The organism is Flavobacterium sp. (assembly GCF_035292545.1).
Classification (GTDB): domain Bacteria; phylum Bacteroidota; class Bacteroidia; order Flavobacteriales; family Flavobacteriaceae; genus Flavobacterium.
In genome coordinates this window covers 1-57,671 of sequence record NZ_DATDPV010000073.1, presented here as the reverse complement: position 1 = coordinate 57,671, position 57,671 = coordinate 1, and the positions used below count along the sequence as shown (strand labels likewise).

Sequence of the window (57,671 nt, the reverse complement as noted above, 5' to 3'; positions counted from 1 at the left end):
TGAAAATTGTAGCGCCATATTTATTTCCAACTTCTTCTAATCTTGCTTGATTAATATCTGCAATTTGAACTATCGCTCCTTCTTTGACCAAATAGTCCACAAGAGTTTCACCAACATGTCCAATACCTTGAACTAATACTTTTTTACCGCTTAGATTATCTGTTCCGAATTTATATTTAGCAGCAGCTTTCATTCCCATGTAAACACCATAAGCGGTTACAGGAGATGGATTTCCAGAACCACCTTTACTTTCGGAAATTCCGGTTACGTAAGGTGTAACTTCTCTGATTAAATCCATGTCAGCAGTAGTTGTTCCTACATCTTCGGCTGTGATGTATCTTCCGCTTAAAGAATTTACATATTCACCGAATTTGGTAATCATAGCCGGAGTTTTGTCAATTTTAGAATCTCCTATGATGACCGCTTTTCCGCCTCCAAGATCTAATCCTGTGATGGCTGATTTGTATGTCATTCCGCGAGAAAGTCTCAAAACATCATTTAATGCTTCCCATTCGTTAGCATATTTCCACATTCTGGTTCCTCCTAAAGCAGGGCCTAAAGTTGTGTTATGAATTCCAATTATTGCTTTTAAACCAGTATCTTTGTCGTTGCAAAAAACAATTTGTTCGTGATTATCAAAAGACAATTGACCAAAAACAGGGTCAATTTTATGAAGATCTTTTGCATTGATGGTTTCTGTAGTCATAATTTTTAAATTTAATTTAGTTGCGACTTTATCAAAAAGACAGCGCAAATTTAAGACTAAAATCAAAATATCGCACTATTTTTATTTAAAATTAGTAATTTGTTAATAGAATGGCTTTAAATTGAAAATTCATTAAAAACACATTATTAATGTTTTTAGCTAAATAATCCCAACTAAAGCAATAATTATCACAATAAAATGAAAGAATTACAATATTTAAATAAATATTTCGTAAAATATAAATACCGTTTTCTGTTAGGTATTTTCATCACAATAGTAGCCCAGATCTTTTCTTTGTTCACTCCAAAGTTAATCAGTAAATCATTTAAAGCTATTGAATCGTTTTCTAAAAATGGCGTTGTGGACACTTCTATTATTCGTAATGAATTGTTGCATAACATTTTATTAATCATTGCTACCACTATTATCGCCGGATTTCTTACTTTTTTAATGCGACAAACTTTAATTGTAATGTCCCGTCACGTAGAATTCGATTTAAAAAATGAAGTTTTTAGACAATATGAAAACTTATCGCAAAATTTTTACAAGCAAAACCGGACTGGAGATTTGATGAACCGCATTAGCGAAGATGTGGGAAAAGTGCGTATGTATGTTGGGCCAGCCGTGATGTACACTATAAATACCTTCATTCGTTTTGCCATTGTAATTGTCTATATGTATAATGTATCGCCACGATTGACTTTATACACATTGCTTCCGTTACCGATTTTATCTTACATTATTTTTAAATTGAGTTCAGAAATCAATAAAAGAAGTACCGTTTTTCAACAATATTTATCTAAAGTTTCAAGTTTTACACAAGAAATTTTCTCTGGAATCCGAGTGATAAAAGCCTATTCATTAGAAAATCAACATCAAAACAACCTCGTCAGTTTGTCTTTAGAAAGCAAAGCAAAAAGCATGAGTCTGGCAAAAGTACAATCCTTATTTGGACCTTTAATGTTGGCTTTAATTGGCGTAAGTAACTTAGTCGTTATTTATTTTGGAGGAATGATGTATATCAACGGCAGCATAAAAAGCATCGGGACCATTGCCGAATTTATTCTGTACGTCAATATGTTAACCTGGCCAGTTGCTTCATTAGGTTGGGTTTCCTCAATGGTTCAGGAAGCAGAAGCCTCGCAAAAACGTATTAATGAATTTCTGAAAATTGAACCAGAAATCAAAAATAACTCCAAAGAACATTCTGTTATAAAAGGTTCGATTGCTTTTAATAATGTGAATTTTACTTATGAGGACACAAATATTAAAGCGTTACAAAATGTTTCATTTACGGTAAATAAAGGCGAAACATTGGCCATTCTAGGAAAAACAGGATCCGGAAAATCAAGCATTGTCTCTTTGATTAGCCGTTTGTATGATGTTAGCAATGGTGAAATTCTAATCGATGATAAAAACATTCGCGAGGTTAATTTATATGATTTGCGAAACAGCATCGGAATCGTTCCTCAAGACGCCTTTTTATTTTCGGACACGATAAAAAACAATATCAAATTCGGTAAAGAAAATGCTACCGACGAGGAAGTGATGGAAGCAGCTAAAAAAGCCGTGGTTCATGACAATATCATCAATTTCAACAAACAATATGAAACCATTTTGGGAGAACGCGGCATCACACTTTCCGGTGGGCAAAAGCAGCGTGTTTCCATTGCGAGAGCGATTATCAAAGATCCCGAAATTTTACTGCTGGACGATTGCCTGTCAGCGGTAGATACAGAAACTGAAGAGGCCATTTTGAATAATTTATTGGAATTTTGCAAAGACAAAACCACCATTATTGTCACTCATAGGGTTTCCTCAGCTAAAAATGCAGATAAAATCATCATTCTCGAAGAAGGAAAAATTATCCAACAAGGTTCTCATAATCAATTGGTAAACCAAGATGGTTACTATAAAGAACTATATCTGAAACAACTTTCTGAAAAAGAATTAGGCTAATTGTTGTTTTGTACTACATTTTTTATCATTTTTGAATTGTAATTAACACACCAAAAATTGATAGAACGATTATGAGAGAAAATGATATGTTAGAAAAAGAGGAAATCTTTTCTAAAGTTTTAAGAGCAGGAAGAAGGACATATTTCTTCGATGTGAGAGCAACAAAAGCAGACGATTATTACATTACCATTACCGAAAGCAAAAAATTTACCGAAGAAGATGGTTCTTTCCATTTCAAGAAACACAAAATTTATTTATACAAAGAAGATTTTGCCGCTTTCGCAGAAATTTTAGAAGAAATGACCTCTTACGTTTTGAACCACAAAGGCGAAGAAGTAATTTCTGAAAGACACCAAAAAGATTTCAAAAAAGAATATTTTACAGAGAAAACTGAAGACGAAATACCTCAAACATCAAGTTTTACTGATATCAGTTTTGACGACATTTAATTTCGTTTAAATTATAAATTTCTAAAAGTCCGAAAGTCGAAAGATTCTTGGACTTTTTTATGTTTTAAAAACATCGATTTTAAACTTTATAACAGTACTATTATATTTTCAATAACCTACTCTTCATCATCATTTTATAACACTAAAAACCTTAAATTTGAGTATTCTCATTCTATCTGTGTTATAATGTCTGAAAAAATAAATTTTCCTGAAAATATAATCGGCCTGACTGATGCTGAAGTATTGGCTTCAAGAGAAAAATTCGGTACCAACGAGCAAATACACAAACCAAAATACAAATGGTGGCTAGCACTTTTAGATATCCTTAAAGAACCTATGCTGTTGCTGCTAATTGCCGTAGCTATTATCTATTTTACCTTAGGACAATATGGTGAAGCCTATTTTATGCTCGCCGCTTTGGTAGTGGTTTCCGGAATTTCATTCTATCAGGACAATCGCAGCCGAAAAGCTTTGGAAGCTTTGGAAAAGCTGAATGAACCTTTGAGCAGCGTCTTGCGAAACGGCGAGGCACAAAGCATTCCAACTAAAGACATCGTCGTAAACGACCTCGTTATTGCTAAAGAAGGAAACACAATCAATGCCGATGGGCAGATTGTTCACAGTAACGACTTTTCAGTCAATGAATCGTCGCTTACCGGTGAAGCCTTTTCTGTTTTTAAATCGGAAAAAACAGAAGAAAAAAGCGTTTTTAGCGGCACTTTAGTCGCTTCCGGATTAGCAGTTTATCGCGTGACTGAAATTGGATTAAACTCTAAAATCGGTAAACTCGGTTCCTCAATACTCAACATCAAAGAAGAGCCAACACCGCTGCAAGTACAAATTGAAAAGTTTGTAAAAGTTATGGCTATTATTGGAATTTCAATTTTCCTGTTGGTTTGGGGAGTGTATTTCTGGAAAACGCAAGATTTTCTGCATAGTTTATTGAAAGGTTTAACCTTGGCCATGTCTATTCTTCCTGAAGAAATTCCGGTTGCGTTTACCACTTTTATGGCATTAGGTTCGTGGCGATTAATGAAAGAAGGAATTATTGTAAAAAAAATTCGTACCGTGGAAACCTTAGGAAGTGCGACGGTGATTTGCACGGACAAAACAGGAACAATTACAGAAAATAAAATGAGCCTGCAATCGGTTTTTGCATTCAGTAGCGACCAATTATACGAAGATGGAAACTGGAACACAGACGAAGCTAAAAGAGTAATTGAAATTGCAATGTGGGCGAGTGAGCCGGTCCCGTTTGATCCGATGGAAAAAACCCTTCATCACGAATACGAAAAAATCACTTCATCAGACATCAGAGACCAATTTTCTATGATGCATGAATATCCGCTAGACGGGATTCCACCTATGATGACACATGTTTTTCAAAATCACGAAGGCAAACGAATTATCGCTGCAAAAGGTGGACCCGAAGCCATTATTAAGGTTTCTAACCTCAACACAGCCGAACAAAACAAAATCAATAAAACCATTGAAACGTTATCTGCCAAAGGGTATCGCATCCTTGGTGTTGGCTATTCCGATTTTGAAGGGACGGATTTCCCTAAAACCCAACAGGAAATTCCGTTTCATTTTGTTGGTTTAGTGGTGTTTTATGATCCGCCTAAAGCAAATATTCAACATGTTATTGAACAGTTTTATGAAGCGGGAATTGAGGTAAAAGTTATTACTGGCGATAATAGCCTCACCACGAAAGCCATTGCTGAAAAAGCAGGAATTAAAAACGCTTCGAGTACCATAGACGGCAAGGAAATTATGCAATTGAACGAGGCAGAAATGCTAAAAGCCATCCAAAATACTACCTTGCTCACCCGCATGTTTCCCGAAGCAAAATTGGCTGTTATGAATGCCTTGAAAAAAGACCACCAAGTCGTAGCCATGGTTGGTGATGGTGTAAATGATGGTCCGGCGTTAAAGGCTTCTCATATTGGTATCGCGATGGGTAAAAAAGGAACTGAAATCGCAAAAACTGCTGCCGACCTAATTTTAGTAGAGGACGATTTATCAAAAATGGTGGAGGCTGTTGCCGCTGGAAGACGTATTTATACTAACATAAAAAAAGCAATTCAGTATATCGTTTCTATTCACATTCCTATCATTCTTACGGTTTCTTTACCATTATTTTTTGGATGGATTTATCCTGATATTTTCACTCCGGTTCATGTGATTTTCTTAGAATTAATAATGGGGCCGATGTGTTCTATTGTTTATGAAAATGAACCTGCCGAAAAAAATAGCATGAAACAACCGCCACGTCAGTTGGGCAGTACTTTTTTATCACTAAAAGAAATGGGTATCAGCATTATTCAAGGGATTGTGATTGCAATGGGAATTTTGTTTGTGTACCAATTTACTGTTCAAAATGGTGGCAATGAGCCTTTGACAAGAACAATGGTTTTTACGACGCTGGTTTTTTCTAATATTATTTTATCGCTTGTAAATCGCTCATTTTATTACTCGGTGTTGGCTTCGTTGCAAAACAAAAATAATATGATGGTGTATGCCAATTCGTTAACTCTTCTGTTACTGGCGTTGATTTTATATGTTACACCAATAGCAAATTTTTTCAAAGTGCTTCCTTTACAAATAAAAGAAATAGGAATTTGTTTGATGATTAGTGCCGTTTCTGTTCTTTGGATTGAAATTTGGAAATGGAACACACGGAGAAAATCTAAAATTATCCAATCCGCAACCCATTCTCAACCTTAAAATCAGGTTGCAATAAAACAATATCGTTCTCCGCCCCCATTGCGCCTAATACTAAACATTCGCTCATGAATTTGCCAATTTGCTTTTTTGGAAAATTGACTACGGCAATAATTTGTCGGTTTAATAAATCTTCTTTTTGATATCTTTTGGTGATTTGTGCCGAAGATTTCAGGATTCCTATTGTATTCCCAAAGTCAATCGTGAGTTGATAGGCTGGTTTTCTGGCTTCAGGAAAATCATTCACTTCGATAATCGTTCCTACTCGCATTCCTACCTTTTCGAAATCAGACCAAGTTAATTCCATAGTTTTGTTTGATATTGATAGTTGATATTATTTTACTGACTAATTTACAGTTTCCAATCCAAAAAACAATCCTTTTTTCATAACTTTAAACTTTAAACCTAAAGCAACCAAAATGGCACAAACTCCATCGAATATGTTACCCCTCGGCACAATTGCTCCTGAGTTTTATTTGAAAGACACGAATTCCGGCGATTGGTTTTCTTTTGCGGATTTAAAAGGTGAAAAAGGAACTTTGGTCATGTTTATTTGCAATCACTGTCCCTTTGTGCATCATGTTCTTGAAGAAATTTTAATGATTGCCAATGATTATCGTGTCCAAGGTGTTGGAATCATTGCTATTTCGAGTAATGATGTCGTAAAATATCCACAGGATGCTCCCGAATTGATGACTGAATTTGCTTTTCAGAATAATTTTGAGTTCCCATATCTTTATGATGAAACGCAGGAAGTGGCTAAAGCCTATGATGCGGCATGTACACCTGATTTTTTCTTGTTCGACAATCAAAACAGATTGGTTTATCGTGGCCAACTGGATGACAGCAGACCCGGAAACGGTATTCCATTAAGCGGAAATGATTTGCGTGGCGCTATAGATGGCGTGGTTTACAACCGAGTAATCAATCCGAATCAGAAACCAAGTATTGGCTGTAATATTAAGTGGAAATAAAAATTATAAAAAAAGCACTCATTTCTGAGTGCTTTTTTTAATATATTTTGCGAAATATTATTTCACATCCATTAATTCTACGTCAAAAATCAAAGTAGCATTTGGTGGAATTGCTCCGCCAGCACCACGAGATCCGTAACCTAAATGTGCCGGAATCACGAAACGTGCTTTGTCACCTACTTGCAACAAGGCAATTCCTTCATCCCAACCTTCGATTACATTTCCTTGTCCTAATGGAAATTCGATTGGTTTTTTTCTTGGATAGGAACTGTCAAAAACTTTTCCGTCTTCTAATTGTCCCGTGTAATGAACCGAAACGATTTTGCCATTTACTGCTTTTTTACCGGTTCCTCTTTGGATAAATTGGTAACGCAAACCGCTCTCTGTTTTTTCGAAACCAGCCGCTAATTTTTCCATTGCTGCTTCAGCATCAGCTTTTAAAGACGCATCACGTTTGTTACGGGCTCCTTTAAAATTGATAAAAGCTTCGATGGCATTCCAATTTTTAGCTTCATCACCTACTCTGATGATTTCTAAAGTTTCCAATGTATCCCCTTGTTCCACAGCATCAACAATATCCTGACCTTCTACTACATGTCCAAAAACAGTATGTTTATTGTCTAACCAATCCGTTGGAATGTGAGTGATATAAAATTGAGAACCGTTTGTTCCAGGTCCTGAATTGGCCATTGCCAAAACACCTGGACGGTTGTGTTTTAAACTTGGGTGAAATTCATCATCAAATTTATAACCTGGATCTCCAGTTCCTGTTCCTAGTGGACAACCACCTTGGATCATGAAATTAGGAATTACTCGGTGAAATTTTAATCCGTCGTAAAATTTAACGCCTTGTGGTTTTACTTTATTTTCAAGATTTCCTTCTGCCAATCCTACGAAGTTCCCTACTGTTCCCGGAGTTAAATCGTGTGTTAGTTTTACTAAAATAGCACCTTTTGTAGTGTTGAATTTAGCATATATTCCGTTTTCCATGGTTTTTATTTTTTTATTGAAGTGCAAAATTACGAATTATAACTATAAATGTTTCATAAATAAAATGAAATCCAATATGGCTAAAGAGAAATCTCTTTAAATTTGTCAGCTGAAATTTATATCAAAATGACAACCAAAATAATTCCTTACAAATCCGAATATAAAAATCAATTCATTTCATTAAACAAAGCGTGGCTTGAAGAATATTTTTTTGTTGAACCACACGATATGGAAGTGTTTGAAAACATTGAAGACGTTATTTTAAAACCGGGTGGAGAAATTTTCTTTTGTTTGGTTGATAATGAAGTGGCGGGAACCGTTGCCATGCAAAAAGTCAATGACACTACTTTTGAGTTGGCTAAATTGGCTGTTGATAAAAAATTTCAAGGAAAAAAATTAAGCTCCCTATTAATGGATGCGTGTATCGCTTTTGCAAAAGAGAAAAAAGCGACCAAAATTATGTTGGTTTCCAGCACAAAATTAGACACTGCTTTAAACTTGTATCGAAAATATAATTTCATTGAAACGCCATTGGATGAAACGGATTATCACCGAGCCGATATCCAAATGGAACTGCATCTATAAGTAGTTTTCTAACTTCTGAATATTTAATTTTAGTTGACTAACTTTGCACTCTGAAAAATAAAATTATGCGCATCGATATTGTTACCGTTTTACCTGAATTACTGCGAAGTCCGTTTGAAGCTTCGATTATGAAACGCGCTATCGACAAGGGAATTGTGGAGGTACATTTTCATAATTTGAGAGATTATACGACCAACAAACAAAAGAGTGTCGATGATTATCCTTTTGGCGGAGGTGCCGGAATGGTAATGACGGTTCAACCGATTGATGCTTGTATCACGCATTTGAAAAGCGAAAGAGCATACGATGAAATCATTTATATGACACCAGATGGGGAAACATTGAACCAAAAAATGTGCAACACTATGTCGATGTATAAAAACATTATCATTCTTTGCGGACATTATAAAGGGGTGGATCAACGCGTGCGGGATCATTTTATTACGAAAGAAATTTCGATTGGTGATTATGTTTTGTCTGGCGGAGAATTGGGCGCTTTGGTTTTATCAGATGCTTTAATCCGATTGATTCCAGGCGTTCTGAGTGATGAAACTTCGGCATTGACCGATAGTTTTCAGGATAATTTGTTATCACCACCTATCTATACAAGACCTGCCGACTACAAAGGTTGGAAAGTTCCTGAGGTTTTAACCAGCGGTCATTTTGCCAAAATTGATAAATGGCGGGAAGATATGGCCTATGAACATACTAAAAACAGAAGACCTGATTTATTAGAAGAATAATGATGATTGCCGTTTTAGATTTGATATTGAAATAATTTACAACTCATAACTCATAACTCATAACTTTTTTTTACCTTTGCACCCTAATTTGGACCAACCTCTGGCGAAATCCGTGTATGTTGCTCTAATTCAAAACCATAATTAAAAAAATATCATGGCAGATTTAATGAAATTCGTTCAAGACGAATTCGTAACAAGAAAAGAATTCCCTGCTTTCGGAGCTGGTGATACCATCACTGTTTACTACGAAATTAAAGAGGGTGAAAAAACTAGAACACAGTTTTTCAAAGGTGTAGTAATCCAAAGAAGAGGTTCTGCAAACACTGAAACTTTTACTATTCGTAAAATGTCAGGTGCTGTAGGAGTTGAACGTATCTTCCCGGTAAACTTGCCTGCTTTACAAAAAGTTGAAATCAACAAAAAAGGTGCAGTTCGTAGAGCTAGAATTTTCTACTTCAGAGAACTTACTGGTAAAAAAGCAAAAATTAAAGATAAAAGAAGATAGTCAACTATCTCTTTATGATAAAAGTCCTGACATTGTCGGGACTTTTTTTTTGGATAATTTAAAGCCGAAAATTATCACATTCGGAATTAAAAGACCAGAAATTATCAAATCATTAAAATATTGTTCGATATCAAAAGTAAATTAGATAACATTTACTAATGAACTTTGATTTTTTTATATTTGCGGACAAGATTTTAAATTCCAAAAAAATAACACACCAATAGTATGACAAAAATTAAAGTAGCCAACCCAATTGTAGAATTGGATGGAGATGAAATGACACGAATTATTTGGGCATTTATAAAAGACAAATTAATTCTTCCTTATCTTGAATTGGATATTAAATATTACGATTTAGGGATTGAAAGCAGAGAAGCGACTAAAGATCAAATCACGATAGATTCGGCTGAAGCCATTAAAAAATACAATGTAGGGATCAAATGCGCTACCATCACTCCAGATGAAGACCGCGTAAAAGAATTCAACCTTTCTAAAATGTGGAAATCTCCAAACGGAACCATTCGTAACATCGTAGGCGGAACCGTATTTAGAGAACCAATTATCATGAGCAACGTACCGCGTTATGTTCAGGGTTGGACTAAACCAATCGTTATTGGTCGTCACGCTTTTGGAGATCAATACAAAGCTACTGATACCGTTATCAAAGGAAAAGGAAAACTAACGATGACTTTTGTTCCTGAAGTAGGCGAAACAAAAACTTGGGAAGTGTATGATTACGAAGGTGACGGCGTTGCTATGGCAATGTACAACACCGATGAAAGCATCTACGGATTTGCTCATTCTTCGTTCCAAATGGCATTAACCAAAAAATGGCCTTTATATCTTTCTACAAAAAACACCATTTTGAAAGCGTATGATGGACGTTTCAAAGATATTTTTGAAGAAGTATTCCAAAAAGATTACAAATCAAAATTTGAAGCACTAAAAATTACTTACGAACACAGACTAATCGATGACATGGTTGCTTCAGCAATGAAATGGAGCGGTGGATTTGTTTGGGCTTGTAAAAATTACGATGGTGATGTTCAATCCGATACTGTAGCACAAGGATTTGGTTCATTAGGGCTAATGACTTCAGTTTTGGTAACCCCTGACGGAAAAACGGTTGAAGCAGAAGCCGCTCACGGAACTGTAACAAGACACTTTAGACAACACCAACAAGGAAAAGCAACTTCTACTAACCCAATTGCATCCATTTTTGCATGGACAAGAGGATTGGAACACAGAGGGAAACTAGACGGAAATAAAGAACTGATTGATTTCTGTCATACGCTAGAACAGGTATGTATTGATACTGTGGAAAGCGGAAAAATGACCAAAGATTTAGCGATGTTAGTAAAACCAGTTGGTTTAACTGAAGCTGATTACTTAACTACAGAAAATTTCTTGGAGGAAATTAAAGAAAACTTAGAAACTAAATTAGCCTAATTTTTTTTTTAGAATATATTAAAAAAGACGACCGGTAATGGTCGTCTTTTTTGTTTTCTTAACGATACATTAACATTTGATGAAGGCCAATTGGTTTTTAATTTGGTCAAATTTGTAGTTCTAAATAAAAGCTATGATTTCAAAGAAAACCATTATTCTGCTTACTGTTTTATTATCCGCCATCTCTTCTTTTTCGCAGGAAAAATTTACACTCAGCGGAATCATTACCGATGCAGCCAGTAATGAAACTTTGATTGGTGTCAATGTCACCGTTGCTTCACTAAATGCGAATGCCACCACAAATGAATATGGTTTTTATTCCATTACACTTCCAAATGGTGATTACAAAGTAGCCGTAAGTTATATCGGTTTTCAATCAGTAGAAACTACGATTTCCCTTTCGAAAAACACAAAACTAAATTTCTCTTTGAATGAAAGCGGCGAAGAACTTCAGGAAGTCATCATCACCGAAAAAACCACTACCAATACCCGAAAAGCAGAAATGAGCGTTAATAAACTCTCGATTGCTACCATCAAAAAAATGCCCGTTGTTCTGGGTGAAGTTGATGTTTTAAAATCCATTTTATTGCTTCCGGGAGTTACCAATGCCGGAGAAGGCGCGTCCGGTTTCAATGTTCGCGGTGGCGGTGCGGATCAGAATTTAATCTTATTGGACGAGGCGACTATTTTCAATTCTTCCCATGTTTTCGGATTCTTCTCGGTTTTTAATCCCGATGCCATCAAGGATTTAAAATTGTACAAAGGCGGAATTCCATCGCGTTTTGGCGGAAGAGCCTCATCGGTTTTGGATATTTATCAAAAAGACGGAAACTCAAAAGATTTCCACATGAATGGTGGAATCGGTTTAATTTCGAGCCGAATTCTCGCCGAAGGACCAATCGTAAAAGACAAAGGCTCGTTCCTTATTGGCGGTCGCGCTTCTTATGCGCATTTGTTTCTGAAACTAACCGACAATAAAAATTCAGCCTATTTTTATGATTTGAATACAAAGTTAAATTATAAAGTAGATAACAACAACAGCCTGTTTCTTTCCGGTTATTTCGGTAGGGATGTTTTTAATTTAGACGGCAGTTTTACCAATATTTACGGAAATTCTACATTAAATGTGCGTTGGAATCATTTATTTTCGGAAAAATTATTCTCGAATTTATCCCTGATTTACAGTGATTATTATTACGGTTTAGTCTTGGATTTTGTAGGATTCAAATATGATTCCGGCATTAAAAATTATAATATCAAATACGATTTCAAAAATTATATTTCCGATAAAATCAAACTGAATTATGGCGTCAATTCAATTTACTATGATTTTAATCCGGGAACGATTAATCCAACAAACAGCGATTCGGGAATCAATTTCAGACAGCTGGACCAAAAATATGCTTTTGAGCCCTCCGTTTATCTGGAAGCCGAACATAAAATTTCCGATAAGTTATCTTTAATGTATGGCTTGCGTTACAGCATGTTTTACCGATTGGGAGCTTCCACCGTAAATTTATACGAAAACAATCAGGCAGTGACTTTTAATGAGGAATTGAAAATTTACGAAAAAGGAATTCCAATCGGGACAGAATATTTCGGAAGCAACAAAATGATTGCCTCTTTCGGTAATTTTGAACCTCGATTTGCCGCTTCCTATTCTTTAGATGAAAATCAATCCATCAAAGCGAGTTTCAACCGCATGACCCAGTATTTACAGTTGGTCTCCAACACTTCCTCTCCTACTCCGTTGGATGTCTGGACGCCAAGTGACAAATTTATCAAACCACAAATTGCGGATCAGGTGGCAGTGGGTTATTTTAGAAATTTCCACAACGATGATTATTCATTAGAAGTGGAATCGTTCTATAAAGAAGTAAAAAACCGAATCGATTACATCGATGGCGCTGATTTGATTGCCAACGAAGCATTAGAACAAGTCATCCTAAACGGCCAATTAAGAGCCTATGGTTTAGAAGTTTTACTTCGAAAAAACACCGGAAAACTCAATGGCTGGATCTCTTATACTTTATCCCGTTCCGAACAACAAACACCAGGAAGAACGCCAATTGAAACAGGAATCAATAACGGAAATTGGTATAGATCCGCTTATGATAAATTACACAATATTGCTGTTACCAGCGCTTATAATCTGAATAAAAAATGGGCTTTCGGCGCTAATTTTACGCTGCAAACCGGACAACCGGTAACCTTTCCAAACGGACAATATCAATATCAGGATATCATCGTTCCGAGTTACGGACTGAGAAACGACAGCAAATTACCGACATACCATCACCTGGATATTTCTGCAACGTACACCCCAAAACCAGAGAAGAAAAAAGGCTGGCAGGCCGAATGGGTTTTTAGCATTTATAATGTATACGACAGGCAAAATGCCGCTTCAATCAATTTCAGGCAAAATGAAACCTCCGGAAACAATGAAGCTGTTCGATTCTCTATATTTGGAGTGGTTCCCGCAGTAAGTTATAATTTTAAGTTTTAAAAAATAGTTAGCTATGAAAAATATAAAATACATTACTTTAATATTAATGGCCATTCTTTTCACGAGTTGCGAAAAAGTAATCGATGTCGATTTAGATTCGGCACCGCCAAGATTGGTTATTGATGCTGCCATCAAATGGACCAAAGGAACGCCCGGAAACGAACAAAAAATAAAATTATCGACAACGGCTCCTTATTTCAGCAATATTATTCCTCCCGTTTCCGGAGCTACCGTTTTTGTTACGGATGCCAATAACACCGTTTTCAATTTCACGGAAACTGTTGGTACTGGCGAATATTTATGTGCTGATTTCGCTCCTGTTTTAAACGGGAATTATGTTTTAACTGTCGTTTATAATGGACAAACTTATACGGCTTCCGAAACCTTAAAACCCGTACCGGTGATTGAATATATCGAGCAAAATAATGAAGGTGGTTTTACAGGTGAAGACATCGAAATCAAAGCTTTTTTTACTGATAATGGAAACACAAACGACTTCTATTTGTTTAAATTCAATCCGAGTTTTGCCGTCATTCCCAACTATGATGTCGCCGAAGATAAATTCTTCCAGGGCAACGCTATTTTTAGTTTGTATTCCAACGAAGACTTAAATCCCGGAGACCAGCTTGAAATTGGCATTTATGGCATTTCGCAACGCTATTACAATTACATGAATATCCTGATTAGTATTGCCGGAACCAATGGCGGCAGCCCTTTTCAATCACCTCCTGCAACCGTTCGCGGTAATATCGTGAATACTACAGACGAAGCCAATTTTGCTTTGGGATATTTCAGTTTATCTGAAGGTGATTCAAGAAATTATATAGTAGAATAAGGCATTATTTATTCACAAAATCATTTATATTTGAAACTTATATAAGTAATATGAGATTACCATTTTTTATAATAATATTTTTCATAAACTTTGCTTATAGTCAGAGTCCGGCTGGTATTTGGTATTTTGGAAGTAAAGCGGGAATTAGCTTTAATACGGGTTCAAATCCTGTTAGTCTCAATGATGGCCAATTGGATACATTTGAAGGTTGCGCAACACTTTGTGATGATTCTGGCAACTTACTTTTTTATACAAATGGTGTGAAAATTTGGAATAGAAATCATTTGGTTATGCCAAATGGTAATGGTTTGTTTGGCGATCCGTCAAGTACCCAATCTGCCATTATCATTCCAAAACCAAATAATACAAATATTTTCTATGTTTTTACTGTTGATGAAATTGGCAAATCAAACGGATTAAATTATAGTATTATTGATTTAACTTTGGATAATGGATTAGGCGATGTTACTTCAAAAAACAATGCTTTAATTACTCCGACGTTGGAAAAAATTACAGTTGTTCAGCACGCTAATGGAATTAATTTTTGGGTTATATCACATAAGTACAATAGCAACCAATTTGTTTGTTATGAAATTACGCCGTCAGGAATTAACGCACCGATAACATCCAATGTTGGAACAACGCTCGGTAATGATCCTCAACGAACAATTGGTTATATGAAATCTTCACCAAATGGAGAATTTGTAGCTTGTGCCAATAGTGGAACCGGAAGCGAAATGCAGCTTTTTAAATTCAACAATACATCAGGACAATTGAATTTGCTTTCAACATCGTCTTTAAATTCAAATAATCTTGGAGCCTATGGAATCGAGTTTTCATCAAACAGTAAGTTCCTTTATGTTTCCAGAATTGACTCTCCAAGTTTTACTTCTCAAATTTTTCAATATGATGTTGAAAGTCAAAACACTACTCTGATCAATCAATCTAAAACCTTAGTTGCTGAGTTTGTTTCCGATGAATTTAACATAGGTACTATCGCAGCACTGCAACTGGCACCAAATCAAAAAATCTATGTGGCTAGAAATAATTGTGCTTTTTTAGGCGTAATAAATAGCCCTAACACACCTGGACTTGGCTGCCAATTTATTCCAAATGCGGTCAGTTTAGGGTCAAATGTTTGCTATTATGGTTTACCCTCTTTTATTACATCTTATTTGGGCCTGAATTTCACCTCTTCTAATTTTTGTTATGGAAGTGCTACCGAATTCAAAATCCCGGAAATTGAAAATGTTATTTCCCAATCTTGGAATTTTGGTGATCTGAGTTCCTCTAATAATACATCTACTCTGGAAGAACCAAGTCATATTTTTATGGCTACTGGAACTTATACCGTTACATTAACAATTCAAACTGCAACAACTACCAAAACTTTTACCAAGCAAATCCAAATCATTGCATCTCCAGTTGCCTATCAACCCACTAATTTTATCTTATGTGGAGATTCAAATAATACTGCGTTATTTACATTGTCTGATAAAAACAATGAAATTCTAGGCAGTCAATCACCATCAGATTATTCTATTTCTTACCATCTCTCATTAATAGAAGCAGAAAACAATGATAATCCATTACCTGCCAATTATACTAATATCAGTAATCCGCAAACAATTTTTGCTCGAATTCAGGCAAATGTCGTTGGTGAATGTTCTGATATTACTTCGTTTCAATTAATTGTAAAACCAAAACCTCAATTAGATTCAGATATCGAAATTTTTTATTGTTTAAACAGCTTTCCTGATAAAATAATTCTTTCAGCGGGAAATCTAAATACAAATGAAGTTTTATCTTTTCAATGGTCTAATGGCGAAACAACTCAAACGATACAAGTCAATGAAGCAGGAATTTATTCAGTTCAAATAACAAACAGTTTTGGTTGTAATGCAACAAGAACAATAACAGTTGTTAATTCCGAAAAAGCGACAATAAATTATACAATCGAGGGAAGCATTGGAAATTATTCTTTAGTCGTAAACCCAATCGGCACAGGAAACTACGTATATTCTTTAGATTATTCCGATGGAATTTATCAAACGAGCAACGTTTTTGAAAATATAATTGCTGGTAATCATATCATCTATGTTAAAGACTTAAATGGATGTGGAGTTGTTTTTGGAGAATTTTATGTAATTGGTTATCCTTTATATTTTACTCCTAATGGAGATGGAATAAATGATTTTTGGAATTTTAAAGGGAGCTTTTTAGATATAAAAACTATTGCTATTTTTGACAGATATGGTAAATTTATTTATGAAATTGAACCTAATTCTCCAGGTTGGGACGGAACTTCCAATAAAAGAAATTTGCCTTCAACTGATTACTGGTTTTATGCCGTTTTAAAAGACGGACAAGAAGTAAAGGGTCATTTTACCCTAAAAAGATAATTGCTATAAACTATAATTATGTCATCACACCACATCGTTCGCGACGACCAAGAACCTGCTTTAATCATTGCCAATGGCGCTGCTTGTAGTAATGAATTGTTAGGACAATTGCTCGAATGGTCTCCATTGGTGATAGTACTCGATTCGGCTATGGAACGAGTCCTAGAATTGGGCATAAAAGTAGATGTATTATTGGGTGATTTCGACCGTGGTTTCGATGCCAATTATTATAAAGAAAAACAATATCCTCTTGAGATTGTACACACGCCAGACCAAAACAAAACAGATTTGGAAAAAGCGTTTGATTACCTCTTTGAGCGAAAAATCCCTGCGGTTAACGTGGTTTGGGCTACCGGAAAACGTGCAGACCATACGATAACAAATCTGACCAATATCGTACGCTACCGGGAACAATTAAAAATCGTAATTATCGATGACCATTCAAAAGTTTTTCTATTACCCAAGAAATTCGAAAAATGGTATCCTGCCAATACGCCTATTTCGTTAATTCCTATTGGTCACGTAACAGGAATTCATTCTGAAAATTTATTTTATCCGTTAAAGAATGACAATCTAACCATTGGCTACCGAACCGGAAGCAGCAATCATGTGGCCAAAGATGGCATTGTAGTTATTGAACATGACGAAGGTGATTTGCTGTTAATGGAATGCTTTGATTAATCGCAATAATAAATATCTTAAACACTTTACTATGAGATACATCTTTTTTTTGTTGGCAATTACTTTGGTAGGATGTAATAGTAACAAGCGGCAAAACGAAACAATTACTAATATTGATACTTTAAAAATCCATTCAGAACCAGCTCAAAATATAAAAACAAAAAAACCAACAGATTCTTTACCGCCAATAAATATTTATTTCAATGAGAGATTCAAAGAAGTAACTGTGGAAAAAATTGATGACCATAAATTTCTTATACAAGGTAAGGGACAAATTTTTGAAGCAAACTTTAGTTGGGTAGTAGAGGATGGACAAGAAGAACTGAAAAAAGGCTTTCAAATGACCGACGCCGGGGCTCCAGAATGGGGAAATTTTAAATTTACTATTGATGTACAAAAGAAACGTGCAAATTCGACCTTACATTTAATTCTATTTGAATCCAGTGCAAAAGACGGGAGCCGCCAATATGAATTACCAATTTTCCTTTATTAATTGCTCAAGTATAATTATTTAAAACAGACAGTATTTAAACCCTGTTTTTAAATGAATTTGGATTCGAAAATTGCTCTGTTTTATTCTCTGGCATAAACGGAATTATAACCTTACATATTGTACATTTGTCAGGTACGAGTTACATTTTGGGTTGTGTTTTTTTGTGTCTATGTAACATAAATATCCTCAACTCCGTTTTTAATTTTTTAACGAAAGACGAGTTCAATAATATATAATATTTTACAAGTATGAATATCTTAAAAAGGGTAAATGTATTCAGAAGGAATTTTATGCGCGGCATTACTAAAAACATTGGTAATTCACATATTAATAGAAACATTGATTTGACCGCTAAAATTGAAATAAAAAGAGTTTTAATCTGCAGGCCTAATGCGAGGCTGGGAAACCTTTTATTGATTACACCGCTTGTACAAGAAATCACAACAACTTTTCCCGACTGTAAAATTGATTTGTTCGTAAAAGGATTTTTAGCACCGACTATATTTAAAAATTATAAAAATATTAATTACATAATTGAGCTGCCTAAAAAACCTTTTAACCACTTGATAAAGTATTTTCAGGTATGGATAAAAATCAAAAGACAACAATATGATATTGTTATAAATGTGGATAAAGGCTCTTCATCCGGCAGATTAGCCACGCAATTTGCTAATGCAAAATACAAATTTTTTGGCGATGTTGATGAAGATTTCCAATCGGAATATGACGATTATGAACACATGGCAAAATCTCCGATTTATAACTTTCGAAATTATTTAACCAAATTAGGGTTCGATAAAAACGACAACCCAATGGCATCATTAGATCTCAAGTTAAGTCCTGTCGAAATTGCTGAAGGTCATAAAGAATTAAAAAAAATAGTGACTAACGAGAAACCGACAATTTGCTTGTTTACCTATGCAACCGGTGATAAATGTTATTCGGAATCCTGGTGGGAGGAATTTTATGAGAGATTAAAATCGGAATACAAAGATTACAATATTATTGAAGTTTTACCTGTTGAAAATGTTTCCCAAATAGCATTCAAAGCACCAACATTTTACAGTAAAGACATTCGTGAAATTGGTTCGCTAATTGCAAATACAGAAATTTTCATTGGTGCTGATAGTGGAATTATGCATTTAGCCAGTGCAGTAAAAACGCCTACAGTTGGGTTATTTTCAGTTACCAATTCAAACAGATATCAGCCCTACAACGATAATAGTGTCGCAATAAACACCAATAATACTAGTACTGAAGAATGCATTAAAATAATAAACCGTATTCTTTTTAACAACTGATTTCAAACACAATATCACAATAAAAAAGGGCAAATGGAAATTGTTCCGAGATTGTCGGAACAGCGATACTTCGCCCACTACACTAAAAAAATAAATCTATTAAAGCGATGAAACTTCATCGCTTTTTCATTTTCATACACTTTGATAGTTTTATAACTAGGTTCCCAGAAGTAAAAAAATTGATACTTTGTCTTATATCCATAAATGGAAATAACTAAGAAAAAAGCGCTAACCAATACTGATATTTTTTTTATTATATTCAATTCCTTTTCTTCCCTATAAAAGCATCACCAAAAAGGATAATTTTAGATACTAATCAACTGAAAATTAACAGAATAATCGTATATTTGAAAAGCCTCTTTTCGTGAAAAATTAATTCATATACAAATGAATAGTATTTTTAAAATAAACGAATTATTCAAAGCCTTCCTGCTTGAAATTGGTGAACTCTCCTATTTTGCCGGTCGTTTTTTTAAAGAAGTTTTCAAGCCTCCACATGAATTTAAAGAATTTCTTCGGCAATGTTTTTATATGGGAAACCGTTCCTTACTGCTTGTTGCTGTTACCGGATTCATCATCGGATTGGTTTTTACATTACAATCAAGACCAACACTTCTTGAATTTGGTGCCGTTTCCTGGATGCCATCAATGGTAAGTATTTCAATTATTCGAGAAATAGGCCCAATTATAACGGCTTTAATCTGTGCGGGACGAATTGGCTCCGGAATTGGAGCCGAATTGGGTTCCATGCGAGTGACTGAACAAATTGATGCCATGGAAGTTTCGGGAACCAATCCTTTTAAATATTTAGTGGTTACCCGGATTTTGGCTACTACTTTTATGCTTCCGATTCTCGTTATTTTTGGTGATGCCATTGCCATTTATGGTTCCTATCTCGTTGAAAATATTAAAGGAAATGTATCCCTTTTATTATATTATAATGAGGTTTTTGAGGCCTTAGAATTCAGCGATCTGATACCGGCTACGACTAAAACATTCTTTTTTGGATTCGCCATAGGACTTGTGGGTTGCTTCAAAGGTTATAATTGTAAAAAAGGAACAGCTGGTGTGGGTCTTGCCGCTAATTCCGCGGTTGTTTTTACTTCAATGCTCCTTTTTATAATTGATTTTGTTGCCGTTTTTGTCACTAATATTTTTTATTATTAAAAAATTATGAATACATCCAACTCAAATCAAGAACACATTATAGAAATCACAGACTTGAGAAAAAGTTTTGGTGACAATCATGTTTTGGATGGTTTTAATATGTATTTGAATGAAGGCGAAAACTTGGTGGTGATGGGTAAATCCGGTTCCGGAAAATCGGTTATGATAAAGTGTCTCATTGGATTAGAAGCTCCTGATAGCGGGACTATTATTGTAATGGGCAAAAATATTAATGAACTAAAACATGAGGATTTGGATGAACTTCGTACCGAAATTGGCTTTCTTTTCCAAGGAAGTGCACTTTATGATTCGATGTCCGTTCGGGAAAATTTAGAATTTCCATTAAGACGACACAAGAAAAAATTTGGAGTCATCAAAGACACCACGCCAATGGTAATGGAAGCCTTGGAAAACGTCGGTTTGGCACATACTATGAATTTAATGCCTGAAGAACTTTCCGGTGGTATGAAACGTCGAATTGCTCTTGCAAGAACTTTGATACTCCAACCAAAGATTATCCTGTATGATGAGCCTACCACTGGATTAGACCCCATAACTTCAAAAGAAATTTTATTGTTAATGACAACTATTCAGAAAAAATACAACACTTCTTCTATTATTATCACTCACGATGTGGATTGTGCCAGAGTGATTTCGAATAGAATGATTTTATTAGTCGATGGTATTAATTATGCCGAAGGTACTTTTGAAGAATTATCGGCTTCAACGGATCCAAAAGTGCAAGCATTTTTTAAATAAGTATAAAAATGGAAAAAACAACATCACAAAAAATTCGCCTTGGACTTTTTGTAATTATCGGATTATTAATTTTTGTCCTTGCGGTTTATTTTATTGGCAATGAGCAAAAAATGTTTGGAAAAACAGATCGTTTAGAAGCCGTTTTTAATAACGTTAGTGGACTGCAATTAGGCAATAACGTGCGCTATTCTGGAATAAATGTGGGAACGGTCAGAGAAATTGAAATGATTAATGACACCACTATTCGTGTAAATATGCTTATTGACAAAGCTATTTTCCGTCACATAAAGAAAGATGCCATTGCCACCATAGGTTCCGATGGTTTGGTAGGAAATGTAATTATAAATATTATTCCGGGAAAAGGTTCAGAACCACCAGTTAAACCAGGTGATCTGATTCGTTCCGTAAATCGTATTCGCACCGATGATATTTTAAACACACTCAATGTAACCAATCAAAACGCAGCGCAGCTTACAGTAGATTTACTCAAAATTACCAAAGAAATTACCCAAGGAAAAGGAACCGTTGGCTTACTGATAAATGATTCAATTATGGCAAAAGACTTAAAACAAACGATGCGTTATTTAAAATTAACCAGCAGAGGAACATCGGAATCAGTGGCGAATTTAAATAAACTTATCACTGCTTTAAATAAAAAAGACAATGTTGTAGGTGTTTTAAAAGATTCTGCTGTTGCCAATAAAATCAAAACTGTGGTTAGCAATCTAGACAAATCAAGCAACGAAATAGAGAAAGCCATTACCAATCTCAATGCAACTATTGTAAATATAAAAGACGGAAAAGGGGCTTTAAATTATCTTTCCAATGACCCAAAATTAGTCGGGAAAATAGATTCTACGATGACCAATATTAATGAAGCCAGCTCTCGTTTAAACCAAAATATGGAAGCTTTAAAACACAATTTTTTATTTCGAGGTTATTTTAAAAAACAAGAAAAAGCAAAATTAAAGGAACAGAAAAAGTAGCATATAAATTAGAAATAAAAAAATCCGCTTTATAGCGGATTTTTGGGACGAAATTGTATGTGCCTATTTCAATAAAAAGTTAACACCTATGTTAAAACTTCCTCTTGAATTTCTAATTGCCGAACCTGAATTTTCTTTAAAAATATCTGAAAAACCAGTTTGATCATCATATTCCAATGAAATTTTTAGCTTATCAGTAACCGGAATTTTCACTCCTATTCCAATTGCCAAACCAAAATCAGTGGAATTAAAAGCATCCTTAACATCCGTCCCTTTTGCAGTTTCTTCCGCACTTAAAAGAAAACCTGCATAAGGTCCAAAATTTAAGTACCAGTTTCTTTTGCTTCCAAAATGCCAATTGGCCATAACAGGAATAGTCAAATAATTCAAATTAAAATCAGTATTATAACTACCAACTGCCGGATCAAAAGAATTAATAAAACCATCATTCCAACCTTTTTGATCATAAATCATTTTCCCTTTGATACTCCATCTATTAGAAAAATAATAATCTGCTGAAGCGCCAACATTAAATCCGTTGCCTGCTTTTGTATTTTCTCCGTCAGAATTGGATACTGCTGACGAATTGTATCCTACATTAAATCCTAATTCAACATCTCCTTTAGACTGTTGTGCAAAAGTTGTAGAAGAGAACCCCAATGCAAAAAGGGCAACAATAAATAATTTTTTCATTTTTAAATTTTTTAAATTTTGGCAAATTTATCAAAATTGAATGAAAAACAATACTTAAAAGTAATCTAATTCTTATTTAAATCTATTCTTTATAAGATGTTAAATCCCTTTCAAACCACTAATAAACAAATCGATATCTTCCTTTGTGTTATAATGGCTGAATGAAATACGTAAACTTGGTTTTTTTAAGTTTTCATCCGAAAGCATCTCTGCTAATACATGCGAAGGCCTGATACTTCCTGATTGACAAGCGCTTCCTCTTGAAACTGCTATGCCTTTCATATCCAGATTAAACAACATCATAGCGATTTTATCTTCTAAAAAAGGCAATATGACATTCAAAACAGTATAAAAGCCATCTTGCGTACCATTGATCTCAAAAGCCGGAAATTCAATTTCGAGTTGTTCTATAAGATAACTTTTCAATTCGGAAATATGCTTTCTTTCAGTTTCTAAGTTTCTATAGGAAAGTTCCAAAGCTTTTGCCATTCCCACAATTTGGTGAACCGCTTCAGTTCCGGGACGTAACCCTTTTTCCTGTTCGCCACCAAAAAAAAGAGGCTGAAGACCTGAATTTTTTCTAACAAAAGCAAATCCAACTCCTTTGGGACCGTGGAATTTATGGGCACTCGCTACAATAAAATCTACAGGTAAAGTTTTCAAATCTATTTCCGTTTTCCCGACAGATTGTACGGTATCCGAATGAAACAGCGCGTTATGTTGTTGACAAATGCGCCCTACTCTATCCAAATCTAAAACAGTCCCGATTTCGTTATTCACATGCATCAGGCTGACCAAGGTTAATATTTCCTGGGAAAGCAATTCCACTAAATCGGTGATGTCTATTTCTCCGTTAGGCTTAATTGCCACATAATCTACCTGAATATCATATTCTCTTTGCAATGCCTGAACCGTATGTAAAACTGCATGATGTTCAATTTTACTAGTAATAATTCGCTTTACTTTCAAATCTCTCACCGCTGAACGAAGAATCCAATTGTTCGCTTCGGTACCGCATGAAGTAAAAATAATTTCTTGTGCCGAACAATTCAAATGCTTGGCAATTGACTTTCTGGAAAGCTCCAAAATACTTTTGGCATTTCGGCCAAAACTGTGCGTTGACGAAGGATTTCCATAATCTTCGGCCATTACTGTAGTCATTTCCTGAATCACTTCAGGGCGTATTTGGGTGGTTGCGGCGTTATCGAGATATACTTTTTTCATTGTGGCAAAGTTATGAATTTTTAGGTTTGTGATTTCATTGTGACTTCTCAATTCAAAATTCTTATTTTTTTGTTTATTTTTGTTTCAAATATGATAAATATGAAACGATTTTTGGGTTTATTGGTTTGTGCATTTATTTTTAACAGTTGCGATGATGGCGATATCACTTTGGAAAATTTCAATTTTGATACTGCTGCTGCTGTTAACGATTGTACGGTTAACAATGATTTGTATTTCAAAATTAAAAATAACGAAGCATTAATTCTACAAACTCCGGCTACATCATTCGAAAACACTGTTACACCTGTAGATACACCACGTACGCTGGTAATCAACAGTACGAATCAGGTCATATACAGGCTTTTTAGCGGGCCGGTAACCAGTACGTATTTTTGTTCTGATATTCCCGAAGCAACGCCAACGGTTTCTGACGAATGGATTGCATCCAATGGTATTGAAGGGGTAAGCGGTATTATCGAAATTACGACAACCCAAATTCTTAATCCGGATACGCAGGCGATAACCGGTTACAATCACTATATAGTTTTTAGGAATATTACTTTTTCCAATGCCGATAATTCTTTCGTTTATGAAGAATATGTTTTTGGGAATTATGTGACGACACCCTAATTTTTAAAACTCAAAATTAAAAAACTCAAATGCGGATTGCAACGATTCACATTTGAGTTTTTTTTTATTTTACATTTTGAAGAATAAAAACTTCGGTAGCACCCAATCCATATTTTTGATAATTCGCATCCTGAAAAGCAACATTATCATAACGACCCAATAGAAAATCCAATTCGGATTTTAGGATTCCTTCGCCAACACCGTGAATAAAAACGATTTTTGGAATGCGATTTTTTATGGCAAATTCGATGTGGCGTTTGGCCGTTTCTGATTGCAAAGTAAGGATGTCATAATTGCTCATTCCTCTAAAATTCGGTACCAATTTTTCGATGTGTAAATCGAACTCCGGAGCCGGAATTTCATGTTTCGATTTCTTTTCCTTAACGAAACTTCGGGCTTTTGGCTCCTCTTTTTCCTTTTTAATTTGATTTAAATTAAAACTTCCCATATCCTTGCTTAAGTCACTGGAATTGTCTACTTTAATTAATTCGTTGACAAAATAAGTCATCACGAATCCTTCCTCAGTTTCAATGGTAACTTCTTTGTTTTGTACCGAAAGGACAATACCGTTCATGGCTTCATCCAATACCGAAACCTTATCTCCTTTATTGAACATTTTCTTCTTCTTTATCTTGGTTTTTACTTGGCGTTTTGGCACTTAATCGCATCATTCCAAACATAAAAACAACAATGGCAATTACCATTACATATACATTTTTATCGGCTTTGCTTTGCTCGAACAGAGCTACCAGAATGGCGATAATCATTATCGGAATTAAAAACTTTTTCATCTCTTTAGTATCAGATTTCAAAAGTAGGAAACTTTAAAATAATAAACTTACTATTCGAGAATGATTATTTTTTTCGTAAAATTGCACCTCAAATTAACCAGATTTTGGATATAGAAAAATACATGATTCCCTGCATGAACAAAAAAATATTTGGAGTGGACTGTTTGGGATGTGGAACGCAAAGGTCCTTTATGCTTCTTCTTAATGGAGAATTTTCGGCTGCTTTTCATATGTTTCCTGCGATCTACACTACCCTGTTTTTGTTTGGTTTTTTGGGGTTGCATTTCATAGACAAATCCAGAAGTTATCACAAAATCATTATTGGACTAGCGATTACAAACGCAGTAATTATGATTATTTCTTACATTTACAAAATAACAAACTATTAACTAACTATTTTAAACCATGGAAAAAAGAAATTTACCCAATGCAACCGCCGTACTCGTTTTAGGAATATTATCAATTTTAACCTGCTGCTGCTATGGTATTATTGGATTAATATTAGGAATTATAGCATTGGTTTTGGCGAACAAAGACATGAAATTGTATCGCGAGAACCCTGAATTATATTCAAATTATCAAAACCTGAATATTGGTAAAATTTTAGCGATAATCGGAGTGGTATTGAGTGCCATTTATTTCATGGTCAATATTTATTTATATGTCGTTGTTGGCGAAGAAGGAATGAAAGATATGATGGAGAATTTGAAAGAAAAAATAGAATACGAACAAGAGCAATAAAATAAAAAATGTCCCGAAAAATTCGGGACATTTTTTATTTTACAATATTTAATGTTTATGATGCAAATGCTGCAATCCCCGCAACAATAGCTATAACAAATATTAAAGCGTAGATAGCAAAAATAACCAGCGTCAAAATTCCGATAAACTTATAATGCGATTTTAAATATTCAAAGGAAGTGGTAAGCGATTCTGTATTGTTGTCTCTGAAAGCCGCTTTCATATTTGAGGCAAATTTATTCAGGTAATATACCGGGAAAAAATAAAGCACTGCAATAACCAAGTATAGAATGGTAATAAAGGTACCTCCTAATGAGCCCATTGGATGCATACCGCCATCCATACCGCCTCCCATTTTCCCCATAGCGGCGAATATCGTTCCTGCAAAAACAGCTGCAACAACAATGAAACCAATCCCTATATACCCAAGAATGGATAAAAAATAAGCCCACTTAGCGGTTTCTTTAAGAAATCCTTTTGCGGTTTCGTTCAGTTTCATGTCAAAATTTTCTAAAGCAGCATTTTCTTCCATAGTATTGGGTTTGTTAAAAGTTAGGTTTCAAATTTAACAAAATTTTCGTACTAATAATAATACTTTTATTTAATTATCATGATTCTTAAAAAACCATAATAAATTCACATTTTCTTACTCCAAACTGTTTTAAACAAAAAAAGTCCCGATTTCTCGAGACTTTCATATCATTTTAAATGCTTATTTTTCAAATTGCTTCAATGTATTTATGATAATGTTGACGCAGTCCAGCAATTGCTCTTCGTTCATTACCAATGGTGGTGCAAAACGAATGATATTTCCGTGTGTTGGTTTTGCCAAAAGTCCGTTATCCCGCAAAGCCATACAGATATTCCAAGCCGTATCACTTTCTTCCGTATCGTTAATCACTACGGCATTTAATAAGCCTTTTCCACGTACTAGAGTCGCAATGTTTGATGTTTTGATGAACTCGTCTAATTTTGCTCTGAAAAGCTCCCCTAAATAAGTCGCATTTTCTGCTAATTTTTCGTCACGAACCACTTCAAGCGCAGCAATAGCTACTGCCGCAGCAATTGGATTTCCACCAAAAGTGGAACCATGTTGTCCCGGTTTGATCACATTCATAATCGCATCATTCGCCAAAACTGCCGAAACAGGATAAACGCCTCCTGAGATGGCTTTTCCTAAAATCAAAATATCAGGCTGTACGTTTTCGTGGTTTACGGCTAATAATTTTCCGGTTCTTGCGATTCCGGTTTGTACCTCATCGGCAATGAATAAAACATTGTATTGTTCGCAAAGTGCTTTGGCTTTTGCCAAATAACCTTCGGTTGGCACATAAACTCCCGCTTCACCCTGAATTGGCTCTACCAAGAATCCTGCGATATTTTTTGTTGATTTCAAAGTGTTTTCCAACGCTTCTAAATCATCATAAGCGATTTTGATAAATCCGGCCGTGTACGGACCAAAGTTTTTACGGGCATTTTCATCATTCGAAAACGAGATGATTGTGGTGGTTCTTCCGTGGAAATTGTTCTCACAAACGATAATTTGCGCTTCGTGTTCCGCAATTCCTTTTACTTCATACGACCATTTTCTGCATAATTTAATCGCCGTTTCTACTGCTTCGGCACCGGTATTCATTGGCAATACTTTATCGAAACCGAAATATTTGGTTACAAATTCTTCGTAAGGCCCCAATTGATCGTTATAAAAAGCACGTGAAGTCAACGTCAGTGTTTGTGCTTGTTTCATCATCGCACCAATAATTTTCGGGTGACAATGACCTTGATTTACTGCTGAATAGGCAGACAGAAAATCATAATATTTTTTACCGTCGACATCCCAGACATATACACCTTCTCCCCTGCTTAAAACTACAGGAAGCGGGTGATAATTGTGGGCACCATACTTATTTTCTAAAGCAATTATTCCTTCGGCACTGGTTTTTTCTAAAACTGACATTGTGAAATTATTTTAATTTTTCAAAATCCAATTCCTACTTATGGAGAGAAATCATCCGGTAATAGCGCAAAATTAAACATTATTCTTCGAATTTGCGACTATTGATTCTATTTCTTCACGCGGGTCAGAATATCATTCATCATTTCGATCTGAACCTTTTGGACTTCGATTAATTCTTCTTGTTGGTGCATGATTAAATGATCCAGTTTCTCATGCAGCATTCGGATTTCGAGTTCCGATTTCAGGTTAATCATATAATCCTTTTTGGCTCTTTCCCGATCTTTTTCTTCGAGACGATTCTGGCTCATCATGATTACCGGCGCTTGTAGGGCGGCCAGACAAGAAAGCATTAAATTCAATAAAATAAACGGAAAAGGATCCACTGCTTTGTTGGCGAGAATAAAGACATTTGTCAAAATCCACAACACAATAAAGACGCCAAACGAAATGATAAATTTCCAGCTTCCGCCAAAGGCAGCCACTTTATCGGCTACTTTCTGGCCATATGTTCGTTGGCCTACCTCTTCCTCTACGGTACTTACTAACGATTTATCCTCAGTTAAAGAATCGACAACCTTGTTTTCCAAAGTAGAAAGTTGCCCTATTTCTGCTAGCAAATAATCAGAAATATATTTCTCCCGATACAAATTCAGCTCTTCGATTGATATGAATTGGTCCCTGCTAAAATCAGGATAATCCTCTTTGATTAGTGTCAATATTCCATTTCGAATCATTTTTCCCGAAACTTTATCCGCCATTGGAAATTCCTTTTTCGAAAGGTCACTTATAAAAGTTTTATTCGTTTTCATGTAAATAAAATTTATACGCTAATTTAAAAATTAAAAACTTAGGAATTCACAGATTAAGGATTGATATTGTTGATTTACATTTTATTAAACGCCAAAAGCCCGTTTTACAAACAAAACGGGCTTTTTTATATAAATAATTAAGGCTAAGCTAAAGTTGCGGTCGAAGAAATGGCTGCATTTAGTACTTTGGAAACAATACATTGTTTTTCTGCTTTTGTAACTAATCCTTGAAAAACATCATCAGTAATTCCTTTAACTTTTGCATTTACCGTTAAATGTGAGGTAATAATGGTACCATCCACCAAATCGATATCACATTTAGTTTCTACACTTTCAACATCAAAACCAGCTTCGGATATATAAGCGGAAAGCTGCATCGTAAAACATCCGGCATGGGCTGCGGCAATAAGTTCTTCAGGATTGGTTCCCACGCCTTCTTCAAACCGTGATTTGAATGAATATTGGGTATTATCCAGGGTTTTGCTTTGTGTTGATAGTACTCCGGCTCCCTCTTTCAGTGAACCTTTCCAGACTGCGGTTGCATTTCTTTTCATAATTGTATGTTTTTGCTTTACTCAAATTTAGTCCTTTTTATAAAAGAATACTTTCAAAAACTATGATTTTTAACGAAAATTTAAAATTGCATCAAAACGAAACGATCATGCATCTCTACTTTTTATCAAAGAAATGACCAGAGAAAAGTGTTGTTTATGCTAAATTCAGCTTCTTTAGTCAAAAGCAAAATCTTTAAAAAGCGGCAGGTGTATTTTGAATTATAATTTCGATTGGTTTATTGTAAGTAAAACACTATGTTTGCGGACTTAAAAAAATTAACTTAAAAATCTATAAAATGAAATCCTTTAAATTTATTTTAATGCTATCGTGTGCACTTTTTTTAAATAGCTGTGCATCAGGGTACAAAACAATTGATCCAAAAAATTTGAATTACAACTCAAATACGACCAATAATTTGGTGACATTAGAGTATAAATACGATTTACTTCAAAAAAAATACGCAAAAAAAGAAGCAAAAAAAGGAGTGAAATTGGTTGCTGTTAAAATAAAAAATTATAGTGGTAAAGATTTGATTTTCGGTAAAGATGTAAAACTTACCTATGGTAGTGAAAACGAATTATACGTACTTGAAAATGAAGCAGTTTACAAATCTTTAAAACAAAGCCCCGCATCCTATTTGTGGTATTTGTTGTTAACCCCAATAGCTTTCAACACCACAAGCACAAATTCAAATGGTGCTCAGGAAATAACAAGCTCCACTCCTGTCGGAGTAGTTATCGGACCTGGATTAGCCGGTGGAAATATGATTGTTGCAAGTTCTGCTAACAAAAAATTTAAAAGAGAATTATCAGATTATAATCTTAATGGCATGACCATTAAAAATGGGGAAACCGCTTATGGTTTAATTGGTATTAAGTCCGATAATTATGATGCTATTAAAATAAAAATTGAGCAAACAGAACCAATAACACCAAAACCAGATAACGCAGGAATGTAAGCCATTTTTTTAACAACTTATTAGAGCAACTAAAACAAGTAAATTGTTGAAGTTGCTTTTTTTTATGAATATAAAGCCCTGAGAATACGGTAGTTTATTGTTAATAACTTTGGCGGATTTTAGTAAGTAAAATCGTTATATTTGTAGGAGTAAAGGAAAATTAAGTCCTGCTACAAACAATCCGTTTTTGTACGCATTGAAAAAATATTCTTGTATAAATAAGTTGTGTGTAATTATAAAACCAAAAATATGAATAGATTAAATTTAATGTTGATAATGCTTTTTTTCTTGCCAAATTTTATTTTTTGCCAAGATATTAATGATTACTCTAATGTAAAAACAAATTCTGGTGAAGTAAAAATTCCTGGAAATTGGGAGCAATTAAATACAGCGGATGACTCTGGTCAAACATATTTAAAAAATATAGATGGAGTAATTATTGCAATTGCTCAAAACCCTAAAAAATCATATCCTTTTTATAAAAGTAATAAATCAGATTTTGAAAACGTAAAATTGTTTTACACTTGGGATTCAGATTATTACAAAGAGAATAAATTCAAAACGGAAAAGATCAAAGAGAATACTGAATTAGAATATATAATTTGGAAATATAATGATAAGAAACTCGATAATGTATTTTTATTCGGTTCAGTTAAAAATAATTTTTTAAATCTACTTGTTTATACAAATAATTGGAGTGAAGATGAAAAGATAACTTTTTTAGAAAATCTATATAAATTAAACAAATAACTACACCCAACAGCGGTTTGCATCAATGGCTTAAGTTATCAGTAACAAGTTCCAACACTGGCTGCAAGCACCCGAATATTACTTGAAATACTGTTCATCGTATCTTGCATCATAAACCAACATTAAAAAAACAATGTATATGGAAGTAGCTTTTTTAATTTCTTCAATTTTTATCGTGCTTTTTGCATTGTTAGCACTATTCGATGGGTTTTATTTGCATATTCTAAAATACAAACTCCACAACAACCGGGAGAGTAGAAAGGAACATCTTACACATACCATAAGAGCCCTTTTATTTCCTTGCATTTTGTATTTCCTGTTTTTAAAACAAGATAGCAATGTCAGCTTTTATATAGGGATGTTGATTGTCGTAGTTGATATTATTATTTTAGGCACGGATGCTTATTTAGAAAAAGACAGCAGACAATTTATGGGTGGACTTCCGCGCTGGGAATATATTTTACATCTTTTTGTAAATGGTTTTCATTTTTCATCAATTGCCGTATTCCTGTCTCTGAAATTAAAACTGACAGACAGCGAAATTACAATCGTTTCCAATTTTCAACACTATCAAAGTTATGCCATCTTTAATTTGATTGTGAGCAATCTTTTGCCGGGGGCTATTTTAATTGCAATAGTTCACGTATTTGTGTCAATTCCAAAAACAGCTCTTATTTGGAATAAACTTCGACTAAAATTAACTTGTTGCTGATTATTTGCACATTTAGCGTTTAGTCAACTTTTATGAAAACTCAATCCCAATAAAAACAATATATTTACCGATACTAAGTTTAAAAATTTATGCAACAATTAAAAAATATGAAACCGGTTTATTTATACATTATTTCATGTATATTATTTACCATAGCAATCATATTCAAAGCAAAAATCCCCGTTTTATACTATATATTTTCTTTACTAGGCTTGAGTTTCTTTATTTGGGCTGTCGTAAAATATTTCCGCCACTCCAGTTAAATTCAAAATTTAGAAATAATATATTTATTTTGTATAGTGGCGCTGAATTGTATCATTGGACAATAATTAAACCGATGAAATACTTGACTTTTGAATACGGGAACCTATCAAATTGATTTTAATCAAAAATTTCATGACTAATAAAGAAAGAAAGCCAAACAAATCAAAATTATTATTTGGCATAGCAAGTTCGATGCTTTTTACGATTTTAGGAGTCTACTTGTATTCAACAAAATCTGAACAAAGCGATAGTTTAAACCCAACTTTTGTAAAAAATATTGGGATAATATGCATTGTATTTTTTGGCATAACCTGCATTATTGGTTTAAAAAAACTCCTTACTAAAAGTAATAAAGTAAACGGTTAATTATGACAAAATTATTCTACTTCAAAATAACTTTTCTATCACTTACAGCAGGGATATTTGCAGGTTCATTTGTTTATGGATTATTTGGTATTGATTTTACAAAAACTGATTTATTATTTAAACTATTTTTAAAATCATTGATAATTGGAATAACCGTTGGTCTTATTCTAGGTGTTTTGAATATGTTTTTTAAAATTGGAAATTTCCAAAAAAAAGAAAATAGCTAAAAGGCAAATCACCGGAGTATTAATAAAACTGAAAAACGAAAATTGCGAAACCAAAACCAGAAAAGTTTGCACTGCATCATAAAATCAAATTTGTAATTACAATTTCAATAAGGCATTCCTAATGATGTCAAAATGGGTCCAAGGAATAAAATGATCTGCATTTTCAATAGAGATAACATCCATAGATTTGGCATTGATGAACTCCTTTTTCATAAAAGCAACATTACTATAAGGTACCAATCTGTCTTTTGTTCCATGAATAATAGTAATATCAGATATAATATTTTTCAGAAAAGGTTTCAAATCTACTAAATCCTGTTTCAACCACCACAATTCGTCATTTGCGGGCCGCAATGCACCGGGAATTAAATATCGAAGCGGTTTCTTTTTTATAAAATACCGCCAATTTTCAGGTTCTTCAGCGCTTGGATCAAGAGAACCGGACAAAATAACCAAGTGCTGGTATTTATTAGGTTCATCAATAGCCATTTTCGCAATTATGGGTCCGCCCAAAGAATGACCGACAAGCGCAATTGGTTTCTTATTATTCACTGTTTTTAAGAAATCGGCAATCAATTTGGCTTGGGTTTTCAAATCTTCGGCCTCTCCAAAATCACTATAGCCAAAACCAGGTCTGTCAATGGCAATCATTCTGTATTTTCGAAGTAAAAGTGTATCAATCAGAAGTTTTTTATAGGCATTCCAACTTCCGGGCGAACCGTGAATAAAAACCAAAGTTGGTTTGTTTTCCTGTCCAGTTTGTATATAGTGAAGCTGATGTTCATCGATAACGACACTTTTATCTAAAAAATCGATTTTGGCAGTATTGAAAAAAGCTTTCGTTTTTTTAGGTGAAGTACGCATCGTCATGCATGATTGACACATAATAATATAGGAAAGTACCAGCCCAAATAGAATGTATTTTATTTTAAATCGAGATTTTACGGACGTATTCGGCATAAAATAATTACAATTTTAATTTATTTAAAAGTAGACAATTTTTAATTTCAAACACAAAAAAGTGCCTTTTAATACTTTATAATCAATAATTAAAATAGTTCCTTTTTATATAACCAAACTTCTGATTTTTAACAAAAATGGATTGCTTATCTTTGCATCGAAATGGAAAAAATGAAACCGAAAATAATTACCGAAAAGACCAATTTACATCCAAGAAACAAACATCGATTAGGGTACGACTTCAATAAATTAATTTTGATTTGTCCTGAACTTGGGGGATTTGTCGCTAAAAATCAATACGATATTGAGACCATAGATTTCAGTAATCCTGAAGCCGTAAAAACATTAAACAAAGCGTTGTTAATAGCTGATTACGATATTCAAAACTGGGATATTCCTCAAAATTATCTTTGTCCGCCGATTCCCGGAAGAGCCGATTATATTCATTATATCGCCGATTTATTGGCTTCAAGTAATAATGGAATTATTCCCGAAGGCGATACCGTTCAAGGTTTGGACATCGGTATTGGTGCGAATTGTATTTATCCGATAATAGGGAATTCCGTTTATGGATGGAGTTTCGTTGGAACCGATATTGATGAAGTTGCCATTCAAAATTGTAAAAAAATCATTGAAGTCAATCCAAAATTGATTGATGCCATCAGTTTACAATTACAGATTGAGGCACGTTTTATTTTTAAAAACATCATGGAGTCGGAAGATAAATTTGCTTTCACTATATGCAATCCCCCGTTTCATGCTTCACAAGATGAAGCGACAAAAAGCACGATTAGAAAAATCAATAATTTAGAAAACACAAAAACCACAAAACCTATTTTGAATTTTGGTGGACAAAATGCAGAATTATGGTGTGAAGGTGGTGAATTGGGTTTCATAACCCAAATGATTTATGAAAGTGTAAAGTATCCAAAACAATGTTTTTGGTTTACTACGTTGGTTTCCAAAAAAGACAACCTTTCCAGTATATATAAAACATTGAACAAAGTAAATGCGGTGGAAGTAAAAACAATTGATATGTCGCAAGGTCAAAAAAATAGTCGAATTGTAGCCTGGACTTTTTTGAGTAAAACGCAACAAGAACTCTGGAAATTTTAAGTTTTCCTAAACATTTTTCAATAGAATTCCAATGTAACTTTGTCAATCTCAATTTTTTGCCCCAAATAAATGAAATTCCAAGTTGTATCCGATTATCAGCCAAAAGGCGACCAGCCACAAGCCATTGAAAAATTAGCCCAAGGTTTGGTTGATGGCGAAAAATTCCAAACCTTATTAGGTGTCACCGGTTCCGGAAAAACGTTTACTGTGGCCAATGTGATTGAAGAAGTGCAAAGACCGACTTTGGTTTTGGCACACAACAAAACGTTAGCGGCGCAATTGTATTCGGAATTCAAGCAATTTTTTCCGAATAATGCAGTGGAATATTTCGTTTCCTACTACGATTATTACCAACCGGAAGCTTTTATACCTGCAACCGGCGTTTTTATCGAGAAAGATTTGTCTATCAATGCTGAGTTGGAAAAAATGCGTTTAAGCACTACTTCCTCCCTACTTTCAGGCCGTCGGGACATTATTGTCATTGCATCGGTTTCTTGTTTATATGGTATTGGAAATCCAGTGGAATTTCAGAAAAATGTGATTACGGTTGAAAAAAACCAAGTCATTTCCCGAACCAAATTATTACATCAGTTAGTACAAAGCTTATATGCCCGTACAGAAGCCGAATTTACAGCCGGAAACTTCAGAATCAAAGGCGACACGGTAGAAATATTCCCGAGTTATGCGGATGAACCATTCCGAATTCATTTTTTTGGCGATGAAATTGAAGAAATTGAGGTTTTCGACATCAAGACTTCTCAAGTCATTGAAAAATACGAAAAACTGACCATTTATCCGGCCAATATGTTTGTGACTTCACCCGATGTGTTGCAAAATGCGATTTGGGAAATCCAACAGGATTTAGTAAAACAAGTTGATTATTTCAAGGAAATTGGTAAACATCTCGAAGCGAAACGGTTGGAAGAACGCACCAATTTCGATTTAGAAATGATTCGCGAATTAGGCTATTGTTCCGGAATTGAAAATTACTCCCGTTATCTGGATGGTCGTTTACCAGGAACCAGACCGTTTTGTTTGTTGGATTATTTTCCAAAAGATTTTTTGATGGTAGTTGACGAAAGTCACGTGACGCTTTCGCAAGTGCATGCCATGTATGGCGGTGATAGAAGCAGAAAAGAAAATCTGGTAGATTATGGTTTCCGACTTCCCGCAGCAATGGACAATCGTCCGTTGAAATTTGAGGAATTTGAAGCGATGCAAAACCAAGTAATTTATGTTTCGGCAACTCCGGCGGATTATGAATTGCAAAAAACGGATGGTGTGGTTGTCGAACAAGTCATTCGCCCGACAGGATTATTGGATCCCGTTATTGAAGTACGACCAAGTTTGAACCAAATTGATGATTTAATTGAAGAAATCCAATTACGTTGCGAAGCGGATGAACGTGTTTTGGTAACGACTTTAACCAAAAGAATGGCGGAAGAACTGGCGAAATACTTAACAAAAGTTTCCATTCGTTGTCGTTATATTCATTCCGATGTGGATACTTTGGAACGTATTGAAATTATGCAGGATCTGCGAAAAGGAATTTTCGATGTTTTGATTGGTGTAAATTTACTTCGTGAAGGTTTGGATTTACCCGAAGTCTCCTTGGTAGCCATTTTGGATGCTGACAAAGAAGGATTCTTGAGAAGTCATCGTTCCCTGACCCAAACTATTGGACGTGCAGCGAGAAACCTCAACGGAAAAGCGATTATGTATGCGGATAAAATCACAAACAGCATGCAAAAAACGATTGATGAAACCAATTACCGCAGAACCAAACAAATTAATTTTAATGTTGCGAATAATATCACTCCGCAGGCTTTAAACAAAAAAATAGAAAGCGCTTTCACCAAAAATCCTTTGGTCGAATACGAATTAGGCCACACGCTTCTAAATAAAGCTGCAGAACCAGACACCACCTACATGTCTAAACCTGAAATTGAAAAAATCATTCGGGAAAAACGCAAATCGATGGAAAAAGCGGCGAAAGATTTAGATTTCATGCAAGCCGCCAAGTTGCGTGATGAAATAAAACAATTACAGGAAAAAATGTGATTTTTCTTTCATATTATTATTATTTTTTCATAATCATTTATAATGCTCTATATTCACAAAAAATAAAACATTATAAAATGATAAAAAAATTCAGCAGTTTAGTAAGTTTAATCCTTATTGCAACATTATTTTCATGTACAACTAGTAATCCTGGTCCTTCCAGTACTCCCTCGACAATTACTGCTACCATTGACGGGCAATCATGGGCATCAATTAACGGTGGAGCCATTGCAAATGTCCAAAGTATAGATGTAAACGGTCAAGATGTTATGGTACTTCAAATAATTGGAGTCAAAATGGACCAATCGAGTGTAAGTATGCAATTCCCTATCGACAATTTAGCTGTAGGTACTTATACTTTCTCTAGTGATTCAGGAGGAGCTTTGACTTATAGTACTCCTTCAGCAACAAATATTTATACAAGTTCACAAAACACAGGCGTTTTTACCATTACAATTACCGATTTAAATTTGACAACGGGTACTTTTTCAGGTACTTTTTCAGGTACATTGTTTGATTTTAACGGAGATAGTATTGCTATCACAAATGGAGAATTAAATACAATTACATACATGAATTCTCAGTTATACAGTAATGGATTTATGAGTTTGTCAAGAAATGGTGGTGCCATTTTCACAATGGATGACTCTGAGAGTGATGCAAAATATCTAATGATTTCAGAAAATTCTTTTACTAATTCCGTTTCATTATTTGGAAACAATGCTAATTTAGATGCCGACTTTGGAATATACAGTTTAACTTTTCCAAAAGACGTTACCCCAGGCACATACAATTTAATGACTAATTCAGATTTTGGTGCTGGTATTAGCAACTCAGAAACTCAGGCCGAATTCAATTTAACAAGCGGTACAGCAACGATTACCTCGCACAATGGCAATAATGTAGTGGGTACGTTTAGTTTTAATGCTTCAAACGGAACTGAAACAGTGACCATTACTAATGGAAGTTTTGATGTAACCCACAACTAAGAATCTTAAGCATACTTATACTAAAAAGCGGAACTGACAACAGTTCCGCTTTTTTTATTTAATGCCCTTATATTCGAGATAGATCAAAAACTGAAGTAAAAACAGCAAAATTACGTGATGCTATTAAAGCACTTCAAGAAAAAATTAATTGTGCTGTTCCTGAAAAACAGCAAGTATCACTTCGGGTTCAACCAAATTATCGGGTGATTCTTCCATTGTTTTAAGAATCCTTTTCGTTGCATTAGGGTTTAGTCCCATTTTGATGCCGATTTCTTTTATGGAAATGAGTTCATTTTCATGTAATACATCATCAATATGCATTAATAAAGCCAATCTGTAAAAGTGTATCACCCTGTGAAATTCATCCTTTATTGCAGTAAACTCATCTCTTTTTCTGAATAAATCTAAAAATGCTGGTTTCTCAATTTGTAATTCGATTGAAACTAATAAAAGAAGATCATACTCATTATCATGTAATTCCCCATCTACAATTGCGAAAGCAATCATTTCAGAAAGTAAACTTATTTTTTCATCGCGTGTATTCATCAAATTATTATTTTTAGCAAAAATATTGTTTTTAAAATTAAAAAAACTCAAAACTCAAATAATGATTCTACGACCTATACTATTTCTTATCTGCTTTTTTGCAATTGGAAAAACTTTGGCTCAGGAAAGCACCGCCACAAAACAAGTTTCCACATTTTCAATTGAATCTCCACAATTACAAACAACCAAGAAAATCTGGGTTTATTTGCCAAAAAATTATACCGGTTCAAAAAAGAAGTTTCCGGTAATTTATATGCATGATGCCCAAAATTTATTTGATGCCAAAACTTCTTATGTAGGTGAATGGAATGTAGATGAAAAATTAGACAGTCTGAATGCGCAAGTAATTATCGTAGGAATAGAACATGGCAATGACAAACGAATGGAAGAACTGACACCGTACAAAAATGAAAAATATGGCGGTGGAAAAGCCGATGCTTATTTAGATTTTATTGTAAAAACGCTGAAACCGCAAATTGATAAAAATTACCGAACAAAACCGAGTTCCAAAAACACAACCATTATGGGAAGTTCTTTGGGCGGATTGGTTTCATATTATGCTGTTTTAAAATATCCGGAAGTATTTGGCAAAGCAGGTATTTTCTCTCCATCATTTTGGTTTTCCGAAGAAATTTATGATTTAACCCAAAAAACAAAAAAAATGAAATCAAAAATCTATTTTCTTTGCGGAGACAGCGAAAGTGATGATATGGTTTCAGATTTAAATAAAATGGACAAACTGGTTTCACAAAAACGATGCAATTGCTTGAATTTGACAAAAAAAGTGATAGTAAAAGGCGGAAAACATAACGAAAAATTATGGCGTGATGGATTTTCAAAAGCCATTTTGTGGCTTGGCTATTAATTCGGATTTTGATACTAAATACTTCTAAAAGCAATTCTATTTTTCTTAAAAAAGTTTCTTTTAATGATGAAATTATTAATCTTAATTCTTTGTGAAGTATATCTTACTTCAGTCAGAGCTATAAAAACTAGTTAATCTATAAAGACTTTAGCCAAATAAATATTCTATCTTTGCCTTTTAAAATGTAATATAAAATGACAAACAACGATATCCTAAAAAAATTACGTGTAGCCTTAATGCTTCGTGATGATCAAATAGTTGAAATATTAGAATTGGTAGATTTCAGAATTTCAAAATCAGAATTGGGTGCTTTTTTCCGTGCGGAAGACCATGAAAACTATATGGAATGTGGCGACCAAGTATTGCGTAATTTCTTAAATGCATTGGTATTGCACTTGCGTGGAACAAAAGAAAATCCAAAGAACCCTTCTGATGTTTTGAATAAAAATAAAACAGAAGTAAAATCGAATATCGGCGGTCAAGACCCCGAAAAATCGAGAGGCGACAAAGAACCAGCTAAAAAACCATACAAAAAACAAGCCCCAAACAAACCTACTCCGAAAGTTCAGGTAGCAGAGAAAGTACAATACAAAAATGGTAAGAATAAAAAATAATCCCAATTTTATTTTTATATCATATAAATAACAAAAAAATCCTGAGCTTTCACTCAGGATTTTTTATTTGTAGTAAAGACGCATCGCAGTGCTTCTCTACATGATAATGTATATATTAAGATAAAGCTGCTTTTACCTGATCCGCTGCTTCTTGGAATTCAACTGCAGATAAAATTGGCATTCCAGAATTATCGATTAATTCTTTAGCAATCTCAGCATTGGTTCCTTGCAAACGAACAATGATTGGCACTTTTATAGCGTCACCCATGTTTTTGTAAGCATCAACAACACCTTGAGCTACACGGTCACAACGAACGATACCTCCAAAAATGTTAATCAAAATTGCTTTTACATTTGGATCTTTCAAGATAATACGGAAAGCCAACTCAACACGTTTTGCATCAGCAGTTCCACCTACGTCAAGGAAGTTAGCTGGTTCAAAACCTGCATGTTTAATTAAATCCATAGTTGCCATTGCCAATCCGGCTCCGTTTACCATACATCCAACATTTCCATCTAAATCCACATAGTTCAATCCTGCTTCTTTTGCTTCAACTTCGATTGGATTTTCCTCACGAACATCACGCATTTCAGCATATTTTCTTTGTCTGAACAAAGCGTTGTCATCTAAATTTACTTTAGCATCAACCGCAATAATTTTGTTATCAGATGTTTTCAAAACCGGATTGATTTCAAACATAGAAGCATCAGAACCAATATAAGCATTGTATAAAGCAGCCACAAATTGTGTCATTTCTTTGAATGCATTTCCTGATAATCCTAAATTGAAAGCAATTCTTCTAGCTTGAAAACCTTGCAATCCAACAGTTGGGTCAATTTCTTCCGTAAAAATTAAATGAGGAGTATGTTCAGCCACTTCTTCAATATCCATTCCACCTTCAGTAGAATACATAATCATGTTACGACCTCTTGCTCTATTTAATAAAACAGACATATAAAATTCTGAAGTTTCACTTTCACCAGGATAATAAACATCCTCAGCAACTAAAACCTGGTGTACTTTTTTACCTTCTGCAGAAGTTTGTGGCGTTATCAATTGCATTCCAATGATCTGTTGTGCAATTTCTTCTACTTGCTGCAAATTTTTAGCAAGCTTCACTCCTCCACCTTTTCCACGACCACCTGCGTGAACTTGTGCTTTAATAACGTGCCATCCCGTTCCCGTTTCAGCAGTTAATTGTTTTGCAGCAGCAACCGCCTCTAATGGGTTGTTGGCAACATAACCACGTTGAACTTTCACACCATAACTGGCTAATATCTCTTTTCCTTGGTATTCGTGTATATCCATAATGAAGTTTTTGACTTTTTTAAAAGTGCTACAAAAATAACAAATTTCATCTAATATATAGACTCATTCTATTTTTTTATTTGAAGCTGTTTCCAGCTGTCCGCTTTATCTTTTTGTGGCCGAAAAAAGTCATAAAAAGAATACCGCTCCCATCTGGGCTAAAAAATCGTAATGCATAGATTGTTTTTTCTAAAAATACAACCAAACTACATGGTGTTATATATATAACATTTAGTTATATTTTTCTTAATTACTGTTTTTTAATTTTGTAACTAATTTATATCTACTAAATTTGCATAAAAAATTAATCTAATGGAATCCAATCAATTACTTTCAGTAGCAGAAGAATTTGGCAGTCCGGTTTATGTATATGATGCCGCGAAAATTCAATCACAGTACCAACGTTTAACAAATGCTTTTTCTAAGGTAGAAAAATTGCGCATTAATTATGCAGTTAAGGCATTGTCGAACCTATCCATACTGAAGCTACTAAAACAGATGGGATCCGGACTTGACACTGTTTCAATTCAAGAAGTTAAATTAGGATTGCATGCGGGATTTTCTCCTGACATGATCATTTATACCCCAAACGGTGTTTCCTTGGATGAAATTGAAGAAGTAGCTCAAATGGGTGTTCAGATTAATATTGACAACCTTTCTATTTTAGAGCAGTTTGGAACAAAACATCCAAAAATTCCGGTATGTATTCGTATCAATCCACATGTAATGGCGGGTGGAAATTCTAATATTTCTGTGGGACATATCGACAGTAAATTCGGTATATCCATTCACCAATTGCCGCACATTCTGCGAATTGTTGAAAACACTAAAATGCATATCAATGGAATTCATATGCATACGGGTTCTGATATATTGGATATCGAAGTTTTTTTATATGCAGCCGAAATCCTTTTCGATACTGCGAAACATTTCAAAACTTTAGATTTTATCGATTTTGGAAGCGGATTTAAAGTCCCTTATAAAAAAGGAGATATTGAAACCAATATAGAAGAAATGGGTAAAAAACTCACCAAACGTTTCAATGCCTTTGAAAAAGAATACGGAAGACCATTAACCTTGACTTTCGAGCCCGGAAAATTTTTAGTGAGCGAAGCAGGTTATTTCCTGGCAAAAGTGAATGTAGTAAAACAAACTACATCTACTGTTTTTGCAGGAATTGATTCAGGTTTTAATCATTTAATTCGCCCGATGTTATATGGCGCAGAACATCATATAGACAATATTTCAAATCCAAAAGGTAAAGAACGTTTCTATTCTGTAGTAGGTTATATTTGTGAAACCGATACCTTTGCAAGCAACCGAAGAATCTCCGAAATTAAAGAAGGTGATATTCTTTGCTTTAGAAATGCCGGTGCTTATTGTTTCTCCATGGCTTCCAATTATAATTCCAGATACAAACCAGCCGAAGTACTTTGGAAAGATGGAAAAGCACATCTGATCCGCGAAAGAGAAACTTTTGAAGATATTTTAAGAAATCAAATTGAGATTGAAATTTAATCGCAATTTTCAGGATACAAAAAATCCCGTTCGACTAACGAACGGGATTTTTTTTAAGATTATCTACAAATAAAAACTGCTTATTTTTTATCAAAAAGCTCTTCCAAAACCTCAGCTTCTGTTCCGTTAGGAAATGGAATCTTTATTAATTGCGCCACAGTTGGTGTAATTTGTGTGATGTATTTCTTTGCATGAGTTGCTCCTTTTTTCACATTCCATCCGTAGAACAGTAAAGGAACATGCGTATCATAACTGTTAGGCGTTCCGTGCGTTGTTCCTGTAATGCCATATTCCATGTAACCCGCTTTTTCTAAAATGACCATATCTCCGTTTTGTGAAGGATCATAGCCTTTGGAGATAAAATTGAGAAAATAATCATTTCCCGTAGAAGCTAAAATTTCTTCTTCGGTATAAACTCTTTTCACTTCCTCTTGTTTCATTAAATATTCTTTGAAACTTTGTTTTACTTTAGACAATTCGAGTCCTTTCGCTTTGATGGTTTCTTTATTAAAATACAGGTTAAAATTAGAATAATCCAATACCAAATCAGTACCAAAAGTATCGGTAGAAAACTTTTTTAAACCGGCAACAACATCTTTAGAATTAACATTTTTCACATTGTACTTGTTGTCTCTCAAATAACTGGCGTTTACTGCTCCGGCATGATCCGCGGTTAAAAACAATAAATAATTATCTTTCCCAACAGTCTTGTCCAGATAAGTTAAAAGCGTCGCCAAGGTTTGATCTAAACGCAAATACGTATCTTGTAATTCCATAGAATGAGGACCAAAAACGTGCCCGATATAATCTGTAGAAGAAAAACTAACTGCCAGAAAATCGGTAATTTCATCTTTCCCTAATGCTTCTTTTTCAATCGCTCTAATGGCTAATTCTGCCAATAAATCATTCCCAAAAGGGGTTGTACGTAAAACGCCTGCATTGGATTTATCATAAATGTGTTTTAAATTATATGGAAAAACCGACTCAACGCTCTTGTGCAATTTCCCTTCATATGGATTTTTGTCTGCTAGACTTTCGTTATAAATTTCTTTTGGTTTCAATAAATCCCATCCTTTTGTGATGTAAGACATGTATCTTTTCTCATTATTGAATTCAGTTACCCAATCCGGCAATTTTTCACCATAAAAAGTACTCGAAATAAAAGATCCGGTTTTGCTGAACCATAAAGCCGAATTGGCAAAATGACCCGCTGGTAAAATAGCCCCGCGATCTTTGATACTCATACCGATAACTTTTCCTTTAAAATTAGTAGCCATGCGCAATTCATCCGTAATCGTAGTACTTTGAAGATTTTTTGGAGACATCGCCCCTTCTTCTGCAGTACCATCACCAATAGTTTTTACCGAAACATCATCGGTACAATACATCTCTTTACCTAATGTCCTATTAAACCAGTCATTGCCCATAATTCCGTGCGTCGAAGGGGTTGTTCCGGTATAAACAGAAGCATGACCGGGTGCTGTATAAGTAGGCATAAAATTAAAATGCGTGTTGTGAAAAGTATAACCGCTACCCATTATCCTTTTGAAACCATTATCAGAAAAATCATCTGAGAAACGATATAAATATTCCATTTTCATCTGATCTACTACTATACCAACTACCAATTTCGGGCGGTCTTGGGCTAACATATTTAATGATACTATAAATATCAAAAACAAAATTAATTTTTTCATGTACATTTTTTATTTACGCAAAAATACGTATTAGATTTAAAATAAATCTCATTAAGAAGTTAAGAAAATATTTGCATTACATAATCCAATTGTTTCGGAAGAGAAAATAAAAAAACCGCTGATGAGCGGTTTTTTTATGATTTACAGTTACTGTTTATCACTTTTTTCGGGAAAATTGACAATATTATAAACAATGATTACATTTTTCTGATTGATATAAAGTTGCTTTCTATTATCCTGATTTTTACGGGTAATTATCGAAATAGTAAATTTTTCACCATCGATATCTTTACAGGTAAATGGATATATTTCATCAGTTTCACTCTCTTCCTTGTCCTGATAATCTAGAATTTCATACAATTGAATTTCTTGAGAATAAACAATAATCCTATTCTTATTGGTATCTAAAGTAACAACCAGATTTACTAATTGTAAATCAGACCATTTTCCCCATTTCCCTTTCTCGTCTTTCTCCAAAACGCTATAACCAGTTGTTTGGAATTTATAAACCTGACTATACGATTGTTGCATTCCAATGACTAGGAATAAGAGAATTACAAACGTTTTTATTTTTTTCATTTTAATTTTATCGGTAATTAAACCTTTTATCGACTATTTTCTAATTGAGGTTTATTACCTCTTTTTTGGCAATTTCAAACTCTTCCATCATCTCTTTTACAATTTGGCCAGCGGGTTTAATATCGTTTATTAATCCTGCAATTTGACCTATTTCGAGTTCTCCTTCTATTAAATCTCCTTCAAACATGCCTCTTTTAGCTCTGGCCCTGCCTAAAAGCGCTTTTAGTTCTTCTGGCGTTGGACATTTTGCATATAATTCCTGAATATCCTGATAAAATTTATTTTTTATCAATCGAACAGGAGCCAATTCTTTTAAAGTCACTTGCGTATCACCTTCTTTTACTTCAACGATGGTTTGTTTAAAATTATTGTGTGATGACGATTCAACCGAAGCAGCAAAACGGCTTCCTACCTGAACCCCATCAGCACCAAGAACCATCGCGGCAAGCATTCCTCTGCCTGTAGCAATTCCGCCAGCAGCTATCAATGGAATGGAAATCTGTTCTTTTACCATTGGAATTAAAGTAAAAGTGGTAGTTTCTTCTCTTCCGTTATGTCCGCCTGCTTCAAATCCTTCGGCAACAACGGCATCAACACCAGCTTCTTGTGCTTTTAATCCAAATTTTGAACTGCTTACAACATGAACAACAATGATGCCATTTTCTTTTAGGAATGAAGTCCACGTTTTTGGATTTCCTGCAGAAGTAAATACAATTTTTACGCCTTCATCCACAATAATTTTCATGATTTCCTCAATGTTTGGGTACAACATCGGGACATTAACCCCAAAAGGTTTGTCGGTGGCTTTTTTACATTTTTGAATGTGTTCCCGCAACACTTCCGGATACATGGAACCGGCTCCAATTAATCCTAAACCGCCGGCATTACTAACTGCACTGGCTAATTTGTAACCGCTGTTCCAAATCATTCCGCCTTGAATTATTGGATATTTAATCTTGAAAAGTTGGGTGATTTTATTCATTAATTGTAATCTGTGGATTCGTTTATTTTACTAATCGGGAATACTTAATTTTTTATGATTTTACCATTCAGCGTTTTTTCTGCGGAAGCAATAGTATAATAATAAATTCCGCTACTTAATGATTCTAAAGAAATATTCTGACTTTGGTTATTTATTTTTTGGCTCAAGACCATTTGACCTAAATTATTATAAAACACCATTGTGCTTGACATAAAGTTTTCCGGAATTGATATCGTAACAATATCTTTTACTGGATTTGGGTACAAAATAAATTCGTCTGCATCAAATTCAGCTATTGAAAGCGCATTATTTAAAGCCAACTGAAAATCCGGAATTCCATAACCGTATTGTGCGTTTGGAGTTGCAAAACGGTCGGCCGATTGCTTTACAAACTGAATGATTTGAGTATTGGTAAACGAGGGAAAAGCCTGCCAAAAACTGGCAATCATTCCAGCCATAATTGGTCCGGAAAATGAAGTTCCATTTCCTGTGGTTATAGTACCGGCGGTATTAGACAAAACAGAATTTTGACCTTGAGCCATAACATCAGGTTTTACCCTTCCGTCAAATGATGGCCCAATAGAACTAAAACTCGCGTAAACTTCAGTTGAATTAACTGCGCCAACTGCTAAAACATTTATGGCATCAGCCGGAACCGAGATATAAGGATTTGCTGAAGCTCCCGAATTTCCTGCTGAAACAACAACTATCATACCTCTGCTAAATGCCTTGTCTGCTCCACGGGATGCAAAAGAGGTTATTCCATTTAAATCCGCATAAGTATAACTGTATGCCGGATTATCATAAGTAAAATAGCCTAATGAAGTATTGATTACATCTACGCCTAAACTATCGGCAGTTTCTGCAGCTTCAACCCAAAGCGATTCCTCTAATGGATTTTCTGAAGCAACATCTTCAGTAATAAATAAGTAGTAAGATGCGTCAGGGGCAGTTCCAACTAATTGATTATCAACATAACCGCCCATTGTAGAAAGCACCATAGTTCCATGAGAATTTCCCGAATAAAAATTGGTATTTCTTCCCACAAAATTATAACCGCCAAGAATTTGATTGTTATCTCTTAGCCTTTTAAAAGGCAATGCCAAGTTTACATTTGGAAATCCGGCATCCAAAACTGCAATAATTTTTCCGGTACCAGTATAATTTTGTTGGTGCAATAAATGGCCATTCAGCATTTGAATTTGATTTGCAGAACTGCCGTAATTAAAATTAACCTGTGTATCTAGAACTTTCATTTCCACTGGTTTTGCGGCTTTATTACCAGTATTTAATGAATGATTGGCAAAATCAACATGATCAACAAATGAAAGCAAACTCAATGAATTTATTGCGGATTCTGTTCCTCGAATATGAACGGCATTCATCCATTTTGACTGGGCGAAAACTGTAATGTCAGTTACCGCTTCAACTTGAGCAACATACGGCTGATGAATGGGTATATCTATGAGGTCAAGAGGAATATTTTGAGTGGTTCTTCTATCCAAAGCTCTTTGTGACAGCATTTGTAACGGATTGTCAAAATAGTACTGCGCATTAGGCTTATTATTAAAATAAACCCAAGCATCTTCTTGAGCAAATGTAATTATTGAACTAAAAAAAGAGATTAAAAGTAATAGTTGTTTCATAGCCTTCATTTTTAAAAGCACTAAATTAGGAAATTACTCCCGAACCAACTAATTCGTCCTCAAAATACCAGGCAGCAAACTGTCCTTCGGTAATAGCAGATTGCGATTCTTTGAACGAAACGTACATTCCGTTTTCAAATTGATGCAATGTAGCTTTTTGCAAAGGCTGGCGATAACGAATTCTGGCCATCACATCCATGGTCTCACCATTGGCTAAAGTCAAATCTTCACGAATCCAGTGCACTTCTGATTTTTCTATAAAAAGTGCTTTTTTGAATAATCCCGGATGCTGACTTCCTAATCCAGTATAAATGGTATTGGTTACAACATTTGTAGCAATGATAAACAAAGGCTCAGTTGTTCCGCCCACACCTAAACCTTTACGTTGTCCGTTTGTGAAATAATGAGCTCCTTGGTGTTTTCCAACCAATTTTCCCATTTCCGGAGTATACGAAATGCTTTTTGATTCAAATACTAAAGCTTCAATTTCTGAGTTGAATGTTGGTTTCTCCTCGTTATAAACGGAATTATTTTTATCAATTTGAATAATCGAACCTTCTTTCGCCTGTAATTTTTGTTGCAAAAATTCTGGCAAACGAACTTTTCCGATGAAGCACAATCCTTGCGAATCTTTCTTTTCGGCTGTAACCAAATCCATTTGAGCAGCTATTTCACGCACTTCAGGTTTGGTTAATTCGCCAATTGGGAATAATGATTTTGATAATTGCTCTTGTGATAACTGACAAAGAAAATAGGACTGATCTTTGTTATCATCAGCTCCGGCAAGCAATTGATATACTTTTTTTCCGTCGACTTCAATCTCGCCTTTTCTGCAATAATGTCCCGTTGCCACATAATCGGCACCAAGACTTAGAGCAATTTTCATAAAAACATCGAATTTTATTTCGCGATTGCACAGAACATCAGGATTTGGAGTTCTCCCTTTTTCGTATTCGCTGAACATATAGTCCACGATTTTTTCTTGGTATTGTTCGCTTAAATCAACAGTCTGAAATGGAATTCCTAACTTCTCTGCAACTAAAAGCGCATCATTGCTATCTTCCAACCATGGACATTCATTAGAAATCGTCACAGAATCATCGTGCCAATTTTTCATAAAAAGACCAATTACTTCATATCCTTGTTTTTGCAACAAATAAGCCGCAACACTAGAATCTACACCGCCAGAAAGACCTACAACAACACGTTTCATTTTATCTTATTCAAAAATTGATTGCAAAGGTATTACTAATTTTGGCTTTTGAAAGTTAATGCTTTTGTAAATTTAGATTCTGAAATAGAAAACAAAATATAGCGAATTAACTTATAGCGTTAATTAGGTTTTGAAGTGGTTTTACTTTTCGGTTTTGATGCTTTTCTATAAGCACTCATATTTTCTTGGCTTACTAATTTTCCATTTTCGAAAAATTGCCACATTCCGGATTTTTTTCCTTCTTTGTATAAACCTTTTGCTACAACATTTCCTTCGGGATCTTTGTAGATTGCTTGTCCGTGAAATTCCCCTTTTTTGTAAAAGGAATCTTCCAGTACAATTCCTTTTTCAGTGTATTTTTTGTAAATTCCTTCTTTTACATTGTTTTTATAGCTCGTTTCCTCTGCTATTTTTCCGTTTGGGAAATACACTTTTCTGACACCTTCTAACTTTCCGTTTTTATAATTTTCGAGGGTCATAAGGGTTTTTGAAGCTTTATGGTAATATTTCCATTGACCTTCATACAACTTATTGACTACTTTACCCTCACTTACCTTATTTTTCTTTTGGTCGAAAAAAATAGTATACGCTGAATTGTCCTCTTTATTAAACTCTCTGGTTGCCATAACCGATTGGACGTTCTCATTGTCATAAAACGTAAAAACACCAGTTTCTTTTCCGTGTTCGAAAGTGCCTTCATATCTTGGTCTTTTTGATTCTTCATAGAATCCTTTCCAAAGACCGTGTTTATTGCCTTTTTCGTCTACTTTGTTAAAATCAGTTTGTGCCATTAGCGTTTGACTGAAAAGAAATAATACGAAAATTCTAAAAAAACAAAACTTGATTTCTTTCATTATATGAATGGATTTATAGATATGTAACTGCTTTACAGCATTTTTATTTCAACAAATTTACATTTTAAAATCATTTCTCAATTTCTATTAACTTTTGATTTAGAAAACATTACAAATTTTGAACCAAATAGAAAAAAAGCATCAGATTTTTCAATTCCAGAACTATAAAAAGATTGGAAAATTTTAATTTTTAAAACCTAAAAAAAAATATTTCAAAATGCGGATTTTTGTTTAACATTATCAAGTAATTTTTTAGATTAACTATCCTTAAAAACATCTATACAATTGATTTTCAATTGTTTTAAGAAATTAAACAATAGTTAATGATTTTGTAAATTTCTACATTGTTTAATAATTTTATAAAATAATTAAACAAAATATCGAAGTGATTTATTAATTTAGTGCAAACATTTAAACTTAAACGTTATGAAAAATTTATTGAAAATCAGAAAGTTAGCCTTTATTGCTTTATTTGCGTTAATAGGCACCTCATGCAATGATGATGACAATGAAGTTGCACCTGTTGATAATACTATAACCGGTATTGCCACCAGAAATGCCAATTTATCAATTTTAGTTCAGGCTTTATTGAAAGCGGACTTGGCAACAACACTTCAGGGAAGCGGACAATTTACCGTTTTTGCACCGACTAATGCAGCTTTTACGTCGTTTTTAAGCGATAATGGTTTTGCTACACTAGATGATGTCCCTACGGCTACTTTGAAAGAGATCTTATTAAACCATGTGGTTAGCGGTTCATTCCAATCAACAGTTTTATCTACAGGATATATTAAAACTTTGGCAAAAGGTTCCGCGTCGGACATTAATACTTTGAGCCTGTTTGTAAACACTGCTTCCGGTGTAAAATTAAATGGAGTTGCAACGGTAACTACTGCTGATGTCACTGCTTCAAATGGTGTTATTCATATCGTGGACAAAGTCATTGGTTTGCCAACCATAGTAACACATGCTACAGCAAACCCTAATTTTACGTCTTTAGTGGCGGCTTTAACCAGCGCGGGACAACCCGATTTTGTCAGTATATTATCCGGTGTCGGACCGTACACCGTTTTTGCGCCAACCAATGCCGCGTTTACAGCTTTAGATGCAGAATTAGCCCCAGGAGGGATCGCAGGTGTTTCTAATGCTAATTTGACAAAAGTATTACAATATCATGTGGCAAACGGAAATGTCCTGGCCGCAAGTTTAACCGAAGGCCAAATGGTTTCTACTTTACTAACGCCTCAAACTTTTACCATACAATTAACCGATGGTGCAAAAATTATGGATGTAAATAATAGATTATCAAATATAATTGCCACGGATGTGCAATGTGCTAATGGCGTAATTCACGTTTTAGATAAAGTATTGTTACCTGCTTTTTAATTTACCAATTGAATTAAAAAATAAAAAGCTCCCATTTTACGAGAGCTTTTTGTTTTTATTTTTTCTTTTGTTGTGCTTTTTGAGCTTCTGCCTGTTCCATCATCTCTTGCATTTTACGCTGAAACTTGCCTTGTTTTTTCGGCTCCTTCAATTTGTTTTCTTGAATTCGAGCGTGAATTTTAGCATCATCAACGATATAATTTTTGATAACCAACATAATTGCAATGGTAATCAAGTTAGAAATAAGGTTATACAAACTCAAACCAGAACCATAATTATTGAAGAAAATCAACATCATTAATGGTGAAACATAAATCATTATTTTCATCATTTTAGCCATATCCGGCATTCCTTCTTGTTGTGGTTGCGCCATAGCCTGGTCTCCAGAAGTCATTTTCATATAGAAGAAAATCGCAATCGCTGCCAATAATGCAAACAAACTCACGTGATTTCCGTAGAAAGTTGAGATGATAGGAATGTGCTGTTTCCATGTGAAAATAGCATCAAATGAAGATAAATCGTCTGCCCAAAGGAACCCTTTTTGTCTCAATTCTATTGCTGATGGGAAAAATTGAAACGAAGCATACATAAACGGAATTTGTATCAATGCCGGAATACAACCCGCCATTGGATTAACTCCTGCTTTATTGTACAATTTCATTGTTTCCTGCTGTTTCTTCATTGGGTCTTTTTTGAACTTTTCTCCCAATTCAGTAATTTCCGGACGCAATACTTTCATTTTTGCCTGAGACAAAAATGATTTATACGTGATTGGCGACATGGCAATTTTTATGACAATCGTAAAAATAATAATCGCAATACCGTACACAATAAATGAACTCAAAAATCCAAAAAGCGGAATAAAGATGAATTTATTAATCCAACCAAAAATACCCCAACCCAATGGAATAATTTCCTCCAAATTTTTATCGTAAGCCTTTAATATTTTATAATCCGATGGACCATAATACCAGTTCATTTTATAATCTACCTCGCCATTATTGAACGCTAAAGGTATATTTGCTTTATATTGTTTGGTATAAACAGTATCGATTGTTTCATCATTAACTAAATTATCCGAATACAATTTAGCATTTTCAAAAGGTGTTTTGGTTAACAGAATTGACGTAAAGAAATGTTGTTTGAAAGCAATGTAAGTAACTTTCTCAGCCGTTTCTTCTTCGCCTTTTCCTGCACCTAAATAAGTATCTTTTCCTTCCTCATATTCGTAAATCACTTCAGTATAACGATTTTCGTAAGAAATGCTTTTCTCGTTTCTGAATGCTTTCAAACTCCATTCTAAATCCAATGGTTTTGAAGTATTCAAGACTTTACTTAAACCTTGTGAACGAACATCAAAATCAAGCATGTAGTCGTTCGGTTTCAATACGTATTTGTATTCCAAAAATTCGTTTGCTCCCGCTTTTAGACGCATCGTAAGAATCTGATTCTCCCCAACTTTTGTCAAAGTAGGTTCAAAAAACAAGTCTTTTGTATTTAAAGTACGATTGTCCTGCGTTTGCATTTGAATGTTCAAATTGGCATTGTTGTTTTTTATCAATTCAACAATTTCGCCTGAACCTTTTTTAAATTTTTCGAAGTTTTTCAATTTTGCTTCGACAATATACCCTCCTTTATTAGCAATTTTTAAGATCACTAATTTATTTTCGATAGTCGTAAAAGCTTCTTTTGCAGAAGGTAATGTGGCAGAATAAGCGAAGTTACCTAATGTACTTTTCAGTTTTGATAATTGCAGAGAATCATTAGCGGTAGTGTCAATTGCAGCAACAACATTTTCTTTTGTTGCAACTTCTTTTGCTTTTTCAGTACTTACTACTTGTTCTTTCTTTGCTTTTTCAGCGTCGATTTCTTTTTGAGTAGGCCCATTGTTATACATGATCCAAATCAAAATTCCGAAAATTAACGCAAAACCAATTACTGAATTAAGGTCTAATTTTTTTTCTTTCATTATACTATTATCTGTTTTTTATTTTTTCTTCGCTTTTACAGTAGCGTCCACAAAACTCACGAAAAGAGGATGCGGGTTGGCAACGGTACTTTTATATTCCGGGTGGTATTGAACTCCAATAAAAAACGGATGCTTCTCTAACTCCACAATTTCAACTAATCCTGTATCCGGATTTACTCCAGATGCTTTTAATCCTGCATTTTCCAATGCTTCCAAATAATCACCATTAAATTCATAACGATGACGATGACGTTCTAAAATACTGGTTTGTCCGTATATTTTATGAGCCAGCGTCTTTTCTTTAATATCACATTTCCAAGCACCAAGACGCATGGTTCCACCTTTATCGGTGATTGTTTTTTGCTCTTCCATCAAATCAATAACCGCGTTTGATGTTCCTTCGTTCATTTCTGTAGAATTCGCATCTTTTAATCCCAAGACATTTCTGGAATATTCGATTACAGCCATTTGCATTCCCAAACAAATTCCTAAAAAGGGAACATTATTTTCACGTGCATAACGAACTGTCTCTATTTTTCCTTCGATTCCTCTGCCTCCGAAACCTGGCGCCACAAGAATTCCATCTAAATCTTTCAATTTCTCGGCTACATTTGATGCATCAAGATATTCAGAATGTACAGAAACTACGTTTACTTTCGTTTCATTTGCAGCTCCTGCATGAATAAATGCTTCTAATATAGACTTATAAGAATCCTGTAATTCTACATATTTTCCAACCAGACCAATATTTACCGAATGTTTCGGATTTTTTAATCTATGAAGGAAAGTATTCCATTGTTTTAAATCCGGAATTGATTTTTCCGGCAAAGCCAATTTCTTCAAGGCAACAATATCAAGACCTTCTTCGAGCATCAAATTCGGCACTTCGTAAATCGTGGAAGCATCAATCGACTGAATCACGGCTTCTCTTTTTACGTTGCAAAACAAGGCTAATTTTTGTCTTAATTCATCAGATAATTCATGTTCGGTTCTACAAACTAAAATATCTGCTTTTATCCCGCTTTCCATTAATGTTTTAACGGAATGCTGTGTTGGTTTTGTTTTCAATTCACCTGCAGCAGCCAAATAAGGCACTAAAGTCAAATGAATTACAAGTCCATTATTTTCTCCTAATTCCCAAACCAATTGACGGACGGATTCAATATATGGCAATGATTCAATATCACCAACAGTTCCTCCAATTTCTGTAATCACAATATCAAAATTACCTGAATTTCCAAGCAATTGCATGCGTTCTTTAATTTCATTGGTAATATGAGGTACTACTTGCACCGTTTTACCAAGAAATTCTCCTCTTCGTTCCTTTTCAATTACCGAAAGATAGACTCTTCCAGTGGTTACGTTGTTCGCTTGAGAAGTCGGTACGTTCAAAAAACGTTCGTAGTGACCTAAATCCAAATCGGTTTCAGCTCCATCATCCGTCACGTAACATTCTCCGTGTTCATAAGGATTTAGCGTCCCTGGATCCACATTGATATACGGGTCAAATTTTTGAATTGTCGTTCGATACCCTCTTGCTTGTAATAATTTTGCTAAAGAAGCTGCGATAATCCCTTTTCCCAAAGAAGAAGTCACACCGCCAGTAACAAAAATATATTTTGTTTGATTCATTGTGTTGTTTGTGTTGTAGTTGTGTAAAAAACTTGGCAAAAATACGAATTTAATTCGATTTTTAGATTTTTGGAGTGTTCGATTTTTAGAAAATAACTTCTATCTGTCAATATAATAAACGAAGATTCGAATTATCTGAATTATGGTTTTGGATATCGTTTTTTAATATTTCGTATCAATTCCTCTAAACCATTCAGTTTTAACTCATATATAAGTTGAAGTTGCTCCCCCAATTCTCCTTTTGGAAAGCCTTTATTGCTATACCAAACGATATAATATTCAGGGATATCGATAAGATGCCAGCCTTCATATTTGCCAAAAGGCATTTTGGTATGAGCAAGTTTGATGAGTTGTTGTTGGTTTTTGTCCATTTTTGAAGAGAGAAAAAGAAGAAAGAGTATAGACTTTATGATTAAAATCTATACTCTTTCTTACCTACTTTATAATTCTATATTATTTCCAATTAAAAGTAATTTTCTTATCAATTTCAGGATTCAAACTCAAGAAAACTGGGCATGTCATGGCGGCACGCTCCAAAATAAGAATGCTTTTCTCGTCAGTCATTACATTCATATCAAATATGATTTCGATAGCTCCGATTCTTCTGGGTTCGGCTTGCATAACTTTAACTACTGAAGCGGTTGAGCCTGAAATTTCCACATTCATATCACGGGATTTTATACCCATAATCGTCATCATGCAACTTGCTAAAGCATTGGCAACTGTATCGGTTGGCGAGAAGGCTTCTCCTTTTCCGTTGTTATCAGTTGGTGCGTCAGAAATGAGTTCACTTCCGGATTGTATGTGTATTGACGATGTTCTTAAATCGCCTAAATAAGTTACTTTTGAGGTCATTTAGTTGGCTTCTTTTATGGTTAAATCTGTATCGTAATACAAGATATAAACTCCTGTGTTGGTGTATCCTTCGGCTGTTTTTTTGTTGTAGTTAAATTTATTTTCCACATATTCTGTGGCTACACTTCCAATAGTTTCTTCAAAACTTTTGTCTTGTGACAATCGCAGCATGGTATCAAAAGTCACATCAAAACCACGAGTGGCATATTGACTTGGGAAAATTTTGTTTTTCTTTTTATATGCGTTTTCAAATTGCATCCCTTCCACTGTTTCGTTTTCACGTGTTAATGAAGGATACAACATTTTCAGTTTGGTCAATCGACTCAAAGCGATTTCCTCAAAATCCAGTGTTGGATTGGGCTCAAGAATTACTAATTGTACCTGGTATTCAGACATCGCACTCATCATCGCATTTGTGATTGCGAAAATGGTTTGGGTTTTTTCCGATTCCATAATGACGTAATTCATCTTACCTTTTACTAATAATTTTTTCAAACTATCGGCTGCAAAACTTCCTTTATCATTCAGTCCAGTTATTTTTACGTCCTTTTGGTTTTCAGTAATATATTGTTTTATTGCCCCTTTTTTGGCAGAAATCACTGCAATAATATTGCCCTCTTTCGCACGCATATAGTCGAACATCGCATTTCTGACAAAATCAGTCGGAGGCATCGATTGGTATAAATTAGAATACGAAATTCCCGTATCTTTTGATAATGGTGAAATAACCGGAACATTATTTTTATTCAATAATTCCGCAACTTTTTCCACATTGTTTTGATAAAATGGTCCAATAATAGCATCCGCGTTTTCAAGATTTTTTTGTTGAATGAGATTGGCAATATTCGATGAATTTTTGGTTTCTTGAGAGTCAAATATTTTCACATTAATATTTAAACCCAATGTTTTTGCAGAATCAATCGCCATCAAAGCACCCGAATAGAAATCTAAAGTCATATTCAGAAATTTATCTTTCTTTAACCTTGCTGCGGTAGAATTTAAAGTATCGCTTTCTAATTTTGAAATATTAAAAGGTAATAACAACACCAAATCTTTTTTCTTGTTGCTTGAAATGCTTTTTGATAAATCGGCAAACTCTTTTTCAACATTATTAGCAATAGAAAACGTTGCAGGAATTTTTAAAATCATTCCTTCTTTCACTCCACTTATCAATTCAGGATTTAACGAAATCAATTCTTCCGGCGTCATCCCAAACATTTTTGTCAGGCTGTAAATTGTTTCTTTTGGCTTTACTTCATAATTAACATATGTGATAATTATTGGAGTTTTAACTTCTTCTGTTATGACGATTACATCTTTAACAGCTCCATTTTTTGACGCTTTTCCGCTGATGAACAATTTATATCCGATAGGCAAACCATTAACAATATCAGGATTTTGTTTTTCCAGTTGCTCTAGCGTTAATCCGTATTTTTTTGCAATGCCATATTTGGTTTCCTTTGGCAAAACTTCGTGATAAACAGTATTTTCCGATTTAGTTCCTGTGATTTTCACTCCGGTTTTACCTGGAATGATAATCACTTGACCTATTCTTAAATCTGTTGATAAAATTACGTTATTGGCTTTTTCTAAATCATCGACAGAAACATTATACGCTTTTGAAATGCTATACCAGGTATCTTTTGCGACAACAACGTGCGTTTTTGATTTAGTATTTGAATTCGTGTTTTCCGTTGCTTTTTGGGTTGCAGTTGGAATTAATAAAACCGAATTCGGCTGAACGCCATTTTTAGAATCCGGGTTCAGTTTATATATATCAAAGGGAGTGACTTTGTATTTTTGAGCAATTTGCGTTACCGTTTCCCCTTTGGCGACCGTATGTTTCAAATATTTCCCTTGTTGGGCAGAAGCGCTACAAGACATTAAAAAAACCGAAACACAAACTGCTAAAAAATACTTCATCATTTATATTTTAAAAATTATTCCCATTCTATTGTTGCAGGTGGCTTTGAACTAATATCATACACC

Annotated in this window: 57 protein-coding genes (1 of these 57 running past the window's edge); 32 read left to right on the top strand and 25 right to left on the bottom strand. The window is 34.5% G+C overall.

Annotation, left to right across the window (positions count from 1 at the left end):
• Window positions 1-706: the 5' portion of a Glu/Leu/Phe/Val dehydrogenase gene (locus tag VI621_RS12355; RefSeq protein ID WP_324218705.1), read on the bottom strand. Its footprint begins 401 nt before the window's first position; 706 of the gene's 1,107 nt are visible here — the first part of the coding sequence; its start codon is at window positions 704-706; its stop codon lies off the left edge, out of view.
• A 198-nt stretch (window positions 707-904) separates the two neighbouring features.
• Between VI621_RS12355 and VI621_RS12350 the strand changes: the two genes are divergently transcribed.
• From VI621_RS12350 to VI621_RS12340, 3 genes are all read left to right on the top strand, one after another.
• On the top strand, window positions 905-2,665 hold the full coding sequence (locus VI621_RS12350; RefSeq protein WP_324218704.1) for an ABC transporter ATP-binding protein: 1,761 nt from the start codon (window positions 905-907) through the stop codon (window positions 2,663-2,665).
• A gap of 71 nt (window positions 2,666-2,736) precedes the next feature.
• Entirely contained in the window at window positions 2,737-3,114 is a 378-nt protein-coding gene (locus VI621_RS12345; RefSeq protein ID WP_324218703.1) for a PUR family DNA/RNA-binding protein, read from the top strand.
• A 186-nt stretch (window positions 3,115-3,300) separates the two neighbouring features.
• Window positions 3,301-5,841, top strand: coding sequence for a cation-translocating P-type ATPase (locus tag VI621_RS12340; protein WP_324218702.1), 2,541 nt, complete (start codon window positions 3,301-3,303; stop codon window positions 5,839-5,841).
• On the opposite strand, the gene VI621_RS12335 is transcribed toward VI621_RS12340, so the two are convergent.
• On the bottom strand, window positions 5,810-6,145 hold the full coding sequence (locus tag VI621_RS12335; RefSeq protein WP_324218701.1) for a tRNA-binding protein: 336 nt from the start codon (window positions 6,143-6,145) through the stop codon (window positions 5,810-5,812). The genes VI621_RS12340 and VI621_RS12335 overlap by 32 nt on opposite strands.
• A gap of 112 nt (window positions 6,146-6,257) precedes the next feature.
• On the opposite strand from VI621_RS12335, the gene VI621_RS12330 reads away from it, so the two are divergent.
• Window positions 6,258-6,812, top strand: coding sequence for a thioredoxin family protein (locus VI621_RS12330; protein ID WP_324218700.1), 555 nt, complete (start codon window positions 6,258-6,260; stop codon window positions 6,810-6,812).
• A 57-nt stretch (window positions 6,813-6,869) separates the two neighbouring features.
• On the opposite strand, the gene VI621_RS12325 is transcribed toward VI621_RS12330, so the two are convergent.
• Window positions 6,870-7,802: a peptidylprolyl isomerase gene (locus VI621_RS12325; RefSeq protein ID WP_324218699.1), complete on the bottom strand. Its 933-nt coding sequence runs from the start codon at window positions 7,800-7,802 to the stop codon at window positions 6,870-6,872.
• A 126-nt stretch (window positions 7,803-7,928) separates the two neighbouring features.
• Here VI621_RS12325 and VI621_RS12320 point away from each other — a divergent pair, with 126 nt between their 5' ends.
• From VI621_RS12320 to VI621_RS12260, 13 genes are all read left to right on the top strand, one after another.
• Window positions 7,929-8,387, top strand: a complete 459-nt coding sequence (locus VI621_RS12320; protein WP_324218698.1) for a GNAT family N-acetyltransferase — start codon at window positions 7,929-7,931, stop codon at window positions 8,385-8,387.
• 65 nt (window positions 8,388-8,452) lie between these two features.
• Complete coding sequence (trmD, locus tag VI621_RS12315) at window positions 8,453-9,130, top strand: tRNA (guanosine(37)-N1)-methyltransferase TrmD (RefSeq protein WP_324218697.1); 678 nt, start codon at window positions 8,453-8,455, stop codon at window positions 9,128-9,130.
• Window positions 9,131-9,284: 154 nt separating this feature from the next.
• Window positions 9,285-9,635, top strand: coding sequence for a 50S ribosomal protein L19 (rplS, locus tag VI621_RS12310; RefSeq protein WP_324218696.1), 351 nt, complete (start codon window positions 9,285-9,287; stop codon window positions 9,633-9,635).
• A 225-nt stretch (window positions 9,636-9,860) separates the two neighbouring features.
• Complete coding sequence (locus VI621_RS12305; protein WP_324218695.1) at window positions 9,861-11,084, top strand: isocitrate dehydrogenase (NADP(+)); 1,224 nt, start codon at window positions 9,861-9,863, stop codon at window positions 11,082-11,084.
• Window positions 11,085-11,217: 133 nt separating this feature from the next.
• Window positions 11,218-13,590, top strand: a complete 2,373-nt coding sequence (locus tag VI621_RS12300) for a TonB-dependent receptor (protein ID WP_324218694.1) — start codon at window positions 11,218-11,220, stop codon at window positions 13,588-13,590.
• A gap of 13 nt (window positions 13,591-13,603) precedes the next feature.
• Complete coding sequence (locus tag VI621_RS12295) at window positions 13,604-14,425, top strand: DUF4249 domain-containing protein (RefSeq protein ID WP_324218693.1); 822 nt, start codon at window positions 13,604-13,606, stop codon at window positions 14,423-14,425.
• Window positions 14,426-14,475: 50 nt separating this feature from the next.
• Complete coding sequence (locus VI621_RS12290) at window positions 14,476-16,827, top strand: T9SS type B sorting domain-containing protein (RefSeq protein ID WP_324218692.1); 2,352 nt, start codon at window positions 14,476-14,478, stop codon at window positions 16,825-16,827.
• An 18-nt stretch (window positions 16,828-16,845) separates the two neighbouring features.
• Window positions 16,846-17,508, top strand: a complete 663-nt coding sequence (locus tag VI621_RS12285; RefSeq protein WP_324218691.1) for a thiamine diphosphokinase — start codon at window positions 16,846-16,848, stop codon at window positions 17,506-17,508.
• Between the two features lie 31 nt (window positions 17,509-17,539).
• On the top strand, window positions 17,540-18,001 hold the full coding sequence (locus tag VI621_RS12280; RefSeq protein WP_324218690.1) for a Gmad2 immunoglobulin-like domain-containing protein: 462 nt from the start codon (window positions 17,540-17,542) through the stop codon (window positions 17,999-18,001).
• Between the two features lie 248 nt (window positions 18,002-18,249).
• On the top strand, window positions 18,250-19,302 hold the full coding sequence (locus VI621_RS12275; RefSeq protein ID WP_324218689.1) for a glycosyltransferase family 9 protein: 1,053 nt from the start codon (window positions 18,250-18,252) through the stop codon (window positions 19,300-19,302).
• Between the two features lie 387 nt (window positions 19,303-19,689).
• Window positions 19,690-20,469 (top strand): ABC transporter permease, encoded by a 780-nt coding sequence (locus VI621_RS12270; protein WP_324218688.1) that lies wholly within the window; start codon window positions 19,690-19,692, stop codon window positions 20,467-20,469.
• A gap of 6 nt (window positions 20,470-20,475) precedes the next feature.
• Window positions 20,476-21,228, top strand: coding sequence for an ABC transporter ATP-binding protein (locus VI621_RS12265; RefSeq protein WP_324218687.1), 753 nt, complete (start codon window positions 20,476-20,478; stop codon window positions 21,226-21,228).
• 8 nt (window positions 21,229-21,236) lie between these two features.
• Window positions 21,237-22,214 carry an MlaD family protein gene (locus tag VI621_RS12260; RefSeq protein WP_324218686.1) on the top strand — a complete coding sequence of 326 codons (978 nt, stop codon included), beginning with the start codon at window positions 21,237-21,239 and terminating at the stop codon, window positions 22,212-22,214.
• Between the two features lie 63 nt (window positions 22,215-22,277).
• Here the strand turns inward: VI621_RS12260 and VI621_RS12255 are convergent, their stop codons facing one another.
• Window positions 22,278-22,907 (bottom strand): porin family protein, encoded by a 630-nt coding sequence (locus VI621_RS12255; RefSeq protein WP_324218685.1) that lies wholly within the window; start codon window positions 22,905-22,907, stop codon window positions 22,278-22,280.
• A 99-nt stretch (window positions 22,908-23,006) separates the two neighbouring features.
• Window positions 23,007-24,131 carry a cysteine desulfurase family protein gene (locus tag VI621_RS12250; protein WP_324218684.1) on the bottom strand — a complete coding sequence of 375 codons (1,125 nt, stop codon included), beginning with the start codon at window positions 24,129-24,131 and terminating at the stop codon, window positions 23,007-23,009.
• A gap of 99 nt (window positions 24,132-24,230) precedes the next feature.
• Here VI621_RS12250 and VI621_RS12245 point away from each other — a divergent pair, with 99 nt between their 5' ends.
• A complete protein-coding gene (locus tag VI621_RS12245) occupies window positions 24,231-24,761 on the top strand; it encodes a hypothetical protein (protein WP_324218683.1) in 531 nt (176 codons plus the stop codon).
• A 64-nt stretch (window positions 24,762-24,825) separates the two neighbouring features.
• Here the strand turns inward: VI621_RS12245 and VI621_RS12240 are convergent, their stop codons facing one another.
• Both VI621_RS12240 and VI621_RS12235 read right to left on the bottom strand, forming a co-directional pair.
• Entirely contained in the window at window positions 24,826-25,377 is a 552-nt protein-coding gene (locus VI621_RS12240) for a Smr/MutS family protein (protein WP_324218682.1), read from the bottom strand.
• The gene (locus VI621_RS12235; protein ID WP_324218681.1) at window positions 25,367-25,552 is read right to left on the bottom strand and encodes a hypothetical protein; all 186 of its coding nucleotides are present in this window, start codon (window positions 25,550-25,552) and stop codon (window positions 25,367-25,369) included. The genes VI621_RS12240 and VI621_RS12235 overlap by 11 nt, the downstream gene beginning before the upstream one ends.
• 122 nt (window positions 25,553-25,674) lie before the next feature.
• Here VI621_RS12235 and VI621_RS12230 point away from each other — a divergent pair, with 122 nt between their 5' ends.
• Together VI621_RS12230 and VI621_RS12225 are read left to right on the top strand one after the other, a co-directional pair.
• The gene (locus VI621_RS12230) at window positions 25,675-25,941 is read left to right on the top strand and encodes a DUF2752 domain-containing protein (RefSeq protein WP_324218841.1); all 267 of its coding nucleotides are present in this window, start codon (window positions 25,675-25,677) and stop codon (window positions 25,939-25,941) included.
• 16 nt (window positions 25,942-25,957) lie between these two features.
• Window positions 25,958-26,293 carry a CCC motif membrane protein gene (locus VI621_RS12225; RefSeq protein WP_324218680.1) on the top strand — a complete coding sequence of 112 codons (336 nt, stop codon included), beginning with the start codon at window positions 25,958-25,960 and terminating at the stop codon, window positions 26,291-26,293.
• Window positions 26,294-26,348: 55 nt separating this feature from the next.
• Here VI621_RS12225 and VI621_RS12220 read toward each other — a convergent pair whose 3' ends face one another.
• The 4 genes from VI621_RS12220 to VI621_RS12205 form a co-directional block, all read right to left on the bottom strand.
• Window positions 26,349-26,825: a DUF5362 family protein gene (locus tag VI621_RS12220; protein ID WP_324218679.1), complete on the bottom strand. Its 477-nt coding sequence runs from the start codon at window positions 26,823-26,825 to the stop codon at window positions 26,349-26,351.
• A 180-nt stretch (window positions 26,826-27,005) separates the two neighbouring features.
• Entirely contained in the window at window positions 27,006-28,250 is a 1,245-nt protein-coding gene (rocD, locus tag VI621_RS12215; RefSeq protein ID WP_324218678.1) for an ornithine--oxo-acid transaminase, read from the bottom strand.
• Between the two features lie 107 nt (window positions 28,251-28,357).
• Window positions 28,358-29,059 (bottom strand): DUF1003 domain-containing protein, encoded by a 702-nt coding sequence (locus VI621_RS12210; protein ID WP_324218677.1) that lies wholly within the window; start codon window positions 29,057-29,059, stop codon window positions 28,358-28,360.
• Window positions 29,060-29,202: 143 nt separating this feature from the next.
• Window positions 29,203-29,613: an OsmC family protein gene (locus VI621_RS12205; RefSeq protein ID WP_324218676.1), complete on the bottom strand. Its 411-nt coding sequence runs from the start codon at window positions 29,611-29,613 to the stop codon at window positions 29,203-29,205.
• A gap of 296 nt (window positions 29,614-29,909) precedes the next feature.
• Here VI621_RS12205 and VI621_RS12200 point away from each other — a divergent pair, with 296 nt between their 5' ends.
• The 5 genes from VI621_RS12200 (at window position 29,910) to VI621_RS12180 (ending at window position 32,891) form a co-directional block, all read left to right on the top strand.
• On the top strand, window positions 29,910-30,572 hold the full coding sequence (locus VI621_RS12200) for a hypothetical protein (RefSeq protein WP_324218675.1): 663 nt from the start codon (window positions 29,910-29,912) through the stop codon (window positions 30,570-30,572).
• 249 nt (window positions 30,573-30,821) lie between these two features.
• Window positions 30,822-31,322, top strand: a complete 501-nt coding sequence (locus VI621_RS12195) for a hypothetical protein (protein WP_324218674.1) — start codon at window positions 30,822-30,824, stop codon at window positions 31,320-31,322.
• Between the two features lie 139 nt (window positions 31,323-31,461).
• Window positions 31,462-32,034 carry a hypothetical protein gene (locus tag VI621_RS12190; RefSeq protein WP_324218673.1) on the top strand — a complete coding sequence of 191 codons (573 nt, stop codon included), beginning with the start codon at window positions 31,462-31,464 and terminating at the stop codon, window positions 32,032-32,034.
• Between the two features lie 396 nt (window positions 32,035-32,430).
• Complete coding sequence (locus tag VI621_RS12185) at window positions 32,431-32,664, top strand: hypothetical protein (protein WP_324218672.1); 234 nt, start codon at window positions 32,431-32,433, stop codon at window positions 32,662-32,664.
• A gap of 2 nt (window positions 32,665-32,666) precedes the next feature.
• Window positions 32,667-32,891: a hypothetical protein gene (locus VI621_RS12180; protein ID WP_324218671.1), complete on the top strand. Its 225-nt coding sequence runs from the start codon at window positions 32,667-32,669 to the stop codon at window positions 32,889-32,891.
• Window positions 32,892-32,987: 96 nt separating this feature from the next.
• Here VI621_RS12180 and VI621_RS12175 read toward each other — a convergent pair whose 3' ends face one another.
• A complete protein-coding gene (locus VI621_RS12175; RefSeq protein ID WP_324218670.1) occupies window positions 32,988-33,851 on the bottom strand; it encodes an alpha/beta hydrolase in 864 nt (287 codons plus the stop codon).
• Window positions 33,852-34,022: 171 nt separating this feature from the next.
• Here VI621_RS12175 and rlmF point away from each other — a divergent pair, with 171 nt between their 5' ends.
• From rlmF to VI621_RS12160, 3 genes are all read left to right on the top strand, one after another.
• The gene (gene rlmF, locus VI621_RS12170) at window positions 34,023-34,967 is read left to right on the top strand and encodes a 23S rRNA (adenine(1618)-N(6))-methyltransferase RlmF (RefSeq protein WP_324218669.1); all 945 of its coding nucleotides are present in this window, start codon (window positions 34,023-34,025) and stop codon (window positions 34,965-34,967) included.
• Window positions 34,968-35,036: 69 nt separating this feature from the next.
• Window positions 35,037-37,028, top strand: a complete 1,992-nt coding sequence (uvrB, locus tag VI621_RS12165; RefSeq protein ID WP_324218668.1) for an excinuclease ABC subunit UvrB — start codon at window positions 35,037-35,039, stop codon at window positions 37,026-37,028.
• A gap of 77 nt (window positions 37,029-37,105) precedes the next feature.
• Window positions 37,106-38,017 (top strand): hypothetical protein, encoded by a 912-nt coding sequence (locus VI621_RS12160; protein ID WP_324218667.1) that lies wholly within the window; start codon window positions 37,106-37,108, stop codon window positions 38,015-38,017.
• 144 nt (window positions 38,018-38,161) lie between these two features.
• Here VI621_RS12160 and VI621_RS12155 read toward each other — a convergent pair whose 3' ends face one another.
• Complete coding sequence (locus tag VI621_RS12155) at window positions 38,162-38,563, bottom strand: excinuclease ABC subunit B (protein WP_324218666.1); 402 nt, start codon at window positions 38,561-38,563, stop codon at window positions 38,162-38,164.
• Window positions 38,564-38,624: 61 nt separating this feature from the next.
• Here VI621_RS12155 and VI621_RS12150 point away from each other — a divergent pair, with 61 nt between their 5' ends.
• Both VI621_RS12150 and VI621_RS12145 read left to right on the top strand, forming a co-directional pair.
• The gene (locus VI621_RS12150) at window positions 38,625-39,428 is read left to right on the top strand and encodes an alpha/beta hydrolase (RefSeq protein ID WP_324218665.1); all 804 of its coding nucleotides are present in this window, start codon (window positions 38,625-38,627) and stop codon (window positions 39,426-39,428) included.
• A 194-nt stretch (window positions 39,429-39,622) separates the two neighbouring features.
• Window positions 39,623-40,042: a DUF1456 family protein gene (locus VI621_RS12145; protein WP_324218664.1), complete on the top strand. Its 420-nt coding sequence runs from the start codon at window positions 39,623-39,625 to the stop codon at window positions 40,040-40,042.
• A gap of 115 nt (window positions 40,043-40,157) precedes the next feature.
• Here the strand turns inward: VI621_RS12145 and sucC are convergent, their stop codons facing one another.
• Entirely contained in the window at window positions 40,158-41,351 is a 1,194-nt protein-coding gene (gene sucC / locus VI621_RS12140) for an ADP-forming succinate--CoA ligase subunit beta (RefSeq protein ID WP_324218663.1), read from the bottom strand.
• 312 nt (window positions 41,352-41,663) lie between these two features.
• Between sucC and lysA the strand changes: the two genes are divergently transcribed.
• The gene (gene lysA / locus VI621_RS12135; RefSeq protein WP_324218662.1) at window positions 41,664-42,869 is read left to right on the top strand and encodes a diaminopimelate decarboxylase; all 1,206 of its coding nucleotides are present in this window, start codon (window positions 41,664-41,666) and stop codon (window positions 42,867-42,869) included.
• A gap of 80 nt (window positions 42,870-42,949) precedes the next feature.
• Here the strand turns inward: lysA and pafA are convergent, their stop codons facing one another.
• The 6 genes from pafA to VI621_RS12105 form a co-directional block, all read right to left on the bottom strand.
• Complete coding sequence (gene pafA, locus VI621_RS12130) at window positions 42,950-44,566, bottom strand: alkaline phosphatase PafA (protein ID WP_324218661.1); 1,617 nt, start codon at window positions 44,564-44,566, stop codon at window positions 42,950-42,952.
• Between the two features lie 147 nt (window positions 44,567-44,713).
• Window positions 44,714-45,145 carry a hypothetical protein gene (locus VI621_RS12125; protein ID WP_324218660.1) on the bottom strand — a complete coding sequence of 144 codons (432 nt, stop codon included), beginning with the start codon at window positions 45,143-45,145 and terminating at the stop codon, window positions 44,714-44,716.
• Window positions 45,146-45,185: 40 nt separating this feature from the next.
• Complete coding sequence (locus tag VI621_RS12120; RefSeq protein ID WP_324218659.1) at window positions 45,186-46,127, bottom strand: NAD(P)H-dependent flavin oxidoreductase; 942 nt, start codon at window positions 46,125-46,127, stop codon at window positions 45,186-45,188.
• 44 nt (window positions 46,128-46,171) lie between these two features.
• Complete coding sequence (locus VI621_RS12115) at window positions 46,172-47,773, bottom strand: S8 family serine peptidase (protein ID WP_324218658.1); 1,602 nt, start codon at window positions 47,771-47,773, stop codon at window positions 46,172-46,174.
• A gap of 25 nt (window positions 47,774-47,798) precedes the next feature.
• Window positions 47,799-48,986 carry a tRNA 2-thiouridine(34) synthase MnmA gene (mnmA, locus tag VI621_RS12110; protein ID WP_324218657.1) on the bottom strand — a complete coding sequence of 396 codons (1,188 nt, stop codon included), beginning with the start codon at window positions 48,984-48,986 and terminating at the stop codon, window positions 47,799-47,801.
• A 119-nt stretch (window positions 48,987-49,105) separates the two neighbouring features.
• Window positions 49,106-49,777 carry a hypothetical protein gene (locus tag VI621_RS12105; protein WP_324218656.1) on the bottom strand — a complete coding sequence of 224 codons (672 nt, stop codon included), beginning with the start codon at window positions 49,775-49,777 and terminating at the stop codon, window positions 49,106-49,108.
• A 489-nt stretch (window positions 49,778-50,266) separates the two neighbouring features.
• Here VI621_RS12105 and VI621_RS12100 point away from each other — a divergent pair, with 489 nt between their 5' ends.
• Window positions 50,267-51,226, top strand: coding sequence for a fasciclin domain-containing protein (locus VI621_RS12100; protein WP_324218655.1), 960 nt, complete (start codon window positions 50,267-50,269; stop codon window positions 51,224-51,226).
• Window positions 51,227-51,281: 55 nt separating this feature from the next.
• On the opposite strand, the gene yidC is transcribed toward VI621_RS12100, so the two are convergent.
• The 5 genes from yidC to VI621_RS12075 all read right to left on the bottom strand — a co-directional run bounded on the left by yidC (window position 51,282) and on the right by VI621_RS12075 (window position 57,608).
• Window positions 51,282-53,195 carry a membrane protein insertase YidC gene (gene yidC / locus VI621_RS12095; RefSeq protein WP_324218654.1) on the bottom strand — a complete coding sequence of 638 codons (1,914 nt, stop codon included), beginning with the start codon at window positions 53,193-53,195 and terminating at the stop codon, window positions 51,282-51,284.
• Between the two features lie 18 nt (window positions 53,196-53,213).
• The gene (locus tag VI621_RS12090; protein ID WP_324218653.1) at window positions 53,214-54,827 is read right to left on the bottom strand and encodes a CTP synthase; all 1,614 of its coding nucleotides are present in this window, start codon (window positions 54,825-54,827) and stop codon (window positions 53,214-53,216) included.
• Window positions 54,828-54,967: 140 nt separating this feature from the next.
• Window positions 54,968-55,198 carry a DUF3820 family protein gene (locus VI621_RS12085; RefSeq protein ID WP_324218652.1) on the bottom strand — a complete coding sequence of 77 codons (231 nt, stop codon included), beginning with the start codon at window positions 55,196-55,198 and terminating at the stop codon, window positions 54,968-54,970.
• Window positions 55,199-55,280: 82 nt separating this feature from the next.
• On the bottom strand, window positions 55,281-55,682 hold the full coding sequence (locus tag VI621_RS12080; protein ID WP_324218651.1) for an OsmC family protein: 402 nt from the start codon (window positions 55,680-55,682) through the stop codon (window positions 55,281-55,283).
• Window positions 55,683-57,608 carry a LysM peptidoglycan-binding domain-containing protein gene (locus tag VI621_RS12075; RefSeq protein ID WP_324218650.1) on the bottom strand — a complete coding sequence of 642 codons (1,926 nt, stop codon included), beginning with the start codon at window positions 57,606-57,608 and terminating at the stop codon, window positions 55,683-55,685.
• Window positions 57,609-57,671 lie beyond the last annotated feature (63 nt).

Excerpts from the sequence above, each read along its gene's own strand:
- sucC (WP_324218663.1), bottom strand. The coding sequence starts at position 41,351 with ATGGATATACACGAATACCAAGGAAAAGAGATATTAGCCAGTTATGGT.
- VI621_RS12175 (WP_324218670.1), bottom strand. The coding sequence starts at position 33,851 with ATGCCGAATACGTCCGTAAAATCTCGATTTAAAATAAAATACATTCTA.
- VI621_RS12290 (WP_324218692.1), top strand. The coding sequence starts at position 14,476 with ATGAGATTACCATTTTTTATAATAATATTTTTCATAAACTTTGCTTAT.
- uvrB (WP_324218668.1), top strand. The coding sequence starts at position 35,037 with ATGAAATTCCAAGTTGTATCCGATTATCAGCCAAAAGGCGACCAGCCA.
- mnmA (WP_324218657.1), bottom strand. The coding sequence starts at position 48,986 with ATGAAACGTGTTGTTGTAGGTCTTTCTGGCGGTGTAGATTCTAGTGTT.
- VI621_RS12080 (WP_324218651.1), bottom strand. The coding sequence starts at position 55,682 with ATGACCTCAAAAGTAACTTATTTAGGCGATTTAAGAACATCGTCAATA.
- VI621_RS12200 (WP_324218675.1), top strand. The coding sequence starts at position 29,910 with ATGAAATCCTTTAAATTTATTTTAATGCTATCGTGTGCACTTTTTTTA.
- rplS (WP_324218696.1), top strand. The coding sequence starts at position 9,285 with ATGGCAGATTTAATGAAATTCGTTCAAGACGAATTCGTAACAAGAAAA.
- VI621_RS12090 (WP_324218653.1), bottom strand. The coding sequence starts at position 54,827 with ATGAATCAAACAAAATATATTTTTGTTACTGGCGGTGTGACTTCTTCT.
- trmD (WP_324218697.1), top strand. The coding sequence starts at position 8,453 with ATGCGCATCGATATTGTTACCGTTTTACCTGAATTACTGCGAAGTCCG.
- VI621_RS12295 (WP_324218693.1), top strand. The coding sequence starts at position 13,604 with ATGAAAAATATAAAATACATTACTTTAATATTAATGGCCATTCTTTTC.
- VI621_RS12320 (WP_324218698.1), top strand. The coding sequence starts at position 7,929 with ATGACAACCAAAATAATTCCTTACAAATCCGAATATAAAAATCAATTC.
- VI621_RS12105 (WP_324218656.1), bottom strand. The coding sequence starts at position 49,777 with ATGGCACAAACTGATTTTAACAAAGTAGACGAAAAAGGCAATAAACAC.
- VI621_RS12115 (WP_324218658.1), bottom strand. The coding sequence starts at position 47,773 with ATGAAACAACTATTACTTTTAATCTCTTTTTTTAGTTCAATAATTACA.
- VI621_RS12225 (WP_324218680.1), top strand. The coding sequence starts at position 25,958 with ATGGAAAAAAGAAATTTACCCAATGCAACCGCCGTACTCGTTTTAGGA.
- lysA (WP_324218662.1), top strand. The coding sequence starts at position 41,664 with ATGGAATCCAATCAATTACTTTCAGTAGCAGAAGAATTTGGCAGTCCG.
- VI621_RS12325 (WP_324218699.1), bottom strand. The coding sequence starts at position 7,802 with ATGGAAAACGGAATATATGCTAAATTCAACACTACAAAAGGTGCTATT.
- VI621_RS12210 (WP_324218677.1), bottom strand. The coding sequence starts at position 29,059 with ATGAAAACGAATAAAACTTTTATAAGTGACCTTTCGAAAAAGGAATTT.
- VI621_RS12180 (WP_324218671.1), top strand. The coding sequence starts at position 32,667 with ATGACAAAATTATTCTACTTCAAAATAACTTTTCTATCACTTACAGCA.
- VI621_RS12145 (WP_324218664.1), top strand. The coding sequence starts at position 39,623 with ATGACAAACAACGATATCCTAAAAAAATTACGTGTAGCCTTAATGCTT.
- yidC (WP_324218654.1), bottom strand. The coding sequence starts at position 53,195 with ATGAAAGAAAAAAAATTAGACCTTAATTCAGTAATTGGTTTTGCGTTA.
- VI621_RS12160 (WP_324218667.1), top strand. The coding sequence starts at position 37,106 with ATGATAAAAAAATTCAGCAGTTTAGTAAGTTTAATCCTTATTGCAACA.
- VI621_RS12345 (WP_324218703.1), top strand. The coding sequence starts at position 2,737 with ATGAGAGAAAATGATATGTTAGAAAAAGAGGAAATCTTTTCTAAAGTT.
- VI621_RS12275 (WP_324218689.1), top strand. The coding sequence starts at position 18,250 with ATGAATATCTTAAAAAGGGTAAATGTATTCAGAAGGAATTTTATGCGC.
- VI621_RS12340 (WP_324218702.1), top strand. The coding sequence starts at position 3,301 with ATGTCTGAAAAAATAAATTTTCCTGAAAATATAATCGGCCTGACTGAT.
- VI621_RS12330 (WP_324218700.1), top strand. The coding sequence starts at position 6,258 with ATGGCACAAACTCCATCGAATATGTTACCCCTCGGCACAATTGCTCCT.
- VI621_RS12190 (WP_324218673.1), top strand. The coding sequence starts at position 31,462 with ATGGAAGTAGCTTTTTTAATTTCTTCAATTTTTATCGTGCTTTTTGCA.
- VI621_RS12280 (WP_324218690.1), top strand. The coding sequence starts at position 17,540 with ATGAGATACATCTTTTTTTTGTTGGCAATTACTTTGGTAGGATGTAAT.
- VI621_RS12260 (WP_324218686.1), top strand. The coding sequence starts at position 21,237 with ATGGAAAAAACAACATCACAAAAAATTCGCCTTGGACTTTTTGTAATT.
- rocD (WP_324218678.1), bottom strand. The coding sequence starts at position 28,250 with ATGTCAGTTTTAGAAAAAACCAGTGCCGAAGGAATAATTGCTTTAGAA.
- VI621_RS12100 (WP_324218655.1), top strand. The coding sequence starts at position 50,267 with ATGAAAAATTTATTGAAAATCAGAAAGTTAGCCTTTATTGCTTTATTT.
- VI621_RS12255 (WP_324218685.1), bottom strand. The coding sequence starts at position 22,907 with ATGAAAAAATTATTTATTGTTGCCCTTTTTGCATTGGGGTTCTCTTCT.
- VI621_RS12240 (WP_324218682.1), bottom strand. The coding sequence starts at position 25,377 with ATGTTCAATAAAGGAGATAAGGTTTCGGTATTGGATGAAGCCATGAAC.
- VI621_RS12220 (WP_324218679.1), bottom strand. The coding sequence starts at position 26,825 with ATGGAAGAAAATGCTGCTTTAGAAAATTTTGACATGAAACTGAACGAA.
- VI621_RS12155 (WP_324218666.1), bottom strand. The coding sequence starts at position 38,563 with ATGAATACACGCGATGAAAAAATAAGTTTACTTTCTGAAATGATTGCT.
- VI621_RS12205 (WP_324218676.1), bottom strand. The coding sequence starts at position 29,613 with ATGAAAAGAAATGCAACCGCAGTCTGGAAAGGTTCACTGAAAGAGGGA.
- VI621_RS12125 (WP_324218660.1), bottom strand. The coding sequence starts at position 45,145 with ATGAAAAAAATAAAAACGTTTGTAATTCTCTTATTCCTAGTCATTGGA.
- VI621_RS12285 (WP_324218691.1), top strand. The coding sequence starts at position 16,846 with ATGTCATCACACCACATCGTTCGCGACGACCAAGAACCTGCTTTAATC.
- pafA (WP_324218661.1), bottom strand. The coding sequence starts at position 44,566 with ATGAAAAAATTAATTTTGTTTTTGATATTTATAGTATCATTAAATATG.
- VI621_RS12120 (WP_324218659.1), bottom strand. The coding sequence starts at position 46,127 with ATGAATAAAATCACCCAACTTTTCAAGATTAAATATCCAATAATTCAA.
- VI621_RS12075 (WP_324218650.1), bottom strand. The coding sequence starts at position 57,608 with ATGATGAAGTATTTTTTAGCAGTTTGTGTTTCGGTTTTTTTAATGTCT.
- VI621_RS12335 (WP_324218701.1), bottom strand. The coding sequence starts at position 6,145 with ATGGAATTAACTTGGTCTGATTTCGAAAAGGTAGGAATGCGAGTAGGA.
- VI621_RS12350 (WP_324218704.1), top strand. The coding sequence starts at position 905 with ATGAAAGAATTACAATATTTAAATAAATATTTCGTAAAATATAAATAC.
- VI621_RS12245 (WP_324218683.1), top strand. The coding sequence starts at position 24,231 with ATGAAACGATTTTTGGGTTTATTGGTTTGTGCATTTATTTTTAACAGT.
- VI621_RS12305 (WP_324218695.1), top strand. The coding sequence starts at position 9,861 with ATGACAAAAATTAAAGTAGCCAACCCAATTGTAGAATTGGATGGAGAT.
- VI621_RS12235 (WP_324218681.1), bottom strand. The coding sequence starts at position 25,552 with ATGAAAAAGTTTTTAATTCCGATAATGATTATCGCCATTCTGGTAGCT.
- VI621_RS12300 (WP_324218694.1), top strand. The coding sequence starts at position 11,218 with ATGATTTCAAAGAAAACCATTATTCTGCTTACTGTTTTATTATCCGCC.
- VI621_RS12195 (WP_324218674.1), top strand. The coding sequence starts at position 30,822 with ATGAATAGATTAAATTTAATGTTGATAATGCTTTTTTTCTTGCCAAAT.
- rlmF (WP_324218669.1), top strand. The coding sequence starts at position 34,023 with ATGAAACCGAAAATAATTACCGAAAAGACCAATTTACATCCAAGAAAC.
- VI621_RS12185 (WP_324218672.1), top strand. The coding sequence starts at position 32,431 with ATGACTAATAAAGAAAGAAAGCCAAACAAATCAAAATTATTATTTGGC.
- VI621_RS12085 (WP_324218652.1), bottom strand. The coding sequence starts at position 55,198 with ATGGACAAAAACCAACAACAACTCATCAAACTTGCTCATACCAAAATG.
- VI621_RS12270 (WP_324218688.1), top strand. The coding sequence starts at position 19,690 with ATGAATAGTATTTTTAAAATAAACGAATTATTCAAAGCCTTCCTGCTT.
- VI621_RS12230 (WP_324218841.1), top strand. The coding sequence starts at position 25,675 with ATGATTCCCTGCATGAACAAAAAAATATTTGGAGTGGACTGTTTGGGA.
- VI621_RS12150 (WP_324218665.1), top strand. The coding sequence starts at position 38,625 with ATGATTCTACGACCTATACTATTTCTTATCTGCTTTTTTGCAATTGGA.
- VI621_RS12265 (WP_324218687.1), top strand. The coding sequence starts at position 20,476 with ATGAATACATCCAACTCAAATCAAGAACACATTATAGAAATCACAGAC.
- VI621_RS12250 (WP_324218684.1), bottom strand. The coding sequence starts at position 24,131 with ATGAAAAAAGTATATCTCGATAACGCCGCAACCACCCAAATACGCCCT.